This window comes from Gracilibacillus dipsosauri (genome assembly GCF_003176895.1).
In the GTDB taxonomy this organism is placed as follows: Bacteria; Bacillota; Bacilli; order Bacillales; family Amphibacillaceae; genus Gracilibacillus; species Gracilibacillus dipsosauri.
Window position 1 is genome coordinate 104,762 of the sequence record NZ_QGTD01000019.1, and the last position, 47,538, is coordinate 152,299.

The 47,538-nt window shown below is 38.3% G+C and carries 39 protein-coding genes, 1 pseudogene, 1 riboswitch and 2 other annotated features; of the genes and pseudogenes, 11 read left to right on the plus strand and 29 right to left on the minus strand.

What is annotated here, in order from left to right; all coding sequences use genetic code 11:
- Positions 1 to 129: 129 nt before the first annotated feature.
- The 12 genes from trpA to DLJ74_RS17830 all read right to left on the minus strand — a co-directional run bounded on the left by trpA (position 130) and on the right by DLJ74_RS17830 (position 13,294).
- A complete protein-coding gene (gene trpA / locus DLJ74_RS17775) occupies positions 130 to 918 on the minus strand; it encodes a tryptophan synthase subunit alpha (protein WP_109985470.1) in 789 nt (262 codons plus the stop codon).
- Positions 911 to 2,116, minus strand: a complete 1,206-nt coding sequence (gene trpB / locus DLJ74_RS17780) for a tryptophan synthase subunit beta (RefSeq protein ID WP_109985471.1) — start codon at positions 2,114 to 2,116, stop codon at positions 911 to 913. The genes trpA and trpB overlap by 8 nt, the downstream gene beginning before the upstream one ends.
- The gene (locus DLJ74_RS20815; protein ID WP_109985472.1) at positions 2,103 to 2,729 is read right to left on the minus strand and encodes a phosphoribosylanthranilate isomerase; all 627 of its coding nucleotides are present in this window, start codon (positions 2,727 to 2,729) and stop codon (positions 2,103 to 2,105) included. Before DLJ74_RS20815 ends, trpB begins: the two co-directional genes overlap by 14 nt.
- A gap of 3 nt (positions 2,730 to 2,732) precedes the next feature.
- Positions 2,733 to 3,512 (minus strand): indole-3-glycerol phosphate synthase TrpC, encoded by a 780-nt coding sequence (trpC, locus tag DLJ74_RS20820; protein ID WP_109985473.1) that lies wholly within the window; start codon positions 3,510 to 3,512, stop codon positions 2,733 to 2,735.
- The gene (gene trpD / locus DLJ74_RS17795) at positions 3,509 to 4,540 is read right to left on the minus strand and encodes an anthranilate phosphoribosyltransferase (RefSeq protein WP_109985474.1); all 1,032 of its coding nucleotides are present in this window, start codon (positions 4,538 to 4,540) and stop codon (positions 3,509 to 3,511) included. The genes trpC and trpD overlap by 4 nt, the downstream gene beginning before the upstream one ends.
- Complete coding sequence (locus DLJ74_RS17800; RefSeq protein WP_109985475.1) at positions 4,537 to 5,124, minus strand: anthranilate synthase component II; 588 nt, start codon at positions 5,122 to 5,124, stop codon at positions 4,537 to 4,539. Before DLJ74_RS17800 ends, trpD begins: the two co-directional genes overlap by 4 nt.
- Positions 5,108 to 6,499: an anthranilate synthase component I gene (gene trpE, locus DLJ74_RS17805; protein ID WP_181397656.1), complete on the minus strand. Its 1,392-nt coding sequence runs from the start codon at positions 6,497 to 6,499 to the stop codon at positions 5,108 to 5,110. Before trpE ends, DLJ74_RS17800 begins: the two co-directional genes overlap by 17 nt.
- A 241-nt stretch (positions 6,500 to 6,740) precedes the next feature.
- Positions 6,741 to 6,957, minus strand: a binding site (T-box leader).
- A gap of 39 nt (positions 6,958 to 6,996) precedes the next feature.
- Positions 6,997 to 7,244, minus strand: a binding site (T-box leader).
- A gap of 125 nt (positions 7,245 to 7,369) precedes the next feature.
- Positions 7,370 to 7,936, minus strand: coding sequence for a 3-dehydroquinate synthase II domain-containing protein (locus DLJ74_RS17810; protein WP_181397658.1), 567 nt, complete (start codon positions 7,934 to 7,936; stop codon positions 7,370 to 7,372).
- 364 nt (positions 7,937 to 8,300) lie between these two features.
- Positions 8,301 to 9,590, minus strand: coding sequence for a Gfo/Idh/MocA family oxidoreductase (locus tag DLJ74_RS17815; protein WP_109985476.1), 1,290 nt, complete (start codon positions 9,588 to 9,590; stop codon positions 8,301 to 8,303).
- Positions 9,591 to 9,793: 203 nt separating this feature from the next.
- Positions 9,794 to 10,591: a LysM peptidoglycan-binding domain-containing protein gene (locus DLJ74_RS20935; protein WP_109985477.1), complete on the minus strand. Its 798-nt coding sequence runs from the start codon at positions 10,589 to 10,591 to the stop codon at positions 9,794 to 9,796.
- A gap of 263 nt (positions 10,592 to 10,854) precedes the next feature.
- Positions 10,855 to 12,414 carry a bifunctional metallophosphatase/5'-nucleotidase gene (locus DLJ74_RS17825; protein ID WP_109985478.1) on the minus strand — a complete coding sequence of 520 codons (1,560 nt, stop codon included), beginning with the start codon at positions 12,412 to 12,414 and terminating at the stop codon, positions 10,855 to 10,857.
- Between the two features lie 310 nt (positions 12,415 to 12,724).
- Complete coding sequence (locus DLJ74_RS17830; RefSeq protein WP_181397660.1) at positions 12,725 to 13,294, minus strand: nitroreductase family protein; 570 nt, start codon at positions 13,292 to 13,294, stop codon at positions 12,725 to 12,727.
- A 168-nt stretch (positions 13,295 to 13,462) separates the two neighbouring features.
- A riboswitch (SAM riboswitch) is annotated at positions 13,463 to 13,569 on the plus strand.
- Positions 13,570 to 13,714: 145 nt separating this feature from the next.
- On the opposite strand from DLJ74_RS17830, the gene DLJ74_RS17835 reads away from it, so the two are divergent.
- Together DLJ74_RS17835 and metE are read left to right on the plus strand one after the other, a co-directional pair.
- Positions 13,715 to 15,568, plus strand: a complete 1,854-nt coding sequence (locus DLJ74_RS17835; RefSeq protein ID WP_109985510.1) for a bifunctional homocysteine S-methyltransferase/methylenetetrahydrofolate reductase — start codon at positions 13,715 to 13,717, stop codon at positions 15,566 to 15,568.
- 61 nt (positions 15,569 to 15,629) lie between these two features.
- On the plus strand, positions 15,630 to 17,918 hold the full coding sequence (metE, locus tag DLJ74_RS17840; RefSeq protein WP_109985480.1) for a 5-methyltetrahydropteroyltriglutamate--homocysteine S-methyltransferase: 2,289 nt from the start codon (positions 15,630 to 15,632) through the stop codon (positions 17,916 to 17,918).
- A 55-nt stretch (positions 17,919 to 17,973) separates the two neighbouring features.
- Here metE and DLJ74_RS17845 read toward each other — a convergent pair.
- Positions 17,974 to 20,433: pseudogene (locus tag DLJ74_RS17845) on the minus strand (5'-nucleotidase C-terminal domain-containing protein); the annotation flags it as partial.
- Between the two features lie 313 nt (positions 20,434 to 20,746).
- On the opposite strand from DLJ74_RS17845, the gene DLJ74_RS17850 reads away from it, so the two are divergent.
- From DLJ74_RS17850 to DLJ74_RS17875, 6 genes are all read left to right on the plus strand, one after another.
- Positions 20,747 to 21,931, plus strand: coding sequence for a galactokinase (locus DLJ74_RS17850; RefSeq protein WP_109985482.1), 1,185 nt, complete (start codon positions 20,747 to 20,749; stop codon positions 21,929 to 21,931).
- A complete protein-coding gene (gene galE / locus DLJ74_RS17855; RefSeq protein ID WP_109985483.1) occupies positions 21,928 to 22,923 on the plus strand; it encodes a UDP-glucose 4-epimerase GalE in 996 nt (331 codons plus the stop codon). The genes DLJ74_RS17850 and galE overlap by 4 nt, the downstream gene beginning before the upstream one ends.
- 2 nt (positions 22,924 to 22,925) lie before the next feature.
- Complete coding sequence (gene galT, locus DLJ74_RS17860; protein WP_109985484.1) at positions 22,926 to 24,413, plus strand: UDP-glucose--hexose-1-phosphate uridylyltransferase; 1,488 nt, start codon at positions 22,926 to 22,928, stop codon at positions 24,411 to 24,413.
- Positions 24,414 to 24,437: 24 nt separating this feature from the next.
- Positions 24,438 to 25,484 (plus strand): aldose epimerase family protein, encoded by a 1,047-nt coding sequence (locus tag DLJ74_RS17865; protein WP_109985485.1) that lies wholly within the window; start codon positions 24,438 to 24,440, stop codon positions 25,482 to 25,484.
- A 386-nt stretch (positions 25,485 to 25,870) separates the two neighbouring features.
- Complete coding sequence (locus DLJ74_RS17870; RefSeq protein ID WP_054860378.1) at positions 25,871 to 26,356, plus strand: MarR family winged helix-turn-helix transcriptional regulator; 486 nt, start codon at positions 25,871 to 25,873, stop codon at positions 26,354 to 26,356.
- Positions 26,337 to 27,695: an MFS transporter gene (locus tag DLJ74_RS17875; protein WP_219987240.1), complete on the plus strand. Its 1,359-nt coding sequence runs from the start codon at positions 26,337 to 26,339 to the stop codon at positions 27,693 to 27,695. Before DLJ74_RS17870 ends, DLJ74_RS17875 begins: the two co-directional genes overlap by 20 nt.
- 164 nt (positions 27,696 to 27,859) lie before the next feature.
- Here the strand turns inward: DLJ74_RS17875 and DLJ74_RS17880 are convergent, their stop codons facing one another.
- The 6 genes from DLJ74_RS17880 to DLJ74_RS17905 form a co-directional block, all read right to left on the minus strand.
- Positions 27,860 to 28,606 (minus strand): aminoglycoside phosphotransferase family protein, encoded by a 747-nt coding sequence (locus tag DLJ74_RS17880; protein WP_109985488.1) that lies wholly within the window; start codon positions 28,604 to 28,606, stop codon positions 27,860 to 27,862.
- 145 nt (positions 28,607 to 28,751) lie between these two features.
- Positions 28,752 to 29,354 (minus strand): hypothetical protein, encoded by a 603-nt coding sequence (locus DLJ74_RS17885; protein ID WP_109985489.1) that lies wholly within the window; start codon positions 29,352 to 29,354, stop codon positions 28,752 to 28,754.
- 104 nt (positions 29,355 to 29,458) lie between these two features.
- On the minus strand, positions 29,459 to 30,106 hold the full coding sequence (locus tag DLJ74_RS17890; protein ID WP_109985490.1) for a bifunctional 4-hydroxy-2-oxoglutarate aldolase/2-dehydro-3-deoxy-phosphogluconate aldolase: 648 nt from the start codon (positions 30,104 to 30,106) through the stop codon (positions 29,459 to 29,461).
- Positions 30,107 to 30,122: 16 nt separating this feature from the next.
- Positions 30,123 to 31,076, minus strand: coding sequence for a sugar kinase (locus DLJ74_RS17895; RefSeq protein ID WP_109985491.1), 954 nt, complete (start codon positions 31,074 to 31,076; stop codon positions 30,123 to 30,125).
- 16 nt (positions 31,077 to 31,092) lie between these two features.
- Positions 31,093 to 32,241 (minus strand): galactonate dehydratase, encoded by a 1,149-nt coding sequence (gene dgoD / locus DLJ74_RS17900; protein ID WP_109985492.1) that lies wholly within the window; start codon positions 32,239 to 32,241, stop codon positions 31,093 to 31,095.
- An 18-nt stretch (positions 32,242 to 32,259) separates the two neighbouring features.
- Positions 32,260 to 33,024 carry an IclR family transcriptional regulator gene (locus tag DLJ74_RS17905; RefSeq protein WP_109985493.1) on the minus strand — a complete coding sequence of 255 codons (765 nt, stop codon included), beginning with the start codon at positions 33,022 to 33,024 and terminating at the stop codon, positions 32,260 to 32,262.
- Between the two features lie 327 nt (positions 33,025 to 33,351).
- Between DLJ74_RS17905 and DLJ74_RS17910 the strand changes: the two genes are divergently transcribed.
- Positions 33,352 to 34,383, plus strand: coding sequence for a glycoside hydrolase family 11 protein (locus DLJ74_RS17910; protein WP_425454601.1), 1,032 nt, complete (start codon positions 33,352 to 33,354; stop codon positions 34,381 to 34,383).
- Between the two features lie 218 nt (positions 34,384 to 34,601).
- Here the strand turns inward: DLJ74_RS17910 and phnE (DLJ74_RS17915) are convergent, their stop codons facing one another.
- The 9 genes from phnE (DLJ74_RS17915) to DLJ74_RS17955 all read right to left on the minus strand — a co-directional run bounded on the left by phnE (DLJ74_RS17915) (position 34,602) and on the right by DLJ74_RS17955 (position 44,192).
- On the minus strand, positions 34,602 to 35,408 hold the full coding sequence (gene phnE / locus DLJ74_RS17915) for a phosphonate ABC transporter, permease protein PhnE (RefSeq protein WP_109985495.1): 807 nt from the start codon (positions 35,406 to 35,408) through the stop codon (positions 34,602 to 34,604).
- 16 nt (positions 35,409 to 35,424) lie between these two features.
- Positions 35,425 to 36,240: a phosphonate ABC transporter, permease protein PhnE gene (phnE, locus tag DLJ74_RS17920; RefSeq protein ID WP_109985496.1), complete on the minus strand. Its 816-nt coding sequence runs from the start codon at positions 36,238 to 36,240 to the stop codon at positions 35,425 to 35,427.
- Positions 36,233 to 37,012 (minus strand): phosphonate ABC transporter ATP-binding protein, encoded by a 780-nt coding sequence (phnC, locus tag DLJ74_RS17925; RefSeq protein WP_109985497.1) that lies wholly within the window; start codon positions 37,010 to 37,012, stop codon positions 36,233 to 36,235. The genes phnE (DLJ74_RS17920) and phnC overlap by 8 nt, the downstream gene beginning before the upstream one ends.
- A 93-nt stretch (positions 37,013 to 37,105) precedes the next feature.
- Positions 37,106 to 38,158: a phosphate/phosphite/phosphonate ABC transporter substrate-binding protein gene (locus DLJ74_RS17930; RefSeq protein WP_109985498.1), complete on the minus strand. Its 1,053-nt coding sequence runs from the start codon at positions 38,156 to 38,158 to the stop codon at positions 37,106 to 37,108.
- A gap of 154 nt (positions 38,159 to 38,312) precedes the next feature.
- Entirely contained in the window at positions 38,313 to 39,941 is a 1,629-nt protein-coding gene (locus DLJ74_RS17935) for an Ig domain protein group 2 domain protein (protein ID WP_245902382.1), read from the minus strand.
- A gap of 190 nt (positions 39,942 to 40,131) precedes the next feature.
- Positions 40,132 to 41,115, minus strand: a complete 984-nt coding sequence (locus DLJ74_RS17940; protein WP_109985500.1) for a ring-cleaving dioxygenase — start codon at positions 41,113 to 41,115, stop codon at positions 40,132 to 40,134.
- 204 nt (positions 41,116 to 41,319) lie between these two features.
- Complete coding sequence (gene nadE / locus DLJ74_RS17945) at positions 41,320 to 42,147, minus strand: ammonia-dependent NAD(+) synthetase (RefSeq protein ID WP_109985501.1); 828 nt, start codon at positions 42,145 to 42,147, stop codon at positions 41,320 to 41,322.
- A gap of 13 nt (positions 42,148 to 42,160) precedes the next feature.
- Positions 42,161 to 43,624 (minus strand): nicotinate phosphoribosyltransferase, encoded by a 1,464-nt coding sequence (locus tag DLJ74_RS17950; protein WP_054788095.1) that lies wholly within the window; start codon positions 43,622 to 43,624, stop codon positions 42,161 to 42,163.
- Between the two features lies 1 nt (position 43,625).
- Positions 43,626 to 44,192 (minus strand): cysteine hydrolase family protein, encoded by a 567-nt coding sequence (locus DLJ74_RS17955; RefSeq protein ID WP_054788094.1) that lies wholly within the window; start codon positions 44,190 to 44,192, stop codon positions 43,626 to 43,628.
- Positions 44,193 to 44,320: 128 nt separating this feature from the next.
- Between DLJ74_RS17955 and DLJ74_RS17960 the strand changes: the two genes are divergently transcribed.
- Complete coding sequence (locus tag DLJ74_RS17960) at positions 44,321 to 45,205, plus strand: TIGR01777 family oxidoreductase (RefSeq protein WP_109985511.1); 885 nt, start codon at positions 44,321 to 44,323, stop codon at positions 45,203 to 45,205.
- A 36-nt stretch (positions 45,206 to 45,241) separates the two neighbouring features.
- On the opposite strand, the gene DLJ74_RS17965 is transcribed toward DLJ74_RS17960, so the two are convergent.
- Positions 45,242 to 46,408 (minus strand): TraB/GumN family protein, encoded by a 1,167-nt coding sequence (locus DLJ74_RS17965; RefSeq protein ID WP_109985502.1) that lies wholly within the window; start codon positions 46,406 to 46,408, stop codon positions 45,242 to 45,244.
- 232 nt (positions 46,409 to 46,640) lie between these two features.
- Between DLJ74_RS17965 and DLJ74_RS17970 the strand changes: the two genes are divergently transcribed.
- Complete coding sequence (locus DLJ74_RS17970) at positions 46,641 to 47,438, plus strand: rhamnogalacturonan acetylesterase (RefSeq protein ID WP_245902383.1); 798 nt, start codon at positions 46,641 to 46,643, stop codon at positions 47,436 to 47,438.
- The last annotated feature ends 100 nt before the right edge of the window (positions 47,439 to 47,538 follow it).

Genomic DNA, 47,538 nt, shown 5'->3' on the forward strand with positions numbered 1-47,538 from the left:
CGAATTCCTTCCTAAAACGGTCGTTAAATCCGGTATAAGTTCCATTTTCCTCGAATTCCTTCCTAAAACGGTCGTTAGCTTGATGATAAATACCACTTCAAATCTGATCTCTCTCAAAATGCCCTCTAGCTAGTTCACTTTGGAAATTTGTGCGGCGCCGATTAGTTCACGGATTGTATCATGATCTCCTTTATGCAACAGATCGACAATTCGGCTTCCGACTACTACTCCGTCACAATGCGTTGTTAAGTTTTTGACATGCTCGGGTGTAGAAACACCGAAGCCTGCAAGTACAGGGACTTCACATTGTTTACTGAGGCGATCCAAGTATTCGTTAAGCCTGTCATGAAAGGTGGATCGAGCACCTGTCGTACCCGTTACAGTGACGGCATACAAAAATCCTTCTGTTCGATTAGCAATTTCCGTTATGCGATCATCCGTGCTTGTCAGTGCAGCTAAACGAATTAAGGCAATATCATGATCCTTTAATTCTCGGGTCACTAAGCCTTCTTCTTCTAACGGCATATCAGGTATGATTAATCCATCCACTCCAGCATCCTCACAAGCTTTTGCAAAATCAGCAACACCATAAGCATAAATTGGATTGACATACGTCATAAGAACGATAGGGATATGACGTGAAGATTTTGTTTGCTTTAATTTTTCTAATACCGCTCGTAATGATACACCATTCGCTAATGCGCGTAGGCCTGCTTCTTGGATTGTTGGTCCATCGGCTACAGGATCGGAAAAGGCAATCCCTAATTCCACAACTGTTGCCCCAGCATCCTCTAAAAAAACAAGCTGTTCTTCCAGTGCATCTAATCCACCATCTCCTGCCATGATATAAGGAACAAATGCCTTATCACCACGTTCTTTCACTTTAAGGAAGGCTGCATTTAACTTTTCCTTACCCATTCTGTTCACCTCCAAGCGCATCACGCACTGTTTGCACGTCCTTATCTCCACGTCCAGATAAGCAAATGACCATTACCTCTTCTTCTTTCATTTCCTTCGCTAGCTTCATGGCATAGGCAATGGCATGAGAGCTTTCTAATGCTGGAATAATCCCTTCTGTTTTGGATAATTCCTGCAGCCCTTCTAGTGCCTCTGCATCTGTAATATGGGCATAATTCACACGGCCGATATCCCGCAGATGACTATGCTCTGGTCCAACTCCTGGGTAATCGAGTCCTGCGGAGATTGAATGAGCTTCTTGGATTTGCCCATGCTCATCCTGTAATAAGTAGGTCATGGTTCCATGTAAAATCCCTTGTTTACCATAAGACAAGGTCACGGCATGTTTATCTGTATCTACACCTTTTCCTCCAGCCTCTACTCCATATAAGCGTACATCCTCATCCTCAATAAATGGATAGAACATTCCCATAGAGTTACTTCCACCACCAATACAAGCAACGACCGCATCAGGTAGTCGACCTTCCTTTAACTTCACTTGCTTTTTCGTTTCTGTACCGATCATGCTTTGAAAATCTCGGACAATTTGTGGAAATGGATGTGGTCCAACGACGGAGCCAATAATATAATGAGTATCCTCGACATTACTCACCCAGTAACGTAATGCTTCATTTACCGCATCCTTTAATGTACCACTACCTTGATCCACACTCTCAACACGAGCTCCTAATAATTCCATTCGGAATACGTTCAATTGTTGACGACGTACATCTTCCTTTCCCATAAAGATGACACATTCCAAACCTAGTAATGCACAGACCGTTGCTGTTGCAACACCATGCTGGCCAGCTCCTGTTTCTGCCACTACCTTTTTCTTCCCCATTCTTTGTGTTAAAAGAGCCTGACCTAACGCATTATTAATTTTATGTGCACCTGTATGGTTTAAATCTTCTCGCTTTAGATAGATTTTTGGTCCACCTAGCTTTTTTGAAAAACGCTCCGCATAGTACAAAGGGGTTTCTCTGCCAACATACTCCTTAAGATAGTAATTAAATTCATCTAAAAACGCCTCATCATTAATGGCTTCCTCATACGCCTTTTCTAATTCAAGCACAGCAGGCATTAATGTTTCTGGAACAAATCGTCCACCGTAATCACCATAATGACCTGTCTCGTTTGGTGCATTATACTTTGTCATTTTTATCCCCTTTCTTTGCCGCTTGGATAAATGCTTTTATTTTCGCTACATCCTTCACTCCATTTGTTTCGACGCCACTAGAGACATCTAAACCAGCTGGATTGACTTCTCTAATAGCCTCCTCGACATTTTCCGCACTTAAGCCACCAGCTAGAAGTACTTTTTTATCTAAAAAATCTCTGTCCTTTACGATGGACCAATCGAATGTCTCTCCATTGCCACCCCGATATTTACCAGCAGGGCTATCTAAAAGATAATAAGCACAATCATATGTTGAAATCCCCTCTAAATCTGCTAGGGAATGAATTTGAAATGCTTTGATCACAGGTAAAGAAAGTTGTGAACAAAAGTCTGGTGACTCATCTCCATGTAGCTGGATATAATCAAGGTCTGCTTTTTCCGCAATCTCTTCTATTACTTCAAGCTTTTCATTCACAAATACCCCAACTTTTTTCACCTGTGGTGGAACAAATGAAGCTAGCTCACACGCGTGTTCCTTTGTTAATTGTCTTTTACTCTTGGCAAAAACAAATCCTATAAAATCTGCTCCTGCCTCAGAAGCAGCTTGAATGTCCTCTTGTTTCATCAACCCACATATCTTCACTTGTACCATCTATCATTCTCCTAACGGAATGCGCAAAATATCGAAGGTTTTCTTCAAATCAACAGAACGCATCATCGTTTCTCCTACTAAAATACCACGAGCTCCAGCCATAGCGACACGCTCTACATCAGCCCGATCCTTCATTCCACTTTCACTGATCAGCAATGTATTTTCTTTGTCAACCATCTCAGCTAATTGCTCTGTTAGAGCTAGGTCTACCTCAAAGGTTTTAAGATTTCGATTGTTAATTCCGATAATTTTAGCTCCAATTCTATTTGCCATTTCCATTTCTTCTTGATTGTGTACTTCAAAAAGAATTTCTAAGCCTTTGCTGTCAGCATACTGATAAAGCTCCTTTAACCGACTTTCAGGTAATGCAGCTGCAATGAGTAAGATTAAGTTTGCACCTGCATCGTATGCTCGGTCGATTTGAATTTCATCGATAATAAAATCCTTATTTAATATAGGGACATTTACAACCTCTCTCACTGCTTGCATGTCTTCGATCGTTCCCTTAAAAAAAGGTTGGTCTGTCAATACAGAAATGGCTCCCGCACCACTAGCTTCATATAACTGGCCTTGCTCGGCGGGCTCCACTCCATCATTAATCAGTCCCTTCGATGGAGATGCCCGTTTCATTTCGGCAATAATGCTCATGTTCTTTGACTGACGAAACGAATCATACAAGGAGACAGGAGCACGTTTTGCTTGAAGCATACCAGGCTTGTAGTTTTTCTTTAATGTCGCTACTTCCTTTTCTTTTTCTGCTAGTATTTTTTCTAAAATAGTCATGATGACACCCCTTGCTTCATTCTCGTACTAATCGTAATAAGATTTTCTAATTTAGCTAATGCTGCACCTGAATCGATCGACTCTCGCGCAAGCTCCACTCCTTGTTTTATTGTTTCTGCTTTTCCATTGGCAAAGATACCTAAACCAGCATTTAGTAATACTGTATCTCGGTGTGGGCCTTTTTTGCCTTCTAGAACACTGCGTAAAATTCTAGCATTCTCTATGGCGTTCCCGCCTTTTATCGATTCATTATCCACTACTGGGAGATCTACTTCCCCGGGACTTAACGTGAATTGCATTAATTCTCCTCTGTCCAATAATACCAAATGATTCTCCCCAGCTAAAGAGGCTTCATCCATATAGCCATATCCATTTACAATCAATGCACGTTTGCGACCTAATTTGTGCAATACATTCGCCATCGTCTCTAATGAATCTCGGCGATAGGTTCCCATCAATTGTGAGGTTAGCTGGACTGGATTGGTTAATGGACCAATCACATTAAAAATTGTTGGCACCCCTAATTCTCTCCGAACCTTCATCGCATGCTTCATTGCAGGGTGGACATTAGGTGCAAATAGAAAAGCAATCCCATTTTCCTTTAATATTTCGTAGGTTTCTGGTCGTGTGAATTCGAGTGGTACACCTAAATGCTCCAACACATCAGCACTTCCGGTTTTACTAGAAATACTACGGTTTCCATGTTTAGCAACCGTAATGCCCGCACCTGCAATAACAAAAGCAGAGGTTGTGCTAATATTAAAGCTTTGTGATCCATCTCCTCCAGTGCCACAGTTATCCATTGCATCTGTTAAGTCATCTGGAAGGGATAATGGAGAAATTTCTAAAAGAACATTTACAAGACCTGTAATCTCATCAGATGTTTCCCCTTTTGCTTTTAATGCTGTAAGAAAAGCCCCTATTGCAATATCACTTGTTTCCTCTGTGAAAATCAGTCTTGCCGCTTGCTCCATTTCCTCTAATGTCAAATCCTCTTTTGCAATCACTTTATTTAAAAAATCCTTCATGCTTTCGTCTCCTTTCGAATAGCTTGAAAAAAGTTATTCAGTAGCTTTTTGCCTTTTCCGGTACCAATTGATTCAGGATGAAATTGCAATCCATATGTTGGCAAATAAGTATGCTTGATTGCCATAATTTCACCATCATCCATTGCTTGTGCTGTGACAAGTAACTCATCTGGTATGGTTGCATTTTCTATAACAAGGGAATGATATCTCATTACTTCTAACGGTTGCTCCAAATAACTAAAGATCTCATCATTGTTATGTCGAATCATGGAGGTTTTACCGTGTTTAATATGACTTGCCTTTACTATCCTCGCTCCAAATGCTGTACCAATCGTTTGGTGTCCTAAACAAATACCCAAAATCGGAAACTCTGTTGCTAAGTGTTTGACAATGTCAATACTAATACCTGCCTCTTCCGGAATACCAGGTCCTGGTGATAATATAATGGCTTCTGGCTCCCATTTTCTTATGTCATCAATCGTCAGTTTGTCATTACGGACCACTTTGACGGTTTTGCCAAGTTCTGAAATATACTGATATAGGTTATAAGTGAATGAATCATAATTATCAATGAGTAATATCATGTTTACTAACCTCCAGTAAGGCTCTAGCCTTATTCAATGTTTCCAGATACTCCGATTCTGGATCGGAATCATACACTATCCCTGCACCCGCTTGTACATAGGCATTGTTACCTTTAATAACCATCGTACGAATAGCTAAAGCTAAGTCCAAATCTCCATTTATGTTAATGTAGCCGACCGCTCCTGCATAAACTCCACGCTTTTTGTCCTCTAAATCGTTAATGATTTGCATGGCACGAATTTTTGGTGCCCCTGAAACCGTTCCTGCTGGTAATGCTGAAATAAGTGCATCCAACCCCGTGTAATTGTCTGTTAAAGTACCATGCACTTCGGAAACAATGTGCATAACGTGTTGATATCTTTCAATCGCCATATATTTCGGGATCGTGATCGAGCTTATTTCACATACACGGCCAAGATCGTTTCTACTAAGGTCGACAAGCATTTTGTGTTCTGCTAATTCCTTCTCATCGGCTAATAACTCGGTTGCGAGCTGTGCATCCTCCTGCTCTGTTGCACCACGAGGTCTTGTTCCTGCAATAGGATTAGTAATAACTTCTTTGCCAGTTGTTTTAATTAAGCTCTCTGGTGATGCACCAAGCACAATATAGTCATTAAAATCAATAAAATACATATATGGCGATGGATTTGCGACTCTAAGCTTTCGGTAAAAAGTAAAAGGATCCGCCTCAAAGCTTGCTTTCATTCTTTGAGATAAAACAACTTGAAAGATATCGCCCTCTACTATGTGTCTTTTCGCTGTTTCTACCATTTCTAGAAATCTACTCTTCTGAATAGAAGGCTGGAAGCTAACATGCAATTCTTCTTCTTTTAACGGCTTTTCATGTGTCCAGATCTCTTCTTCCATTTCAACAAGCCGTTCCTCCAAAATCGACTCTTCTCGATCTCCATTTAAGTCCATCGTTAATAAAGTGACTTTTTGCTTCATATGATCAAAAACGATAACATCCTGGTAAAACATCATGTGAACATCTGGCATTTCTATCTCATCCTCTAGTTTTTCACCGATATATTCATATTGCCGAATCGTATCATAGCCAATATAACCAATGGCTCCACCATAAAAAGCATATGGTAAAGGAAGATCTATATTTGGCGTATGTTCTTTTACTACCTCTAATGGCAATTGTTCGATAGTTTCCTCTTCACCTGTTGTCAGGTTTATTACTGTCGAATTTTTCTTTGAACCAATAATTTCTTTATACGGATTTACACCAATAAAAGAAAAACGTCCTTTTTGATCATGGGCTCCTGAACTCTCAAGCAAAAACTTTTTCGTACCCTTTAATCGATGAAAGATTGATATCGGTGTGATTGTATCCCCATTTAATCGCTTGCTTCTGTAATTCACCATTTCCTCTACTCCTTTTCAATGATTTAACGAAGTATGTTAGAAAAACTCGTATACGTTCGTCCTTTGACGAATGCCTAGCTTTGCGTATTAGAAAAACCCGCATTCGCTCGTCCTTTAGCGAATGCTTAGTTTTGCTTATACTTGGTACCTTGAAATTTCAGCTACGTCGAAACGCTACTGTGTAGAAATTTTATACTTTCCTAATGTATAAAAAAATCCCTATATATACCTTGTTTGTATATATAGGGACGGGTTTTTTCCGCGGTGCCACCACTATTTGAAGGATCTCCACACTCCTTCCTCTCATTCATCCGATAACGTGGATGAGGCGTTGCTCTATACTTTTTTCCAGAGCACTCTCAAAGGTCCATTCTGCTTACCTTGTATACTGGTTTCCACCATGCCCAGCTCTCTATCACACAATAAGTAAACCTACTAATCCTTCTCATCAATTTTTCTATCGATTTTTAACACATATAAAAAGGGCTCCCCCATCCGAAAAGGACGAGGAAACCCGTGGTACCACCTTTATTAGCTGAAGATCAGCTCACTAATCACGTCATAGCTTTTATATGCTATAACGCTACCCTTTTGCAACGAGTGGGGATCTCGCCAAAGCCTACTAACAAATGTGTTCGGTTTGGGGCTCAGAAGTCCATTCACCTATCTAACACACTGGTTCTCACCAACCACCAGCTCTCTTCTGTGCTTTGATTCGGCTACTACTCTTCATCAATGCCAAACGAATGAAAATGTTGCTACTATCATAGTATGTTCTCATTCATTTGTCAATGCCTTTTACTTAATTTTTTGAAAATTCTTAATATAGTGATTTCCATGATGGAGGGGGTCCCCGACATGCAAAAGGTGCTAAAATTCATTTATTTCTTCTTCAATCTTTTTCCCTAAATGTCTTCCAGGCTGATCTACTTGCACCATTACATGGTCACCCTTCTTTAATGTAATCGCCTGTATTTCCGTTCCATCTGGAGCTAGTACATGAACACTATCTGCTACTTGTAAAGTGACCGATAGCTCCTTGTTTTCTACCTTTAACACCAAGCGGATTAACGGGCGCTTTTCGACCTTTACTCTTCCGACCGCAACACTACGTGATGAACCAGATTCTGAAATAACTGAAATATAATCTCCTGGTCTTATTTCTGCTAAATAGGCAGTTTGATCTTCTTCCTTTAAAATGTAATGATGAATAGCACCACTATTCACTCGAAATGGTCTTCCTGGATAAGTATCTGTCGTTCGATTTTCAGCTAATACTAGGACATAGCCGTGTCCGGTATTCCCGACAAGTATTCCTTCGGATGGCTCTAATTTATCAACAAAATCAAGGCATACTCTAGATCCTTCACCTATTTCTTTTATTTCCACTACCTCTGCTTCCTTTAAGGATATTTTCATTAAGTCACCTTCCACCATAATTTCCTCATTTTTTACATATTTTGTCCATAGCTAATTCTATCGTAATCATATAGAATAAAAAATGAAAATTCAATTAACGGGGATTTTTCACCATAGTACGAAGTATATAAAAGTAGCAAATGGGAGGGATAGACATTGCGGAAATGGTTAGTAATGCTGTTTCTTCTATTAATTGCGTCCTTCAGTTTTATTGGATATAGTACGTTAACACAATCTGATGATAGTGAAACAATTGAAATGGAGCATAAATAGAAGAAATGAATCTATAATGAGGCTTTTCAAGACACTAAAAGCTTTGATAACAACAAATTTGGTACAGTGTTAAATAGAAACACTGTACCAAAACTAAATATCTATTTCATTATCTTTTTAAATCTACTAAATCTGCAACTTTGACTGCTTGCCCTGTTTGTAAGGACTTGTTTCCTGCAATCCCTGTAAGAATCGAAATCGCGCCATCAATATGAGAAGCTGCTCGGTTGAATTCGTCTTCTTTTGGCACCCCAAACAAATCATTTAATAATTCTGGGTCACCACCACCATGGCCACCTGCTTTTTCTTCTACTTCTACAACATATGGTTCACCGAACATTGGGATAACACGTAACACTTTTTCCTTTAGCTTACCTTCATCCCCTTTTTCTCCACCAGAATTAATGTAAGATTGTTCACGAACCTGCACTTCAATTCGCCCTTTAGAACCATTAAAGGCAATTTGGAATCCTTCCCAAGGCAAGTAAGCATTAAGTGAATAGGTTAAAATAGCTTTATTTTTATAGGTTACGACAACCCCAAGTGTATCCTCAATACTTATTCCATCACCAAAAACACTCTGGTCTCTTTGATAGCCGTCTTCTTTTTCCGCATCTAAATACATCGATTTTAGATGTTCATTAGCTTCTAAATCAATTGCAAATGGGTCATCCTTTGCATTTTCACTACCATGAGCCCTTTGATAAAACTTTGTTACTCCTCTGCGTTCGGCATTCTCCTTCCCATAAAAGCGAAGACCACCAGTTGCATAGACCGTTTCCGGTTCTGTGTTCAACCAAAAATTCACTAGATCAAAATGATGGGTGGATTTATGAACAAGCAATCCTCCACTATTTCGTTTATCTCTATGCCAACGACGGAAATAATCTGCACCATGCTGTGTATTCAATGCCCATTCAAAATGCACCGAATTCACTTCTCCAATCACACCGTCACGAATGAGTTCACGAATCTTTGTGTTATGTGGTGCATAGCGATAATTAAAGGTTACGCGAACTTGTTGACCGGTTCGTTCAATTGTATCAATAATCGCTTGTGTCTTTTCTGCATCAACTGTCATTGGCTTTTCTGTAATAACATCACAGCCAAGCTCCATTGCGCGGATGATGTAGCGATGATGCGTTCGATCTACAGAAGTAACAATAACAATATCCGGCTTCTCCTTTTCAATCATTTCATCAAATTTATCAGACGTATATGTGTTAATCTTCTCCACGCCATACTTATCCTCTAAAAGCTTGTTTGCATAATTAAGACGAATTTGATTGGAATCACAAAAGGCAATTAGAGAGCTAGTCTCTTGAAAATCTCGTACCAATGCTCCATAGAAGAATTCCGCTCGACCACCAGTTCCAACTAATACATACTTCTTCTTCATTAGTAAACACTCCCATTTTGTGTAATCGGTTGCAAAAATACTAAATAACAACGTTGTTAAGATTATAATTCATTTATAGAAAAATAGCAATCCCTAACCTTTGAAATTGTTTATCTATTTTTGAATATGTTTGTTTTTTAGCATTGATAAAAAATAAAAAACCCTCTCATCTACGAGAGGGTTGGCATTATCCAGCTTTTTTCCTATTCTAAAATAGTCACATCCACTTGTTTTCTACCCCAATCAAAGGCTTCATCCTTTGTCGGTACATGGACATCAATTCTATTGCCTTTAATCGCTCCACCTGTATCTCCAGCAATTGCTTCACCATAGCCTTCCACATGTACTCTTGTACCTAGTGGGATAACATCTGGATCAACCGCAACTACCTTCATATTAGGATTTTCTAGTAAATTAATACCTGTTGCTGTTGTTCCTGAACAACCATCACATTTTGCTGTATAGGCTGTTGCAGTAACAGTAATTGTTTTACCTTCTTCTTGTTTGTCTTGTTCAGTTGATAGCTGTTCAACTGGTGCTTGTTTAGATTCCTCTTTGGATGCTTCTTGCTTCTCCTCTGTTTCTACCTTTGGAACTACCGAAGCTTCTGGGGTGCTTTTTTCTGTTGATTTATTTTCTTTTGAAGTATTTACGTCTTTTAACGTAAGTTCTTCTCCAATTAAGATAAGGTCTGTCTCTAAGTTATTCCATTTTTGAATATCATCGACAGTAACTCCATATTCTACTGCGATTTCACTTAAAGAGTCCCCTTTTTTAACGTTATAAGTAATCTCGTTATCTATCTTTATAATTTGTTTCGGGATAATAATATCTGATTCTAAGTTATTAATCTCTTTTAATTTTGCAACAGATGTTTCGTTCTCTTTAGCAATTCCCCACAATGTATCTCCTTGTTGAACTTCATGTGTACTGGCTAATGCTGGATTTACCACTAAGAAACTTGCAGCGACGAACGCTGTGGTAATGAAAAACTTCTTCATCAATCGTTGCCTCCTTTTCTAGTTGACAAGCTACACTATAACATAGAGTTTTATCGCTTGTGGTTACAGCGAAATTAAGAGTCTGTAACAATCATTACGATATTACGTAAGCTTGTCATATTTGTCATTATGGGGCAACAATCTATTATTTTATACGTGGAAACGTAATATTTTCTCCTACTTTTTTACACAACTAGACTCCAAACCCAGTATTGATAGAGTTTGTAGAGTATTTGAAAACTCTGGTATATTCTAGAAAACTCTTACTTTTCCACAACTACTGAGAAATTATGATTACACTTCGCCTCTAGATAGTTTCGGTTTAATAGATCATTCGCAATTAGCTCTGTCATATCGATCGGAATATCTTTCACGATTTCTTTTCCTCGAAACATATCATAATTTCCTCCACCACTTGCTCGATAGTTATTCATGACCACCGAGTAAAACCGATCCATTTCTAGTGCTTTATTTTGAAAAAGCAATTTAGTTACCCGATTTCCAATTGGGTTCGCTATATTCAACTCATACTCGATTCCTTCCCACATATCATAATTATAGTGCTCTGGCTTCGGCTCTAAAAATAGTGAATTTACAGCTAACTCACCAGCTTCATTCAAGGTAAAATAGCTAGCATTCTTTTCTATTGCTTCTTTTATATCCTTTCCTCGCAATTTTAAAACCTTCAATGTATTTGGATATACATAATTTGAAACTATGTCTCGCATCGTAACATGCTTGGGAAACCCGGGTGATTGATTGTGAAAAAGGGCCGTGCATGATATGTCAACATCTGCTACTTTCATTTGCAATGTATTGATATATTCAATAAACGGGTGCTCCTCTATCCTTGCTTGAAACGGGTCTTTTATTTCCATATCACCTTTCACTTCCGTTATTGGCTGATCCAGCCATTCCTGTACGAGCTTCTCTTCTTCCTCGATTAGCGCAATAGTCGGTTGATTTGATCGAATATCGTCTTTCACATAATGAAGCTTTGGTTTAATACTTGTAACCTCTTTTTTATTATTAAAGGCAAGCTCAATTTCTCCTAAAGCTTTCCCATTACTGCCTGTTTGAATGATTGGAACCCCATTAATTGTTGTTGTTAAAAATCGATGCTGATGGCCGGTTATTAATAAATCGATACCTGTTATTTCTTCACACATTTGATACGCTTGATTTTCACCGGTTAAGGCTTCTGTCGCTTCCCCTGTTTCCGGGTCTCTTTCTACCCCTCCATGGTAGCTTACAACGAGTAGATCTGGCCTTTCTTCTTCTCTAACCTTTTTCACCCATTTATGCGCAGCCTCACAAGCATCTTCAAAGACTAAATCGCGAATATGTGTTGGGTCCTCCCAATGTGGTATAAAATGAGTGGTAATGCCTAAGAAGGTTATTTTTATACCATTAATTTCTTTTGTTACATATGGGGTACCAAAAAAAGGTTCTCCTGTGTGTTTGTCTAATATATTAGCAGCTAACCATGGGTAATTTGTTTTATTTACTACATTTTTGAGATACTCTATCCCGTAATTAAATTCATGATTTCCGAAAATCGCCATGTCATAAAGTAAACTATTTCCTATTTTTATTAAAGGGCTTCTTTTCGCTTCTTTATATGCTGCAAAATAATAAGTAAATGGGCTCCCTTGAATGAAATCTCCATTATCGACGAGAATTACTTCTTTTTCTGACCTTATTCTATCGATTAGGGAAGCTATCTTAGCTAGTCCCATATTTTTCTCTACTTCTTCTCGGTAATTGGTAGGATAAATATAACCATGGATATCACTCGTTACACAAATAGATATGGATGTCATTTTCTTTCTCCTTCTTCAGCAATTGTTGATCCCTATTATACCGAATAAATTGGGACGAAAGGAAAAAGTTTACACTTTCTTAACTTACATTTAACACTAGCTTTTCATTCATTTGATATATTAAAGATGTTCCAAATTGAGCAATGCTGCAAGGATTGCTTTCTCACAAAATGATAGCCCCTTTTTCTTGGTTGCCGATGATATCGCTTCATCGGCACTTTTTTTGCTTAGAAAGTGATGAATTATAACAGAAATAAAAAAACTTGGCTTTACGCCAAGTCGTTTAGTTTAGCTTTTTCGTCAAAGATTATTAGTCTAATTCTGTTATTCTATCATTCACATTTATTCTAGGAATAGGGTTAACTTGTTTCGCTGGATAGCCGACTTGAAGTAAGCCAACTACTCGTTCATCATCCTTCAAGTCGATAAGTGCAGCTGTCTCCTCACAAAACGACAATTTACCAGTTTTCCAAAAAACACTTAATCCTTCCTCCCAAGCTAACAAACTGAAATTTTGAATAAGACAGCTAGCTGAAGCATAATCTTCTTCTCTCAGTTTTTCTTGAGGATGAAGCGTATTAATAACCATAATGATAAATGGAACGTTCATGATCTTTTGGTAGCCATTTTCGCCTATCTGCTCTAGCTCCTCACGAGAGGCATTCTTTGCTTTTTCTTTCGCTACCTCTCGATTGATTTCTGCTAATTTTTTCTTTGATTCGCCTGTTATAAATACAAAACGCCACGGCTCAGTCATTTTATGATTGGGCACCCAGACAGCTATACTTAATAAATCTTTCATTAGTTCCTTAGAAACAGGATTTTCTTTATAGTTTGAAATGGAGCGTCGCTCTTTTATAAGATTTTTTAAACTTGCCATCATCTAATCTCCTTTTTAATGAGAATCATTTTCAATTATACCATCATTCTTGTTATCAAACAAGTTGAATAACAATCTAGGAAAAAAATTCAATTTTTTATTAAAAATGACTTGAAAGTATTTTACTTATAATGTAATATAATGACAACAAAACTTCATAAAGCTTTACTCTTATCAAGAGAGGTGGAGGGACTGGCCCTGTGATACCTCAGCAACCGTCTTTATTAGACAAGGTGCTAATTCCAGCAAGCGCAACAACGCTTGAAAGATGAGGAACGTGAGATCTATTTATATAGAGTCTTCATCTTTCAAGGGATGAAGACTTTTTTGTTTTTCTGGGCCTTTTGTTCAAAAAACAGCAATTATAGTGGAGATTGCTTGTTTTTTATAAATGATTATGAAAAGAAAAGAGGTGAAAGAATGACATCATCACTCCTACAAGCTCTCAAAGAAAATATCCTCATAGCAGATGGTGCGATAGGTACTTTACTTTACGCACATGGGGTTGATCAATGCTTTGAAGCATATAATCTATCAAAACCAGAAGAGGTCCTCCAAGTTCATCAATCCTATATTGACGCTGGGGCAGATATCATCCAAACCAATACGTATGGAGCCAATTATATTAAGCTAGCAAGATTTGGCTTGGAGGAGGAAGTACACCAAATAAATACACGTGCTGTCCAATTAGCTAAACAAGCAGCAAAAAATGAAACATTTGTACTTGGAACGATTGGTGGAATTCGAGGAATTCAAAAGCTAGTCACATCCAAAAAAGACATCATAAGGAGCTTCAAGGAACAATTATTTAGCCTTCTATTAGAAGGTGTAGATGGCATCCTATTAGAAACTTATTATGACATCGACGAATTAACCGCTGTTCTAGAAATTGCAAGAAAAGAAACAGACCTCCCTATTATTACAAATGTATCGATGCATGAGCCTGGTATTTTAGAAAACGGTATGTCCTTAGCTGATGTATTAACACAGCTAGAAGTACTTGGTGCAGATGTCGTTGGGGTTAATTGTCGTTTAGGTCCACACCATATGATTGAGTCACTAGAAGCCGTACCATTACCTGAGCGAGCACACTTATCAGCATTTCCAAATGCTAGTCTACCAGCATATGAAAACGGCAAGCTTGTTTACAGCAAGCAAACAGATTATTTCAAACGATGTGCAAAGGAATTCCGAGATCAAGGAGTACGTCTTATCGGAGGGTGCTGTGGAACGACCCCAGAGCATATTAGGGCCTTAAAGGATGGTATTGAGGGACTAACACCTATTTTAGACAAAACCGTCCAGGTGAAAGAAGGACTGATCACACTCCCTTCTTCCCAAACTGTCCAGTCGAATCCGACATTGGTGGATAAAGCTAAGAAACAGCATACCGTTATTGTTGAATTAGATGCACCAAAGCATCTAGAAATTGATGAGTTTATTAAAGGGGCGAAAGCGCTGGAAGATGCAGGTGTGGATGCGATTACTTTAGCGGATAATTCACTTGCTACACCGCGAATCAGTAATTTAGCGATGGCTGTCAAAATGAAACAACTCCATCTAAATGTTACACCACTTATCCACCTCACATGTAGAGATCGCAACCTAATCGGCCTGCAAGCACACCTAATGGGGTTACATACACTGGGCTTCCATGAGATTTTAGCAATAACGGGTGATCCTACAAGAATTGGTGGATTTCCTGGTGCCTCATCCGTATTTGACGTAACTTCCTTTGAATTAACACGATTAATCAAGCAGTGTAATCAAGGGTTATCCTTCTCTGGTGCTTCCTTAAGAGAGAATACCGCCTTTCAAGTAGCTGCAGCCTTCAATCCAAATGTCGCAAACTTAGAAAAGGCTGTGAAAAGAATGCACAAAAAAATCGAGCACGGTGCAGATTATTTTTTAACACAACCAATTTTTAGTCACGAAAAAATCATTGCACTTGCTCGGGAAACCAAGCATATAGAAGCACCTATTTTTATCGGAATCATGCCACTCGTTTCCTATAAAAATGCTGAATTTTTACACCATGAAGTTCCAGGGATGAAGCTGTCTGATGAAGTAAGGGCAAGAATGCAAGCCCGATCTAATCGAGCAGATGCGATCCGTGAAGGAATAGAAATCGCGAAGGAATTAATTGATACAGCTATTTCCTATTTCAACGGTATTTATCTCATCACACCTTTTATGAATTACGAAATTACCGTTGAATTAACCGATTATGTCCATGAAAAAACAAAAGCAAAATCAACAGCAAAGGTAAGGTAAGACTTCTAAAACGGGGAATTCCTTTAGCTGTAATAATATGAAAGAAAAGGGAGAATAAAATATGACAACATTCATCAGTTCTAATCTTGGGTATCCGAGAATCGGGGAAAAAAGAGAATGGAAGCATGCTCTTGAATCTTTTTGGGGAAACAATATAACAGAAAAAGCATTAATCAACCAAACTACTAAATTACGTTTAGCTAACCTAGAAAAACAACAAAAACTAGGTATTGATTGGATTCCTGTTGGAGATTTTTCCTTCTATGATCACGTACTTGATACCGCTTTTTCCTTTGGTGTCATTCCTACAAGATTTCAAGACCTAGACGAAAAATCACTAGATACGTATTTTGGAATTGCACGTGGTACAAAGGAAGCAGTTGCTGCTGAAATGACGAAATGGTTTAATACAAACTATCATTACATTGTACCTGAATTAAATGATGTAACACCAAAGCTTGTCGAAAATCGTGCATTAACTTATTTCCTTGAAGCAAAGGAAAAGCTCGGAATTATCGGAAAACCTGTACTAATTGGTCCGGTTACTTTCGTAAAACTATCTAAGGGCTATGAAGAAAATGAACTATCAGACTGGGTAGAGAAATTTCTGCCATTATATGCTCAAGTTTTAAACGAATTAACGGAAGCTGGAGCAGAATGGATCCAAATTGATGAACCAATTCTAGGGACAAATATTTCTAATCAGGAATTAGAGCTCATTGAAAAAACCTATCAGACCTTACGTGCAGAAGCACCCCAAGCAAAAATATTGCTACAAACATATTTTGAAACGGTTCAACATTATCAAAAGGTCGTACAGTTTCCCGTTAATGGGATAGGTCTAGATTTCATTCATGGTGAAAGCTTAGAATTAATCAAAAAATGGGGATTCCCGAAAGATAAGGTTCTAGCTGCCGGAGTCATCAATGGACGCAATGTATGGCGTGCAGACTTAGACACAACCCTTGAACTAGTGGAAGAAATTAATGGAGCAGTTGATGTGGAGACAATTATTTTACAACCTTCCTGCTCTCTGTTACATGTCCCTGTAACAAAAGATAGTGAAAGTAAAATGGATCCTATTATATTAAATGGACTTAGCTTTGCAGATGAGAAGCTAAAAGAAATTCAGGCGATCACTGAAGGTGCCAATAAAGGAAAAGCATCGATTCAGACGATTCTAGAAGAAAGTAAGACAGCAAGAGAGGCGCTTGCTCATTCATCTTATCGCCAAAATCAATCTGTTGCACAGGAGTTGAAGGAGCTAGAAGGGGAAGAAGTCAAAAGGACCATTCCATTTAGTAAAAGAATCCGACTACAGCGAGAAGAGTTAAAATTACCTATACTACCGACGACTACCATTGGAAGCTTACCTCAAACAGCTGAGGTAAAAGGCACCCGTACGAAGTGGCGTAAAGGGGACATTACTAATCAAGAATATCTTGAATTCATTGATATAGAAACGAAAAAATGGATTCAAATTCAAGAGGACCTTGATCTAGATGTACTCGTACACGGTGAGTTTGAACGTACCGATATGGTAGAATTCTTTGGTGAAAAGCTAAATGGTTTTGCTGTAACTGAATTCGGTTGGGTTCAATCTTATGGTTCTAGATGTGTAAAACCACCACTAGTAGTGGGAGATGTATCATGGAGTAATCCAATGACTGTAAGAGAAATTGTATTTGCCCAATCCTTAACGAAGAAACCAGTGAAGGGAATGTTAACAGGGCCTGTTACGATTTTAAATTGGTCGTTTGTCCACGAGGAGCTTCCTCGATTCACTGTACAAAATCAAATCGCACTAGCTCTTGAGAAGGAAGTGCTCGCATTAGAAAAAGCTGGAGTACAAATTATTCAAGTCGATGAACCTGCCCTTAGAGAAGGTTTACCACTCGATCATTTGAAATGGCCAGCATATTTCGATGCAGCGATCAAAGCCTTCCGCATTTCAACAGCAACCGTGAAGCCATCAACGCAAATTCATACACATATGTGCTATTCTGAATTTAGTGAAATTTTCGAAGTAATCGATGCGTTAGATGCGGATGTTATCTCTATCGAAACATCTAGAAGTCATGGTGAATTAATTGATACATTTGAGAAGAATAAGTATGATAAGGAAATTGGACTTGGTGTCTATGATATCCATAGTCCGCGTGTTCCAAGTGTCGAAGAAATTAAATTAAATATCGAAAGAGCATTAAGAACCATTGATGCTAAGCAATTTTGGATTAATCCAGATTGTGGTCTAAAAACACGAGGTGAAGCGGAAACCGTTGCTGCTTTAGAAAATATGATTACTGCTGCTAAACAAGTAAGAGAAGCCTATTCTGTTACAAATAAATAGTAGGTTAGTAAATAGTAAAGATGCACCCTTGCTTATGAGGATGCATCTTTCTTTTTTACACTCTTTGCTTTTTTCTTCCTATCATAAATAATATGAGGGATGCCAGCACTAGCCCAGCGCCTGCTAGCATTAGATCAAAAATAGAGGTTGCCGTATTAGGTAGCGGATTCTTCGATTGTTCATTCTCCGCGATTTTATCATTATTGGAGTTGTTGCGCTCATTTTCTATTTTATCCTTATTACTAGAATTCCCCCCCTTGTCTTGATCATTGGGGGTTTCTTCATTATTAGGATCTTCTACTCCATTATTTTCTGTTGGCTTTTCTTCGTTATTAGGGTTGTCCTCGGTAGTTGGATCTTCTTCCGGTTGATCCTCATTAGGAGAGTCTTCATTAGGATCATCTTCACCTTGTTCGGTAAATTCGGAAATATCAGCTACTTTTGTTGGCTTTAATTGAAATGTCCCATTATATACGCTAGATACACCAATGATATTTACTTTGTCACCATTTTCAAAAGGGAAGGCATCATAGGCTAATCCTGTACGGTTATCTACGCGAACTAATACAGCTTGTCCATTCGTAGTTGCCATAAACTCAAAGGTTCCATAATCATTCACTTTTTCTAATTCGGAAATGGTAGCTCCTTTGATTACAACTAACTGCCCTTGGTTCTGCTCACTAATTTCTGACGGATTAACCTCCACTGCATCTGGTAATGGGCTTTGACCTGTTTTCTCTAATAAAGAGATATCAGTTAATTGTCGTTCACCATTATATTCACCAGTAACAGCAGTTAATTTGACCTGATCTCCAACTGTTACCTCATCACTTCCAAAGACATAGATACCCGCTGTTTCATCTTGTATGTAGAAGCCATTGCCACCCCAGGCACCAGGTGTAGTTGTAACCACACCTTCTATGGTTACCTCTGAACCTGTTTCTGCATTACGAGCTTCATTAATGGAGACCTCGCCTAGAATATTTTCTGGAGTATTTTCTATCCCCACAATCCTTCCTTCAGAGCCAATTTGTATCGGATTTTCCTCAGTAGAGCCTAATGATTTCACGTAGTTAACAAAAGCGTCTAAATCAACTGGACCCATTTCTACATTCTGACCTTTTTCACTAATTGGACGATGCTTAGCACTAAGGGAGGTCCCCATATAATTGTTGACAACCAATGTATAAGAACCATTTGGATCAATCGCTGTTCCATCTGGAAAGGTGATGTCGATGACTTTATTTGTAGCTATATCCCAAGTATAGTGTAAGCCTGCAATACTATAATCTGGTCCATAAATTGGAGATAGCTGTGCATTTAAAATAGGGTAAAGATCCTCCCCTTTTATCTCCATCTTCATTAGGGTATTTCCAAATGGCATGATATTATATAAATCTCCCCAAGTAATCTCACCTTGTAGTAGATCATCACGAATGCCACCACCATTCATCATGGCAAAATCCGCATCCATCTGCCATAGCATCCCATCTGCGATAAGATTTCCTAATCCATGATCCCCATTATTTGTATAATCACCAGTAAGGTCTTGTCCGTTATACCCTAGCTTTTGATTCATTTTTGGTTCAATCAAATCCTGATATTTTGTTAAAATGTCACGAACGGCTGGATCAGGCTCTTTCTTATTTTGATCAACAAAAACGACTTCCGCTTGCTTTTTAATAATATCCTGTGTGCTACGGTCGATTTGAATATCGATATCTGCGAATGCTTTTCCATACTCACTTGCTTGCACGATTAATTTATTATCAACTACACCATTCACAACTTGATGGTTGTGGGCAGCAAAAATAATATCTACTGCATCGTCTACTTGTTTCGCTAGTTCAGCAGATTCGCCTACAGCTGTTTCACCACTTTGCTCAGCAGGAATATGTGCTAAAACAACGATAGCTTCAATTCCTTTTGCTTGGAGTTCCTCTACTGCTTGATTCACAGCAGCTGCTTCGTTTGTAAATTCAATATCTTCGATCCCTGCTGGCATTACCATTCCAGCAGATGCTTGTGTATTAACCCCAACAAAGCCAATTTTTACATCCTCCACCTCTGCTATAGCATATGGTGGCAATATAGTTTCACCTGAATCTTTGTAAACACAGTTGGCACATAGATTAGCAAAATTCATTCCATCATAACCCGCAGTACCTAAACCATCAGGATGCTCACCACCATTCACCATTCTTAGAAGTTCTGTTGTACCCTCATCAAATTCATGATTTCCAACTGTCCCATAATCAAAGCCGATTTCCTCCATAATTTCTACAGTAGGTTCATCTTGGAATAAACCAGACACTGGTGCACTTCCACCGATCATATCTCCTGCATGTACGATAATCGAATTTGGATGTGCTTGATCTCTCTCTTTTAAATAGGAAGCAACATAATCCATTCTCCCGTAAACTCCGTCTACATCACCATCACCTGTTATGTCTAACTCATAGGATTGATCAATTTTTCCGTGAAGATCATTCATACTAAGTAGTTGAACATCTACTAGATCTTCTGCTGCACTCACTTCTCTACCAAAAACACTAGAAAACTGTGAGACAATGAGCAAGAAAAAAAGTAACATACCAATAAATCTCTTCGTTGAATGATTCATCTTGATTTTCCTCCTTTAATTCTAGTAATATACCAATCTATATTTTATCAAGGAAAAAGAATAGAAGGATTAACACTATGTAAAGAAATGGTAAGGAATATTTATCAAAATTTTAATGATTAGCCCTTGTATTTTTACATGAAATCACCTACAATTTAGTTAGTAAATTAAATTAATTAAGTCGATATCAAAGGGGGAACTAACAATGGAATGGAAACAACTTATCTCATCATTTCACAATATTTTTCAAACAAATACTAATCCTAGAGCCTTTTTTGCACCAGGGAGAATTAATCTAATCGGGGAACATACGGATTACAATGGTGGTCATGTCTTCCCTGCCGCTATTTCATTCGGGACTTATGCAATCGTAGCTCCTCGTGAAGACCGTATGCTTCGGTTTTATTCTGAAAATTTTGCAGAAAAAGGAGTTTTAGAGGTATCCTTAGATGATTTGAGCTATAAGCAAGAAGACGATTGGACCAATTATCCAAAAGGCATGGTAAAATACTTTATCGAGGAAGGTTTTTCCATCCATCATGGCTTTGATGTTTTATTCTATGGAAACATTCCAAACGGTGCTGGGCTTTCTTCTTCTGCTTCGATTGAATTAGTAACAGGTGTTTTATTAGAAAAGCTGTTTAACCTAAACATTGACAGAGTAAAGATTGTCCAAATCGGTCAAAAAGTGGAGAATGAATATATCGGTGTGAATAGTGGTATTATGGATCAGTTTGCGATTGGTATGGGAAAAAAAGACCATGCCCTGCTACTGGATTGTGATACCCTCCATTATGAATATGCACCGATTGTGTTAGAGGATCATGATATCATCATTATTAACACGAATAAACGCAGGGAATTAGCTGATTCGAAATACAATAAGCGCCGTAGCGAGTGTGAGCAAGCTTTAGCTGATCTACAAAAAGAACTTTCCATTAGAAGCCTTGGGGAATTGACACCAGAGCAATTTGAAAAAAACCGCTCACTTATTAAAAATGAAGTAAATCAGAAGCGCGCAAAGCATGCTGTCTATGAAAATGCACGTACGATCAAGGCATTGCAGAAATTAAAAGCTGGTGAATTAAAAGCCTTTGGGGAGCTAGTCAATCAATCTCATGTTTCCTTACGTGATGATTATGAGGTAACAGGCCTTGAATTAGATACTATTGCCGAAGCAGCTTGGCAGCAAAAAGGGGTCATCGGTGCGCGTATGACAGGAGCTGGATTTGGTGGTTGTGCGATTGCCATTGTAGAGAAGACTGAATCAAGAGCCTTTCAGGAAAATATTGCGAAGGTCTATGAAGAAAAAGTAGGCTACCCTCCTACCTTTTATATTGCTGCAATCGGTGATGGTGCCAAAGAATTAATGGAGGAGGAAAATAAATGAGAATTTTAGTGTTAGGTGGAGCTGGCTATATTGGATCACATGCTACTTACCAATTAATCGACAAAGGGCATCAAGTAGTAGTAATCGATAATTTAGAAACAGGTCATGGTGGAGCTGTACATCCAGATGCAAGCTTCTACAATGGAGATATTCGTGATATTGAGTTCTTACGTGAGGTTTTTTCCCACGAAAAAATCGATGGTGTGCTTCACTTCGCAGCCAATTCTCTTGTAGGTGAATCAATGGAAAAACCATTGAAATATTTTGATAACAATGTCTATGGAACACAAGTATTGTTACAAGCAATGACCGAATTCCAGATTAAAAACATTGTCTTCTCCTCTACTGCAGCAACTTATGGAGAACCAGAACAAGTACCTATTACAGAGAATATGCCTACACTTCCTACTAGCACGTATGGTGAAACAAAACTTACCATGGAAAAAATGATGAAATGGGCAGAAGTTGCGCATGATATCCGTTATGTGTCTTTAAGATACTTCAACGTAGCAGGTGCCCGAAGTACAGGAGAAATTGGGGAGGATCACAGACCGGAGACTCATTTAATTCCGATTGTACTACAAGTAGCACTTGGTCAAAGAGAGTATATCTCAATTTTCGGAGAGGATTACGATACCCACGATGGCTCTTGTGTTCGAGACTATATACATGTAGAGGATCTTATTGATGCACACATTCTCGCTTTGAACTATTTACAGGATGGCGGGGAAAGTAATATTTTCAACCTCGGGAGTAGTCAGGGCTTCTCAGTAAAAGAAATTATTAAAACGGCAAGAGAAATTACGGGTCACGAAATTCCTGCAAAGGTTGCCGAAAGACGCGCTGGCGATCCTAGTACCTTAATTGCAGGTTCTGAAAAAGCAAAACAAATTCTAGGCTGGAGTCCGTCTAGAACTGATATTAAACGAATTATTACCGATGCTTGGAATTGGCATCAAGCAAATCCCCAAGGCTATAAAGAGGAGGCATAAGCATGGCAAATCTCTCGCAGCTTATTGAGTCACTTGTACAAAAAGCGATCAATAAAGAACTCATTCATCCTAGTGATGCCATTTATGCAAGAAACCAAATACTTGGATTAGTCAAGGTTGATAGCTTTGAGGAACAGGACTCCCTTTCAGCTGAATCATCCATACCTGAGCTACTCGAAACCATTACAGAAGATGCTATAAACCGTAATATTATCGAGGATTTATTAGATGAAAAGGAGAAACTCCAAGCACTAATCATGAATGTCTTTTTATCGAAGCCATCTGAAATTAATCAGGTCTTTTATCAAAAATATGAGAAAGCACCGATTAAAGCAACCGATTATTTTTATCAATTAAGCAAGGATAGTAACTATATCCAAACAAAGCGAATTGCGAAAAATATTCAATTCAAAACAGCTTCCGACTACGGTGATTTAGATATTACGATTAACCTATCCAAGCCTGAAAAGGATCCTGAGCAAATCAGGCGGGAGCGTGAAATGAAGCAGGATTTAGCCTATCCTAAATGCCTGCTCTGTGCGGAGAACGAAGGTTATGTTGGACGAATTGGACACCCAGCTAGATCGAATCATCGGATTATTGAAGTACCACTTGAGGGAGAAGAGTGGTTCCTGCAATATTCGCCGTACGTTTATTACAATGAGCATAGTATTATCTTTGCCAAAGAGCATCGCCCAATGAAAATTAATCGGAATTCCTTTGCAAGATTAACAGCTTTTGTAGAGAAATTCCCTCATTATTTCATTGGGTCAAATGCCGACCTGCCAATAGTAGGTGGAAGTATACTATCCCACGATCACTACCAAGGTGGTAATTATACGTTTGCAATGACAAAAGCAGAAGATGAATTTTCCTTTAAAATAGAGGAATATCCAGAGGTTTGCGCATCTGTTATAAAATGGCCAATGTCTGTCATTCGTATACGTCATCAGGATCGCCAGCCATTAATCGAAGCAGCCGATTATATTTTACAAAAATGGCGCGATTATAGTGATAAAGAGGCAGAAATCTTCGCCTATACAGGTGAAACACCTCATAATACAATTACACCAATTGCTAGAATGAGAGATGGCAAATTTGAGTTAGATCTTGTATTACGCAACAATCGTCAAACAGAAGAACACCCGATGGGATTATTCCATCCACATGAAGATGTTCATCATATTAAAAAAGAAAACATTGGACTTATTGAGGTTATGGGGCTTGCCGTACTCCCTCCAAGACTAAAAGGGGAACTAGAAGAAATCAAAAAACATTTACTCAACGAAGAGATAAGCATTGCAGATTATCATCGAAATTGGGTACAATCGATAAAGAAAAGGCATACAAATATTGCTAAAGAAAATGTCAAGCAAATCGTAGATGATGAATTAGGAAAGAAATTCGCTAGAGTTCTAGAGGATGCAGGTGTCTTTAAAACAGATGAAACTGGTAGAGGGGCCTTTAAACGCTTCCTTTCACATCTATAAAAGTAGGTAGGAGGAGTTATCGGAATGGAAATAAAAACAGATGTAGTTTCTGTAAAGGATCAGAAATGGAAAGAATTTACACTAATTAATGATCATGGTATGGAGGTCTCTATCCTTGATTTTGGAGGAATTATTACAAGAGCTATGACACCAGATCGTGATGGCAAGCTAGAAAATGTCGTGATTGGGTTTAATAACTACGAGGATTACCTAGATAACCCGGGTTATTTCGGTGCACTCATTGGGCGAGTCGCTGGACGTATTGAAAAAGCCCAATTTGAATTGGATGGAAAGGCTTATACCCTTCCAAAAAATGAAGGAGACCATCATTTACACGGTGGGGAACCTGGCTTCCATAAGTCTATCTGGTCTGTCGTTCCTTTTGAAAATAAGGAAGAGGTTGGATTAACGTTAACTCTAGATAGTAAGGATGGAGAAAACGGCTATCCTGGTAATCTTAGAATGACGGTAATTTATACGCTAACGAATGAAAATGCCCTAACAATTGCTTATGAAGGTGTTGCAGATCAAAAAACCGTTCTCACTGCGACAAATCATTCGTATTTTAACTTAAGCGGAAACTTAAAAACAGATATTCAAGAACATGAAATCACTTTAGATAGTAGCGAATTTGTTGAATTAGATGAAGAGTTAATTCCAACAGGTTCCATCTTAAACGTCGATGATACAGTATTTGATTTTCGAAATGGGCGTCCGATGAAGGATGGCGTAAGCTCTGAATTTAAACAAAATTTAGTAGCGAATCACGGTTATGATCATTACTTTTTATTCGATCACACAAAAGAAGTAAGTGCACAGGTTTATGAGAAAGAAAGCGGGCGTGAACTAAAGGTGATCACAGACCAACCAGGTGTTGTCATGTATACTTCGAACAATTTACCTGAAGGCTTGAAGCTACGCGAACGGGAATCAGCTCGATACTTAGGGCTTTGCTTGGAAACACAAGCATCACCCGCATCGATCCATCATGACGGTTTCCCATCAGTATGGTTAGATAAAGACGAAAAATATTACGCGAAAACTACTTTTGTATTTGGGGTAAGAGAATAATATTTGACTGAGGGGCCACATATTGTGTGGCCCTATCTCTTTATTCAGATATCCACAATAAAACTTTAATGTAATATAATGGATTTTTACGAAAAATATGCTAGAGATCTTGATTTTCGAGTTATTTTCGCAAAAGATACTACTGGACAAAACTATATAGATAACGGCTAAATCAATGGTATGGCCCTCCTTTTTAGACATTGTTATCGAATGCTACTTATCACTACCCTCATTACTTAATCTTCTTCAGTTTAAAATGTATCCATCTACTAGTTTTGCAACGAATAAATTTTTCCATCCACCATACTCGAAAAATAGTTGCATACGCAACTAAATTGTACTATAATTATAAAAAGTTGCGTATGCAACTAATAAGGAGGGATCTTATGTCGAAGCCTCAGATTCAATCAGTAGGTAAATTAATTAGTACGATTAATCGTTATTCAGAGATGTACATTAGCAGAAATCTTCAGCAATTTGGAATTGGTTCAAGCCAAATGCATTTTTTGATGCTGTTATATCAGCGTGATGGTGTGACACAATATGATTTGGCACAGCGACTGTATGTTGATAAAGCTACAGCAACACGTGCTATTCAGAAACTTGAACTAGAGGGTTATATAATACGACACCCAAGCAAGCAGGATCGCCGTCAAAACCTTGTATATGTAACCGAAAAGGCCTTGAATATCCGACAACAAATTATAGATATTCTGGGACAATGGACAGATATTCTCACTAAAGAGATGTCGACATCAGAAAAAGCAAGCTTGCTTACATTACTAAATCAAGCTGCACATCATGCCATTGAAGCAAATGAGAAGAAGCATTCTACAGAAAGGAATGATAATGATGGAACTCCAAATGAATGAAAAAAGAAGGTTGTTGAGGGTGCTTGTGTTTATCCTAATTTTTTCTGTAATGAATGCATTTATATTCAATGTTGCTTTACCTACCATTCGAGATGAATTCTCACTAACTTCAGCTGATGTCAGTTGGGTTCTGTCTTCCTATATGGTGGTTTATGCTATTGGTACAGTAGTATATGGGAAGTTAGCTGATTATTACTCACTTAGTCGATTACTGACCTATGGCTTGTTGTTGTTAGCTTTCGGATCAATAATAGGAATATTCGCCATTGATTTTAGAATGGTCATTGTGAGTCGTATTCTCCAAGCATCCGGTGCCTCCGTCATACCTACCATGTCAATGGTCATTCCAACACGCTTTTTCCCAGAAAAGGAACGCGGAAAAGCACTTGGTACGATTGCTATTGGTATGGCATTAGGGACAGCCCTTGGACCTATTATTTCAGGTGTTGTTTCAGAATTTAGTAATTGGCGCGTACTTTTTACCTTATCACTATTCCCATTAATTAGTCTTCCTTACTTCAAAAAATACTTGCCGAAAACCTCTAAGAAAGGACTAAAACTCGATTATATTGGTGCTGGATTATTGGGTGTAACCGTTGCACTCTTTCTTTTAGCTATTACACAAACAAATTTAGTCTACTTCATTTTTGCAACAATACTTCTTACCTTCTTCATAATTCACATTTACAATCATAGCAATCCTTTTGTTAATTTTAAATTATTTAAAAATAAAGCATATTCTTTGATGCTTATTATTACATTTTTTGCCGCTTCACTTTTATTTGCTCTAACGTTCGCTACACCGTTACTGTTAAATGACGTATATCAACTATCTCAACTCTCAATAGGTCTTGTATTGTTTCCATCCGCAATCATTGCTGCACTACTCGGAAAAAGAGGAGGGAAATTAGCTGATAAAAAAGGTAATCAGTTTCTATTCTATCTGTCAGTTGGATTACTTTTCTGTTGTTATGTACTTATCTCTGTATTCGTGGAGATTGACCCCATATGGATTATGACAATTTTAATCTTTGGCAATGTAGGAGCGACTTTTATTCGTGTTGCTTTATCCAATTCAATTTCCATGACATTGCCACAGAACTCCGTTGGAATAGGAATGGGCTTTTTCTCAATGTTTAATTTTATAGCTGGTGCTGCTGCAACAAGTATGATTGGAGCGTTTCTTGAACAGGATTCTAATTTCACTAGTTTGCTACCATTTGAATATTCAAATAACGCTGCTTTATATAGTAATCTTTTTCTAATATTCACTTTTATTAGTATATTAATTGGTGTGTCGTTTGCATATATTACTAGACATCATAAATCTAACGTATAATATTTCCTCACTCACAGGAGACTTGTAATGTTAGCTCTAATCGCTAGTTTTACTCTAACAGAAATAGAAGTGATTAGAAGCCTTCTATTTCTGTTATCACATGAGGGAAACCTTCTAATTATGATAGATTATTGTAATCTCGGAAAAGATTTTAATTTAAGGGATTAAGGACAGTATTTGTTTATAATCGCCATCAGCCGATCCTTACTCTCTGTTTCCACTGATTCAAATAACCTAGCTCCGGCTATAATTGGGGCCCATTGGAAAACATCAGATTTTAATAGACCACTTTTTTCACAATAGAGTCGCAAATACATTTCAGCTAATTCCAATGATAATTGGGAATATAGTAGATATGTGCGATAAATATCTGCATGAATATCTCCTGCGCTTGAGTCAACCCAATCTATAATGGAAATTTTGTTATCTGTCATAATCAAATTAAATAAGTGGAAATCTCCATGGCAAAGCCGTGTTTCAAAAATCATGGAGTCTAATTTTTCTATTAAATATGACTTTTGTCTTTTTGCCAAAATAGGTGCACCCTCGATTTGATGATGTAATTTTTTCACCATGGGTTCGATTGTTTCTGGAATAATGCTATGAATTTTTAGTTGTACATCGACAGAAATATCTAGATAGTATTCGGCATGTTCTTTGTTTTCAAAATATAAATCCGCTAATGTTTTACCCTCAATATATTCCATTATAATAGCTTGTTTTCCACCTATTTTCGTAACACTGTATACTTTGGGAACAGAGAGTCCACAGGAAAAGGCATATTCTTGCTTACTTGCTTCATAAAAAGCTTCCGAATCAGGCAGATAGTCATTGAAAACTTTTACGATTTTATTGTTATAAAGATAAATATCTGCCGTATTACCCTTAGCTATTGGAGCACCTAGAATCATTCCGTTCTCTCCCCTTTTAAGAACATTTACTAATACATAAAATTTGCTAGATTAGCCCGAGATTTCGAGTGTCCTACAGTTAATAACCCGCTTCTCTAAGAACATTCCCATTATTTTTAGGTGGGGGACATTCTTTCTTACTTTTCTATAACCTAAACTCAAAACCAGTTGCTTTATCGTAAGGTGTCTTACATTCTGTAAAAACGAATTGATAGCTAGAATGATCGTCTGGTAAAGCTGGTGCTACAATGTAAGTATACGAGAAGTGTTCTCCTGAACCTGAACCTCCTTCCCATCTACAATCATAATACTTTCCTTCTGCATCTATGGAAAGCCTATAATATAAGTGTTCCTCCCGATCCATATCTGACATAACATCATCTGGCATTCTATCAATGTTAAGACGAACAATACTAGCATTTTCAAATTGACTTATTACTGTGACAGTATATAGTATCTGATCTTTTTCAAATAATTTTAATATTGGTATATTTTTCATAAAACCTCTAGGCTTTACCGTTGGTTTATAAACCTCTTCATCTAGAAGTTGTGAAAAAATACTACGAAGGAAATCTTCATAGAAATTATATTTTTGTGACCATTCAGTGATTAGGGATGCTCTTGGAAAACCAGGATTATTATTAGAAAGGATTTTCCGTTCTTTCATTAAATTACATATTTGCTCATCGATTTTTTCTAATCGTTCATCATAATGGTCCGTTGGTGGTGCAAATCGCATTCGTCTCATTTTTCCATCTCCTACTCGATTTTATAGGTGTAAAGAAAAGCAACATGTAAGTATTTGTAACTACTTCATGTTGCTTGTCGTTTTAATTTTATAGGACGTTTTCTTTATTGTACATTAATTTGGAACGCTTTCACTTTCTCGACATATGCTTTTGCTTTTTCTGTCAATTCTGCTAGATCTGTTTCGGTATATTTCTTTTTTGCTTGTACTAATGAACCACCAAGCCCTGCAGCAACCGCTCCTGCTTGAAAATAGTCCATAATATTATCAAGATTAATCCCACCAGTTGGCATTAATGGGATATGCGATAATGGGCCGTTCACATCTTTAATATAATTTGGTCCTGCTGAACGTGCTGGGAACACTTTAATCACATCTCCACCCGCTTCATAGGCTGTTAAAATTTCAGTTGGAGTCAATGCACCTGGAATACTAACGACTCCATACCTTTTTGTCATTTGAATCATATCAATATTCACTGTTGGAGAAAAGACAAACTGTGCCCCTGCCATAATCACTGCTCTTGCCGTCTCTGCATCTAATACGGTTCCTGCTCCAACGATCACTTCTTCAGGTAATTCCTCCCGAAGCTGTTCGATTACTTGTAAAATACGTGGGGTGTCAGCAGTGATTTCTAATGTATGAATCCCACCTTGATGAAGAGATTTGGCGACATCTAAAATATCATCTGGCTGGACACCACGAATAATTCCTACTAATCCATTGTCGTAAATATTTTGCAATACACTCAAATCTATTTCCTCCTCATTATCGACTAACGTCTTCTTTATTTGGTTGAATAAAATGCTCGATTTCATCCTTTTCTGGCAAGCCTTCTACATCTCCATTTACCATCGTAACCATCGCACCTACCGCATTCCCTCTTTTCACTGCTTTCATTAAGGGTAACTCATCTAAGAGCCCTGAAATAAAGCCTGCAGCAAATCCATCACCTGCACCGACAGGGTCCACCACCTGATCTACTGAAAAAGATTCCACAAATCCTGACTGCTCCGCTGTGTAATAGTAGGTTCCTTCTTTTCCAGCTTTTAATATGACCGTTTCGGCACCTAAGTCTAAGAAGCATTTAGCCAATTGATCAGGTCCCTTTTCTCCAAAAAGATAGGTAGCTTCACTTAAACCTGGCAAAATAATATCTGCTTCTGCCGCAATCTCTAGCATTACCTGTTGGGCCTTCTCTTTACTTGGCCAAAGTTTTTCTCTAAGATTAGGGTCAAAAACAACTTGCAAATCCTTACTTTTTGCTATACGTATCGCTTCCTTTATAGCTTGATAGCAACTCGTACTTAGCGCTGGTGTAATTCCAGTAATGTGTAAATATTTTGCTTTTGCGATATAATTCTCATCTATATCTGATGGTGCCATCTTGCTAGCAGCAGATCCACTTCGATAATATTGCACCCTTACATTCGCACTGTTGCGAAATTCTTTAAAATAGATACCTGTTGGCGCACTTTCATCCGTGTGAACGTGAGAAACATCGACGCATTCTCCTTTTAGAAAAGAAAGGATGGCTTTTCCAAATTCATCGTTACCTACTTTACTAATCCAGCCTGTTTGATAGCCAAGTCTCGATAGTCCTATCGCAAAATTGGATTCTGCTCCTCCTATCTTTTTCGAAAAAGTGTTGGCATATCTTAATAGACCACTAGACTCTGGTGTAAACAAAACCATCGTTTCTCCAAGTGTTACCACATCCATTTTAGGTAGCCTCCTTTTACCATTCTGCTACAGTACCATCTTGATGACGCCAGACTGGATTTCTCCAAAAATGTCCTTTTTCTGCCATTTCTTTTACTTTATCCTCATTAATTTCTATACCTAATCCAGGACCTTGCGGGATTTTCACATGCCCATCCTGATAATCGAACACAGAACGATCCATAATATAATCTAGTAAATCACTCCCTTGATTATAGTGAATTCCAAGACTCTGTTCTTGAATGAAAGCATTGTGAGCGGTTGCATCCATTTGCAGACAAGCAGCTAAGGCAATCGGCCCTAATGGACAATGCGGGGCAACAGCGACATCATATGCCTCAGCCATCGAAGCAATCTTTTTACATTCAGTTATTCCACCTGCATGAGATAAGTCTGGCTGAATAATATCAACATATCCATCAGCAAGTAGCTTTTTGTAGTCCCATCTTGAGTACATTCGTTCACCTGTTGCAATCGGAATGCTTGTTTGATTGGCAATTTCCCGGAGTGCTTCATTATTTTCTGGTAAGACTGGTTCTTCAATAAACATTGGTCGATAGGCTTCTAATTCCTTTGCTAAAATTTTTGCCATTGATTTATGAACCCTACCGTGAAAATCAATGCCTATACCAATATAATCTCCAACCGCTTCCCGGACAGATGCTATGCGAGCGATAGCCTGATCAATTTTTTCATAAGAATCAATATATTGTAATTCTTCTGTTCCATTCATTTTAACGGCTGTAAAGCCTGCATCCACCATTACTTTCGCTGCTTTTCCTACATCACTTGGCCTGTCACCACCAATCCATGAATAAACCCGAATCGAATCACGACATGCTCCACCAAGCAGTTGATAGATTGGTGCATTGAAATATTTCCCTTTTATATCCCATAAAGCTTGGTCTATCCCTGCAATAGCACTCATTAGGATGGGACCACCCCGATAAAAACCGGAACGGTACATGACATTCCAATGATCTTCAATTCGAAGAGGATCTTTTCCTACAAGGTACTCAGCTAATTCCTGGACAGCCGTTTCGACAGTAGCAGCCCGTCCTTCCACAACTGGTTCTCCCCAGCCAACTAACCCTTCATCTGTTTCGATTTTGACAAAACACCATCTCGGCTCTACTAAAAATGTCTTAAGTTTTGTAATCTTCATTCATTTTTCCCCTTTCTGTTAATGCTTGAAAAACCCTAATTGTTTTGAAATGGCTAAGCTTTGGTCTACTATTTCTTTTGCTAATTCTTCTTTCACTCTTTCTTCCGTTACTCTTTCAGCAGGACCAGCAATACTGATCGCGGCTACTGCTTTGCCGTTATGATCAAAAACAGGTGCTGCGATACAACGGATACCTTTCTCATGCTCTTGTTCATCCACGGCGTAGCCTATTTCACGAATAAGCTTTAATTCTTTGAATAATGCTTCTTTGTCAGTAATCGTATTCTCTGTAAATTTAGGTAGACCTTTTTCTTCGATCATTTTATCGACTTCTTCTTTACTTATGCCAGAAAGTAGTGCTTTACCTACACCTGTGCAATGCATAAATGCTCTTCTGCCAATTTGGGAATACATTCGTAGTGTTTGCTCACTCTCCACTTTATCAATGTAAACGACTTCATATTGATCCTGCATACAAAGATGGACCACTTCTCCTGAGCTTCTTGCTAATGTATGTAGTGCTTCCTTTGCCACAGAGCGAATATCTAGATTATTCAAGAGAGAGCTAGCGATTACTAAACACTGAATCCCAAGACGATAGTCACCATTTTCCTCTTTTTGTTCTACATAGCCCCTATTAACTAGTGTACTTAGAAGTCTGTGTGCCGTGCTTTTAGCAAGCTCCATTTTCCTTGAAAGCTCTGTAATCCCTAACCCTTCTGGGTGCTCAGCTAAGAACTCTAATATCGATAATGTTCGTTCAACAGATTGTACTTGGGCCATTTTTGCTTCTCCTTTTATTCCATTATACGGAACGATATTCTTTTATTTGGAACAATTATAGTTTATAAAAAAGAGAAATGTTCGTCAAGATAAAATTGGAAGTGGTTTCAATTTTATCTTGAACTAAAATTTTTTAAGTAATAGATATAGTTTCTATGGTAAAAATTGCACTCTATCTTTGTTATGATGGCGTTGAGCGTTATTAAAACGCTTTCAAAAACAAGAAAGGAGGCTTAAATCAGCTTATACTATCTAACAAAGGAGGATATTAGATTAATGCGAAATAAGACAAGATTATTTTTCGCCACATTATTTTGTTTAGCTCTGATGTTTCCTGCATCAAATGTACATGCTGCGATTACGAGCAATGAAACAGGCACACATGATGGCTATGATTATGAATTTTGGAAGGATGATGGTGGCTACGGAAGTATGACACTTAATAGTGGTGGTACGTTCAGTGCCGAGTGGAGTAATATTAATAATATATTATTCCGAAAAGGGAAAAAATTCGATGAGACTCAGACACATCAGCAAATAGGAAACATCTCCATAAATTATGGTGCGAACTATCAACCGAACGGAAATTCATATTTAACTGTATATGGATGGACGGTGGATCCGCTTGTAGAATATTATATTGTCGACAGCTGGGGAAGCTGGCGTCCACCAGGTGGAACTTCTAAAGGTACGATTACGGTTGACGGAGGTACCTACGATATCTATGAAACCACACGCGTCAATCAGCCTTCTATTAAGGGTACTAGAACTTTCCAACAATATTGGAGTGTACGAAGAACGAAACGAACTAGTGGAACGATCTCTGTTAGTGAACACTTTAAAAAGTGGGAAAGCTTAGGTATGGAAATGGGGAAAATGTATGAAGTTGCCCTTACCGTTGAAGGCTATCAAAGTAGTGGTAGTGCGGATGTCTACCGTAATACATTAACAATCGGCGGGAACTCCGGTGGCGGTGGTGACGATGGTTCTGGCAATACTACGAGGGTGGAAGCAGAAAATATGACTAAAAGTGGTCAATATACCGGTAACATTAACTCACCATTCAATGGAGTCGCTTTATATGCTAACAATGATTCCGTAAAATATACGCAATATTTCCAAAGCAATACCCATAGCTTCTCCTTACGTGGGGCCTCATCCAATCACTCAAATATGGCCGAAGTAGACCTTCTAATAGGAGGAGTGTATAAAGGAACCTTTTATTTTGGTGACGGTTATCCCGCTGTTTATACCATTGACAATGTTAGTCATGGAACCGGAAATCAAGAAGTGGAGCTTGTCGTAACATCCGATAATGGGGAATGGGACGCCTATGTCGATTATTTAGAGATCCATTAATAGGAGACTCCCAGTGAGGAAGTCCTCGCTGGGATCTTTTTCATTAGAAGTGGCGAGAAAACGGAGTATAGTGGCGGGAATGCAAAGGAAAGTGGCGGATATACTAAATAAATTGGCGGACAAAGCTTAGAAAGTGGCGGGATAGCATCTCTAAATGATAAGCGAGTATAATAAGAAACATCAATAGATACGAGCTTCCCCTCTATTGATGTATCATTTTACCCTCTCACTAATTTTGTTCGGATTTTATTAGATGTAAGCTCAACAATTAAGATGAGCACAACCAATCCAATTAAAATCGATCCTACTTCATTCCATCTATAGGCATTCATTGCAAAAATAAGTGGTGCACCAATACCGCCGGCACCTACTAAACCTAATATAGACGCTTCTCGTAAATTCATATCAAATCGATAAATCATGATCGAAAGAAACACGGAGAATAGCTGTGGAATGATGCCATATCGAATTTTTTCAAAGGTTGTACAACCAATGGATGTCATCGATTCAAAAATACTTGTGTCCAAATCCTCAATAGCGTCCACATATAGCTTTGCAAGCATTCCAATTGAAATGACGGCGATCGTTAAAACACCGGCAAAAGGGCCTGGGCCTGTTACACGAATAAACATTAGACCATAGACCAATGCAGGGACTGTTCGTATAAAAATAAGTAGCAATCTTGTGATAAAGGCAACTGGTTTTGGAACAACATTGGATGCAGAGAAAAAGGCAAGTGGAATGGCTAGAATTGATCCAATGATGGTTCCAAGAAATGCTATCGCAATGGTTTCGACTAATAAATAAGCTACTCCTTGAGTTCCTGTTGCTAATAACAAATCAAGATCTGGGCTAATAATTCCTTTTAATATACTTCCTGCAATGGACATTCCACTTTGTTCAAGATTTTCTATATTAACAGCAGTAATGGACCACGCAAATAGAACTACTAAAACAGCAGAAATCAGCAAGATATAGCGATTGTTTCTCGGGGCATGATATAATTGTTTTTCGACTAAATTCATGTATGAAAGACTCCTTTTACGTTAGCTTTTTCCTAAAATGCTCACTGATTGTTTCAATGAGAAAAACCGTGATCGCTAGCATCAATAAAATCATGCCAACACTTGCATAATCCCGCCAGCCTAATCCCTCGTTTAGCAATAAACCAATCCCACCAGCACCTACATATCCTAAAATAGCCGCATAACGCACATTTCCCTCAAAGCAAAACAATGAGGTAGATAAATAGTTTGGTAGAATCTGAGGAAAAATAGCATATCGAAACGCCTGGAGCTTATTCATTCCAATAGACTCCATTGCTTCAAATGCCTCCATGCTAGCATTTTCGATTTGTTCATAGAGTAGCTTACCGACATATGCTAGTGTGAATAGAAAAATAGCGACAGTACCAGCAAGTGTGCCTAATCCAAAAATAAAGGTGGCGATTAATGCGGATACTAATGTAGGCATTGTTCTTAATATGCTTAAAAAGACCTTCGTGATCATAGTGATGATTTTAGCTTTAATAATATTCGTAGATGCTAGAAATGCGACGGGAACAGCTACCACTGCGCCCAAAAAAGAGCCGAGAATGGACATTTTAATTGTGTCTAATAATGGTTGCCATAAGCTTGGGAAGTACTCCCATTTAGGTGGAATCATATCCCCGATGATCACAAAAAACTCATACCATCTACTCATTAATTGCTGGAAATCAAAATTAGTAAATCGAAAAGATAAGATCAATCCAACAATGACTAATACTAGAATAATAGGAGTTCGTGATCTCTTTTCCTTCACTACACTACCACTAGCTAGTACAATTTTTTTCGGAGGGAAAATTTTGTCATACATAAACTTTTTCCCCTTCCACTTCTTTCATTACGTCTTCTCGACCTTTGTAAATATGATCTAACACTTCCTCTGTAACATCTTTCGCACTACCATCGTATACAATTCTGCCGTCTCGGACCCCAAGTATTCTATGCGCATACTCCAGAGCAATTTCGACATGATGAATGTTCATAATAACCGTTATACCCATTTCTTCATTGATCCTTTTAAAATCGTTCATAACTTGCTTAGAGGTCACAGGATCAAGGGAGGCGATCGGTTCATCTGCGAGAATAATCTCAGGATTCTGTGCCAATGTTCTAGCAAGCGCTACCCGTTGCTGCTGCCCCCCTGATAATTGGTCCACTCTTACAAATGCTTTATCCAAGATTCCGACCTGCTCCAATGCTGTTAGCGCCTTTATTTTGTGCTCTCTGGAGAAGATACCTGTCACCTTACGCCAGGCAGACAGTTCTGGCACTAATGATACTAACACATTTTTCAGCACCGAAATTCGTGTCACGAGATTAAAGGATTGAAAGATCATTCCTATTCGCTGACGAAACTTACGAATCTCATATCCTCTTAGTTTACCTATATCGATGCCATCAACGATCAGTTTTCCACGAGTGATATCATGCATTCGATTAATACAACGTATAAGTGTTGATTTACCTGCTCCTGATAAACCAATAACAGCAACAAATTCTCCTTTTGGAATTTGTATATTAATATCTTCTAATGCTTTCACATTATTGGGATACTTTTTTTCAACATTTTTAAATTCAATCATTGTGATTCTCCATTCTTGTTTGAAAGCTTCCTTCGTTCTTGAAAGGTAGAAAATGAGAACATCAAAACGATGTTCTCATGCTTGCAATGCTCTTTAATTTAAGCTTTGCACAATCTCTTGTGCTTCTCGCTCATTATCATAATCCGATGACTCTGCTTCTTGATAGCCTTCATGGTTATAGATAGAAATAACTTCTTTACCTTCATCCGTTTTGGCGATATTAATAAATGCCTGTTGAATGGCTGCTTTCAATTCATCTGTCATCTTTTCTGAATTCTTGCTCACACTCACGGTGTCATTATAAATTCCTGGTGTCACACCAATTACATTCGTTTCATCCCAAATGGATGCTTTTCCTCCAAATTCATCTTCCCATGCTTCTGCATTATCTCTTCTAGCGTCTGCATAAGTGACCATCACATCAATTTGTCCTTTCGCTAAACGGGCAAATGCACTCCCATAGGAATCTACTTGAACAGCATTATCTAAATCTGCAATCGTCTTATCAAACTTCTCACGTAGCCAAAGCGATGGATAAATATATCCTGCTGGTGAAGAAGAGGACATGACTGCCCAGGAAGCACTGTTCACATCTTCAAATGAAAGCTCTTCTCCATTGTTTACTTTTTCCGCTAATGCTTGTCCTTTTTCGGAAGGGCCTGCAATCATAAGTGCGCGATAATAGGTTACTTGATCCTCTACCGCTTCTGTCGGTTTATTATCATTCCAATCCTTGGCATTGTCTGAATCATTATTTAAACCTGCTCGAGTTGCAGTTAATATTACTTCCGCACCATCATCATAAAGCACATATGTACCACCAGGAATTAAGCCAATATCTGTTGTACCTGCTGAAAGAGCTTCCCCAACTGCCTCATAATTGGTACCTACTGAAATATCTACTTCGCCAATCTCATAACCCTGTGTTGCCATCTCTTCTTTCAATAAATCCTTTAATGGTTCTGTTGCGGTAATGATTTCGTCTGGCTCTCTTGATGGTACAAAGCCAATCGAAAGTGTATCTATTTTTTCATTAGAACCTTCTCCATCCGTTTCTTTTTCTTTCGCAGAGCCTTCTTCTGTGTCACCACATGCAACTAGTATTGAAAGCAACAAGGCGATCACGATTAACCATAGCTTTTTCAATTTTTATCCCCCTCAAGTCATCCATATTTCCTAGACAATACCATCTTAAATTGCAAATATTAAGAAATAACCTTATTTTTGTAAAATTTTTGTAAATAATAGAAATAGGAATACCCGATGCAGAGCATTCCTATTTCTTGTCCATCTAACCCGATTAAGGATGAATCTCCCAATTGTCAATATTAATTCGTTCACCAGATACACCTTCTACAAGAAGCCGAAAACGAACAGGGTTTCCTTCATTAACTGTTATATCTTTCGTTGCTAAAGAGCTACCGCTATGATAAGGCCCTCCAATTGTTGACCACGAAGCTCCACCATTTGTTGACTTTTGGATAGACCATTTGGTACCACTATCATTGCCAAAATTAGCATGGGATAAAGATATACTTGATGCGCTATCCACGTCAAAATTCATTTCAATAGAACCTTCTACCCTAATTCTTGCTGCTTGCGTACCATTTTTCTTATCACTGGAAAGGTCTCCTAGCAGGGCATTATCAAAATACCAAGATCCTGAGGATAAGCTAACTGTACCTGCTGCATAGGCTCCTTTACTTCCGCTTTCAAAGTTTTCCATTGCATCATTCTCAATAGGATCACTATCTTCCGCCCCTTCATATCCATAGGATCCTGGGTCAAAGGTTGAGCGATCCCACCAATCGTAATCAGGCTCTGGTAGACTCCATGGCTCGGATTGAGGTTCAGTAGATGTCACAGGATTCTCTAATGCTAACAATTCGGTTTCTTGATCCAATTCCAAACCATTCACCTGATCTAAGGAGGTGTAGTTTTCCTGTACGGCCAACCAATTGATAAGATTGACAAGTAAAATATGATTATCTTGGTCATAAAATCCATCATATGTTTTCTTCGTTCCACCAGTTTCTTCTCGCTTATACTTCGGCGTAATGTCTTCTACTGGTGAAGAATCGCCTATCACCGCGACTTTTCCTAGATTTGATTTAGAGATAGCAACATATGGTCCTTCTTCTATCCCACCACCATTATAAACACCTTGGTCTACCGCATGTGACCAAGCCTCATTCGTTTCTTCGATATACACGATACCTTTGGCTTTATCCGAATCAGTAATCGCTACAGTAGAGCCTGCGTGCATGGTCATCGTTCCGACACCTTCGGTAATATCAAATGCTTGAGAAGGTTCTACAACTAGATCGGAATATACATTTCCTAGTGAATTGTAACGAATTCTGAACCCAAAGTTATCGGATAACCAATCAGAGCTTTCTACATCTTGCATATAAAAAGAATTTGCTTCTTCTGAACTCATCCCCTTGGCTGGATCCTGCCATGCACCTCGACGGTACCCGTTAAACGCTTCAGAGGAATCCCATCTATTCTTATTTCGATCGGCATTGTAATGATCAGCGATGAAAAAAATACTTCCACCCTGATGGACATAATCTAGCATTGCCTCCTGCTCACTGGTTGAAAAGGGAATATTAGCTTCGGGGATAACAAATACTTCATAATCATCTATATCATCTAAAGTAAACCTGCCTTCTTTTCTTAATTCCGTTACATAATATCCTTCCTCTGCAATCGCATCGGCAAAATCTGAAAAAGCGCCATCTATCACCCAATCTGCTGCGCCCGCTGTTTGCCCATGAGTATTATCGAACAAGACAGACTTACCATTTGCCGTTTGGGATGGTAATATTTCTGGAGCTGGATCAAGTGGACCCTCCGCACTTAAACTTGGAGCTAGTAACCAACTAAATAGAAACACAAGGCCTAATGAAACTAACTTTCTTCTCATCTTCTTCATCCTTTCAGAAAATTTAATTTCAAGCTCACCACCATCACTTCCTTTTTAAAGTTAGCATATAATTATTTTATTCCTATTGAAGCTCTGTTAACTCTTTGTAAAATTTTTGAAATTAAGCATACTTTTAAGATATGTAAAAAGACTTTCCTCCATAGTAGGAAGAAAGTCTCTTCAATTCCAATTACTCGTATTCCTTTTCGATTGTCATTGTACTTCTAACCGTGTCAATGTGGCGTACCATGCCTTCAATCTGTTCTCTTTTATCCTCTAAAAATGGTGGTAGGGAAAGCCTCTCCCCGAGTGTCTCGTAATCCTCATCACCCATAAATCCTGGGCCATCTGTGGCAAGCTCGAATAAAATCTGTGGAGCTACCCTTGTATAAAGAGATTGGAAGAAAAAGCGATCAACAAAGCCTGATGTTTGAAAACCAAATTGCCGATAATGTTTATCCCATTCTAACAATGTTTCTTTGTTATCTACACGAAATGCGGCATGGTGTACCGTTCCGTACCCTTGCTGGGCCATTGGTAATACGACGTTTTCTTCGACAATAACTCTTGCTCCATTTCCACCTTCTCCCACTTCAAATAAATGGAAGGAATCTTCTTGTTCGATTTCTTCAAATTGTAATACCTTTTCCATCACTTGTTTAAAATAGGCAAAATCCTGTATCCGAACAAAAATTGGACCCAAGCCAGTGATGGCGTATTCTAACGGAATCGGTCCATCTTGCCATGGGATCCCTGAGTCGACCCCAATGTTGTTTTCATCTGATATTAACTGATATTGTTGATCATCAAAGTCTACAAAGGATAATGTCTTTCTGTTGAATTGTTCTTTAATCCCAGTATGTTTTACTTCTAATCGATCGAAGCGTTTTTTCCAATATTCTATCGCTGCATCACTTGGTACTCGAAAAGATGTTTTATAGATCTCATTCGTTCCATGTGTTCCTTTTGGGATGCCTGGAAAATCGAAAAACGTCATATCTGTACCTGGATTACCTTTATCATCCGCAAAGAATAAATGATAGGTTTGGATATCGTCTTGATTAACGGTTTTCTTCACTAAACGCATCCCTAGAACATACGTGAAAAATTGATAATTTTTTTCTGCACTACTCGTAATGGCTGTAACATGGTGTACCCCTTTTAAACCATTCATCTGATTCATCCCCTAGTTTCGATGTTTTTGAAATTTACCATTGCTAATCGTTCGAAAGACCCCAATGATGGAAATTCATTTATCTCGAATTCAAGATAAATATAACATAGGATCTTGATTAGGTCAATTAGTTTGTATTCTATATAGACAGAAAGGCTATCCTTCCCATCCTATAAAAAGAAATGTTTAGGGTAGCCTCATGTTTTACTTCCACCAATTATCAAAAACAGAAATTGGCTCTTCTCTTTTATGCCTTGTTTTCATATACCAGTCCTCAATCGTTTCGGCATCTTGATCGCTAACTGGTTTGCCTTCTAGATAGTTATCTATCGCTTCATAGCTTACTCCTAATGCAACTTCATCAGGAAGCATCGGCTTATCACTTTCCAAATCTGCTGTCGGCGTTTTTAAGTATAAATGTTCTGGACAACCAAGCATTTTTAAGATTGCTTTCCCTTGTCGCTTAGTAAGACGATATAATGGAATAATGTCTGCCGCTCCATCTCCATACTTGGTGAAAAAGCCAGTCACTGCTTCGGCTGCATGATCAGTCCCAGCTACTACACCGTTAAGAGATGCAGCAATATCATACTGTACCTTCATACGTTCTCTTGCCTTTGTATTTCCTTTTACAAAATCACTTAGTGGACCGATTTCTTTTTCCACTGCTTCCTCACTCGCATCTACTGCTGCTTTAATGTTTACGCGAACTGTTTTACTCGGTTGAATAAAAGCCAAAGCATCCAAACAATCTTCTTCATCCGCTTGTTCCCCATACGGAAGCCTCACTGCAATAAATTGATAATCATTCTTTCCGTTTTCCTCATTTAACTCATTAACTGCTGTTTGGCAAATATAACCTGCTAACGTCGAATCCTGACCTCCAGAAATCCCCAATACAACACTTTTCAAAAAAGAATACTTTGACAGATAATCTTTTACGAAATCGACACTTCGGCGAAACTCTTCTTGCGGATCAATTTCTGGTTGTACTTTTAGTTTTTGGATAATTTCCTTTTGCAATGGACGCATGTGATACACTCCTTTATTCTGATTTCACCATATCTTTAACACGTTGTTTGATTGCTTTTATCAGGTTCATTTTATTTTCCCAGCATTTTTCACTCAAATCAACAGGATATTCCTCAGGCTTCATTGTTCGCTTATACTCTTCCCATAAGAGATTCATATTTTCCGTTGTGTAATTTTGAATTTCCTGAAGACTAGGTGACTCATAGCAAATTTCCCCATCTACTACCACATCCTGATGTAAATCCTTCGCTGTGAAATTCGTCACAAACTTACTAATATAGGTATGGACAGGGTGAAACATCTTCAGCCTCGGCTCTTCCTGGGGATTCTCATCTTCTAAAGCAATATAATCCCCTTCAGAGTGGCCATTTTCATTATTAATAATGCGATAAACACGTTTACTACCAGGTGTAGTCACCTTTTCGGGATTAGCCGAAATCTTAATCGTATCCACCATTTCTTCATTCTCTTCGATCGAAACAAGCTTGTATACTCCCCCAAGGGCTGCTTGATCGTAAGCAGTAATTAGCTTTGTTCCTATTCCATAGATATCAATTTTAGCTCCCTGTGCCTGTAGGTTTAAAATTGTATATTCATCTAAATCGTTTGATGCGATAATCTCTGCATCTTTAAATCCAGCAGCATCCAACATTTTACGGGCTTTCTTAGATAAATATGCCATATCTCCACTATCTAAACGGATACCTTTAAAATTTATTTTATCACCGAATTCCTTCGCTACACGGATGGCATTAGGAACACCAGAACGAAGTGTGTCATAAGTATCTACCAAGAAGACACAATCATAATGGGTGCTCGCATATTTTTTAAATGCTTCATAATCACTGCGATATGCCTGTACCATAGAATGGGCATGTGTCCCTGCTATCGGTATGCCAAATAGCTTTCCTGCTCGGACATTGCTTGTTGCAGAAAAACCACCGATATAAGCGGCACGGGTTCCCCAAATGGCAGCATCCATTTCATGAGCTCTTCTTGTACCAAATTCCATCACAACACTATCACCAACAACATATTTAATCCTAGCAGCTTTTGTCGCAATCAATGTTTGATAATTCACAATGTTCAATAAAGGTGTCTCGATTAATTGTGCTTCTGCCAGTGGTGCTTCTATGCGCATAAGAGGCTCATTGGCAAAAACAACTTCCCCCTCTTTCATAGAACGTATCGTACCACTAAAGCGCATATTGCGTAAATACTCTAGAAAGTCGTCATCATAGCCGCCAATCTCTTTTAAGTAAGTCAAATCACTTTCGGTAAAACCAAAATTATGAATAAAATCCAATACCCGATCTAATCCTGCAAAAACAGCATAACCATTGTCAAAAGGCAGTTTGCGAAAATAGAGCTCAAAAACTGCTTTATTCTCTGCCATTCCATCTCTCCAATAGGTTTCTGCCATGTTTACTTGATACAAATCAGTATGCAGCATCAAGCTATCGTCTTCATATGTCATCTCAGTTTCCTCCAAATTCCTTCACTTTTGCTCCTAGTGTTTGTGCAAAATGACCAAGTGCCCATTCATGTCCTGCTTGATTAAAGGAGGCAACAGCATCTTGGTAAATTACCATGTCAAACCCTTTATTATAAGCATCCACTGCTGTATGTAAAATACAAATATCGGTACATACCCCAATTAAGTGTAGCTCTTTTATCCCTCTTTCGCGAAGTAAAAGCTCCAGATTAGTTCCAGCGAAAGCTGAATATCTCGTTTTATCTATATAGTATACATGATTTTGTTGCTTATTTGCTTCATAAACAGCTTTCAAGCTTCCGTATAAATCTCTTCCTTTTGTTCTCCTGATATTATGTGGCGGAAACAGATTCGTTTCTGGATGGTAAGGGTCGCCTTCTTCATGGACATCCACAGCAAATATAGTAAGATCCTTTTGGTCCATAAACGATTTCGTAATTTCTGTTATTTTCGCTTCGATTGCTTGTCCAGGCTCCCCACATGTTAAAGCACCATTAGATGCTATAAAATCAACCGTATAATCAACATTGATAAGTGCACGCTTTGCCATTCTGCTCCCCCTTAGATTCTTACTTATTGGTTTTCCCATTATATCAAAATTTCACACAATTTTCAGAGTTTTTGTCAACAAATGGGTGCTTATATGTTAGGATGAGGAAAAAGTGTGAGGTGATCCCATTGAAAAAGAAAGTAGTAATCACAGGTGGATCAGGCTTCATAGGAGCTTATCTGAGAGAGAAGTTCCTAGATTTAGGCTACGATGTCGCTATCATTTCACGAAAGCCACCTGCTATAACATGGAACGATCAAGAAGGAATGTTACAAGCTCTCAATCATGCTGAACTGGTAATTAATTTAGCTGGAAAATCGGTAAACTGCCGTTATAATGAGAAAAACAAACAAGAAATTCTGACATCTAGAACAGGAACAACAAAATTATTAGGAGATGCAATCAGTAAATGTGAGCATCCACCGAAATTATGGATAAACTCAAGCACTGCTACAATCTATCGTCATGCAGAGGATAAACCAATGACGGAGAAGGATGGAGAAATCGGAGTAGGTTTTTCTGTCGATGTTGCAAAAAAGTGGGAAAATGCCTTTTTTCAATTTTCTTTGCCGAACACAAGACAAGTTGCACTTAGAATAGCAATCGTACTCGGTCCTGATGGTGGGGTAATGACACCTTATAAAAATTTAGTAACATTTGGCCTTGGAGGGATTCAAGGAAATGGTAGACAGATGTTCAGTTGGATTCATATTGAGGATATATGGAACATCATCCTTTTTTTAAAGGATAGAGAGGATTTGTCTGGCATATTTAACTGCTCAGCACCGAACCCGATACCAAATTATATTTTGATGAAGGAATTAAGAAGGAAGTTAAATCGACCATTAGGATTACCTGCTCCAGCGCCACTGTTAGAACTTGGTGCCATTTTTATTAGAACAGAAACAGAGCTTATTTTAAAAAGTCGCTGGGTCTTACCAGATAGGCTAGAGAAGGCAGGATACAGTTTTCATTATCCAACTATCCAAGAAACCTTGGAGGATATTTTATAGAGGATGGGCTACTTGTCCATCCTCTAACCACCTTTTTTATAAATTGTTGAAAAACAACCTTATAATATCTGTTCCTGCTATAAAAGTTCCTAAACCACTACCGATATTAGCAAAAACAATCACTAATAAGATTCGTGTTACTTTGTTATTCCAAAAGCCCTTCACTGTTACAGCATCCTCTGAAAGTGACTCGAAATCGGACACCTGCGGACGCTTGAGGTAAGCTTGAGCAAAACCAGCGAACCACCCTGCTGCCATCAATGGATTCAATGAAGTAATTGGTGCAGCAATCAAGGCGGTTAAGACTGCCAAAGGGTGACCAAGCGCAATAATAACGCCAAGTGCAGATAAACCGCCATTCCATATGAGCCAGCTCAATACCTGCTGCCATCCAGCAACCGGATTTGCTATAAAGGTGTATACAATTAAAGCGATGATCAGAAGAGGAATGGACCACCCTATAATTTTAGGCGCTTTTGACTTTGGTGGAACCTTTGTCAGTGCTTTTAGATCATGCTCTTTTCTAATTTCCTTTGTAATACCTGGAACATGGGCAGCACCTAGTACTGCTACAATTCTCTTTCCTGGAGCTTTTTTAATTTTTTGTGCAAGATATTGATCACGCTCATCAATAAGCGGTTTTTTCAATCGAGGAAAAGCTTCTGTGAACTCACTAAGGACACTATCAATCGAATCCTGTGTTTTCATTTTCTCAAGCTCTTCTTCTGTAATAGTTTCCTTTGAGAAAACACCACCAATTACTTGAGTGAGTAACATCATTTTTCCTTTAAAGCCGATGCTTCCCCAAATTCGTGAAAAGGTTATCTGAATATTACGATCGGCTAATACTAGCTCTGCACCGATTTCTTCCGCTGACTCGATTCCTTGTATCATCTCTTGTCCTGGTTTTATCCCAAATTGCTTAGCCATCCGCTTCTGAAAGGAGGATATCGCAAGGTTCATTAAAAGCAAGGATGCTTTTTTTTCTTTAATAACTTGGAAGATGTCCATCTTTTGCCACTTACTATCATGGACAACTGATTCATATCTTTGTTTATCCAGTTCGATACAAACAGAATCGGGCATTTCCTTCTGAATAACTTCCTTCACCTGCTCTGCACTTTGCTTCGATACATGTGCAGTACCAATTAATATGTATTCCTTCCCATCTAACTCAATTCTTGTAATATTTTGATCTGTCATCAATAATTCCTGCCTTTTTATAGAAATTATACTTTTCATTATATAGTAACTACTAAAGAAAACATACTAATTTCCTTTACCTACATTATTGAAAATAACTAAAAAATCTCTATGCAGAAGACAAACTTAATGATATATTAATCACTGGAAAAGTGGACAGTTTATTCAGTATGTTTGCTTCGGAATTAGTTAAGCTAAGCCTATGACTTCTATGATAGAAAGGAAAGAAAAAATGGTTGATGGTAAAAGACGAAAACTCTCCATGATTGTACTGTTCTCCATCATTTTCGTATTTAGTATCGGTATTATAACGGTTAATTCATCCTCTAGTAATAAAAAAAGAGAAGAAAATCAGACATGGATTTATATTGCAGGAGATTCTACAGCTTCAAACTATACAGAGGAGCGTGCCCCTAGAACAGGTTGGGGACAAGTATTAGATCCTCTTTTCGATAAAAAGATTGAGGTGATCAATAAAGCGGCATCAGGAAGAAGCTCTAAAAGCTTTATCGCGGAAGGAAGATTGGATGAAATTCTTTCTGAAATACAAAAGGGGGATTACCTCTTTATACAATTTGGCCACAATGATGCAAAGGAAGACAAGCCTTCTCTATATACAGATCCTTCTACCACTTATAAAAGCTATTTAAAGCAATACATTGATGGAGCAAGGGAACAAGGAGCCCTCCCTATACTTCTTACACCTGTGGAAAGAAGAACCTTTTCTGAGGATGGAACGTTTATTCCTTCACATGGCGATTACCCAAAAGCAATGAAGGAGCTTGCCCAAGAGGAAAATGTACCAGTACTTCACATGACAGAAAAGACAACGGAATTATATAATCAGTTAGGCCCGGAGGAAAGTAAAGATCTTTTTATGTGGCTGGAAGAAGACGAAAGCCCTAATTATTCAGAAGGCGTACAAGACAGCACACATTTTCGTAAAACAGGAGCAACCGAGATAGCTCAACTAGTCGTGGAAGAGATTGAACGTTTAAAATTAAAGGGCCTTTATAGTCATTTAAACTGAAGCCGAAAAAAGGTTTCCCAATGTGAACTGCCCCCTGTCAAGTAGACAGGTAAATAAACAAAATATTTTGTGCCATGTATGGTTTCCATGCATGGCTTTT

What these genes read in the sequence shown, in the direction of transcription:
- trpA (WP_109985470.1), bottom strand. Translation starts at nt 918, where the DNA reads ATGGGTAAGGAAAAGTTAAATGCAGCCTTCCTTAAAGTGAAAGAACGT.
- trpB (WP_109985471.1), bottom strand. Translation starts at nt 2,116, where the DNA reads ATGACAAAGTATAATGCACCAAACGAGACAGGTCATTATGGTGATTAC.
- DLJ74_RS20815 (WP_109985472.1), bottom strand. Translation starts at nt 2,729, where the DNA reads ATGGTACAAGTGAAGATATGTGGGTTGATGAAACAAGAGGACATTCAA.
- trpC (WP_109985473.1), bottom strand. Translation starts at nt 3,512, where the DNA reads ATGACTATTTTAGAAAAAATACTAGCAGAAAAAGAAAAGGAAGTAGCG.
- trpD (WP_109985474.1), bottom strand. Translation starts at nt 4,540, where the DNA reads ATGAAGGATTTTTTAAATAAAGTGATTGCAAAAGAGGATTTGACATTA.
- DLJ74_RS17800 (WP_109985475.1), bottom strand. Translation starts at nt 5,124, where the DNA reads ATGATATTACTCATTGATAATTATGATTCATTCACTTATAACCTATAT.
- trpE (WP_181397656.1), bottom strand. Translation starts at nt 6,499, where the DNA reads ATGGTGAATTACAGAAGCAAGCGATTAAATGGGGATACAATCACACCG.
- DLJ74_RS17810 (WP_181397658.1), bottom strand. Translation starts at nt 7,936, where the DNA reads ATGGTGGAAGGTGACTTAATGAAAATATCCTTAAAGGAAGCAGAGGTA.
- DLJ74_RS17815 (WP_109985476.1), bottom strand. Translation starts at nt 9,590, where the DNA reads ATGAAGAAGAAGTATGTATTAGTTGGAACTGGTGGTCGAGCGGAATTC.
- DLJ74_RS20935 (WP_109985477.1), bottom strand. Translation starts at nt 10,591, where the DNA reads ATGAAGAAGTTTTTCATTACCACAGCGTTCGTCGCTGCAAGTTTCTTA.
- DLJ74_RS17825 (WP_109985478.1), bottom strand. Translation starts at nt 12,414, where the DNA reads ATGACATCCATATCTATTTGTGTAACGAGTGATATCCATGGTTATATT.
- DLJ74_RS17830 (WP_181397660.1), bottom strand. Translation starts at nt 13,294, where the DNA reads ATGGCAAGTTTAAAAAATCTTATAAAAGAGCGACGCTCCATTTCAAAC.
- DLJ74_RS17835 (WP_109985510.1), top strand. Translation starts at nt 13,715, where the DNA reads ATGACATCATCACTCCTACAAGCTCTCAAAGAAAATATCCTCATAGCA.
- metE (WP_109985480.1), top strand. Translation starts at nt 15,630, where the DNA reads ATGACAACATTCATCAGTTCTAATCTTGGGTATCCGAGAATCGGGGAA.
- DLJ74_RS17850 (WP_109985482.1), top strand. Translation starts at nt 20,747, where the DNA reads ATGGAATGGAAACAACTTATCTCATCATTTCACAATATTTTTCAAACA.
- galE (WP_109985483.1), top strand. Translation starts at nt 21,928, where the DNA reads ATGAGAATTTTAGTGTTAGGTGGAGCTGGCTATATTGGATCACATGCT.
- galT (WP_109985484.1), top strand. Translation starts at nt 22,926, where the DNA reads ATGGCAAATCTCTCGCAGCTTATTGAGTCACTTGTACAAAAAGCGATC.
- DLJ74_RS17865 (WP_109985485.1), top strand. Translation starts at nt 24,438, where the DNA reads ATGGAAATAAAAACAGATGTAGTTTCTGTAAAGGATCAGAAATGGAAA.
- DLJ74_RS17870 (WP_054860378.1), top strand. Translation starts at nt 25,871, where the DNA reads ATGTCGAAGCCTCAGATTCAATCAGTAGGTAAATTAATTAGTACGATT.
- DLJ74_RS17875 (WP_219987240.1), top strand. Translation starts at nt 26,337, where the DNA reads ATGGAACTCCAAATGAATGAAAAAAGAAGGTTGTTGAGGGTGCTTGTG.
- DLJ74_RS17880 (WP_109985488.1), bottom strand. Translation starts at nt 28,606, where the DNA reads ATGATTCTAGGTGCTCCAATAGCTAAGGGTAATACGGCAGATATTTAT.
- DLJ74_RS17885 (WP_109985489.1), bottom strand. Translation starts at nt 29,354, where the DNA reads ATGAGACGAATGCGATTTGCACCACCAACGGACCATTATGATGAACGA.
- DLJ74_RS17895 (WP_109985491.1), bottom strand. Translation starts at nt 31,076, where the DNA reads ATGGATGTGGTAACACTTGGAGAAACGATGGTTTTGTTTACACCAGAG.
- dgoD (WP_109985492.1), bottom strand. Translation starts at nt 32,241, where the DNA reads ATGAAGATTACAAAACTTAAGACATTTTTAGTAGAGCCGAGATGGTGT.
- DLJ74_RS17905 (WP_109985493.1), bottom strand. Translation starts at nt 33,024, where the DNA reads ATGGCCCAAGTACAATCTGTTGAACGAACATTATCGATATTAGAGTTC.
- DLJ74_RS17910 (WP_425454601.1), top strand. Translation starts at nt 33,352, where the DNA reads ATGTTTCCTGCATCAAATGTACATGCTGCGATTACGAGCAATGAAACA.
- phnE (WP_109985495.1), bottom strand. Translation starts at nt 35,408, where the DNA reads ATGAATTTAGTCGAAAAACAATTATATCATGCCCCGAGAAACAATCGC.
- phnE (WP_109985496.1), bottom strand. Translation starts at nt 36,240, where the DNA reads ATGTATGACAAAATTTTCCCTCCGAAAAAAATTGTACTAGCTAGTGGT.
- phnC (WP_109985497.1), bottom strand. Translation starts at nt 37,012, where the DNA reads ATGATTGAATTTAAAAATGTTGAAAAAAAGTATCCCAATAATGTGAAA.
- DLJ74_RS17935 (WP_245902382.1), bottom strand. Translation starts at nt 39,941, where the DNA reads ATGAGAAGAAAGTTAGTTTCATTAGGCCTTGTGTTTCTATTTAGTTGG.
- DLJ74_RS17940 (WP_109985500.1), bottom strand. Translation starts at nt 41,115, where the DNA reads ATGAATGGTTTAAAAGGGGTACACCATGTTACAGCCATTACGAGTAGT.
- nadE (WP_109985501.1), bottom strand. Translation starts at nt 42,147, where the DNA reads ATGCGTCCATTGCAAAAGGAAATTATCCAAAAACTAAAAGTACAACCA.
- DLJ74_RS17950 (WP_054788095.1), bottom strand. Translation starts at nt 43,624, where the DNA reads ATGACATATGAAGACGATAGCTTGATGCTGCATACTGATTTGTATCAA.
- DLJ74_RS17955 (WP_054788094.1), bottom strand. Translation starts at nt 44,192, where the DNA reads ATGGCAAAGCGTGCACTTATCAATGTTGATTATACGGTTGATTTTATA.
- DLJ74_RS17965 (WP_109985502.1), bottom strand. Translation starts at nt 46,408, where the DNA reads ATGACAGATCAAAATATTACAAGAATTGAGTTAGATGGGAAGGAATAC.
- DLJ74_RS17970 (WP_245902383.1), top strand. Translation starts at nt 46,641, where the DNA reads ATGGTTGATGGTAAAAGACGAAAACTCTCCATGATTGTACTGTTCTCC.